At 68.5% G+C, this 56,620-nt stretch carries 51 protein-coding genes and 1 tRNA gene (2 of these 52 only partly in view); 27 read left to right on the forward strand and 25 right to left on the reverse strand.

Annotated elements, in window-relative coordinates:
- The 7 genes from MC45_RS06665 to MC45_RS06695 form a co-directional block, all read left to right on the forward strand.
- On the forward strand, positions 1-1,545 hold the 3' portion of the coding sequence (locus MC45_RS06665) for an NAD(+) synthase (RefSeq protein ID WP_038661055.1). Its footprint begins 501 nt before the window's first position; only the last 1,545 of its 2,046 coding nucleotides appear in the window; its start codon lies beyond the left edge, outside the window; it ends in the stop codon at positions 1,543-1,545.
- 168 nt (positions 1,546-1,713) lie between these two features.
- Positions 1,714-2,448, forward strand: a complete 735-nt coding sequence (locus MC45_RS06670) for a CDP-alcohol phosphatidyltransferase family protein (protein ID WP_245640861.1) — start codon at positions 1,714-1,716, stop codon at positions 2,446-2,448.
- A complete protein-coding gene (locus MC45_RS06675; RefSeq protein WP_038661061.1) occupies positions 2,445-3,536 on the forward strand; it encodes an inositol-3-phosphate synthase in 1,092 nt (363 codons plus the stop codon). Before MC45_RS06670 ends, MC45_RS06675 begins: the two co-directional genes overlap by 4 nt.
- Positions 3,536-4,240, forward strand: a complete 705-nt coding sequence (locus tag MC45_RS06680; protein ID WP_038661064.1) for a phosphocholine cytidylyltransferase family protein — start codon at positions 3,536-3,538, stop codon at positions 4,238-4,240. Before MC45_RS06675 ends, MC45_RS06680 begins: the two co-directional genes overlap by 1 nt.
- Positions 4,241-4,743: 503 nt before the next feature.
- Positions 4,744-5,490, forward strand: coding sequence for a trehalose-phosphatase (gene otsB, locus MC45_RS06685; RefSeq protein WP_038661067.1), 747 nt, complete (start codon positions 4,744-4,746; stop codon positions 5,488-5,490).
- Positions 5,491-5,513: 23 nt separating this feature from the next.
- Positions 5,514-7,292, forward strand: coding sequence for a glycoside hydrolase family 15 protein (locus MC45_RS06690; protein ID WP_038661070.1), 1,779 nt, complete (start codon positions 5,514-5,516; stop codon positions 7,290-7,292).
- Complete coding sequence (locus MC45_RS06695; RefSeq protein ID WP_038661072.1) at positions 7,274-8,695, forward strand: alpha,alpha-trehalose-phosphate synthase (UDP-forming); 1,422 nt, start codon at positions 7,274-7,276, stop codon at positions 8,693-8,695. The genes MC45_RS06690 and MC45_RS06695 overlap by 19 nt, the downstream gene beginning before the upstream one ends.
- Here MC45_RS06695 and MC45_RS06700 read toward each other — a convergent pair.
- From MC45_RS06700 to MC45_RS06715, 4 genes are all read right to left on the reverse strand, one after another.
- A complete protein-coding gene (locus tag MC45_RS06700) occupies positions 8,634-9,737 on the reverse strand; it encodes a mechanosensitive ion channel family protein (RefSeq protein WP_038661075.1) in 1,104 nt (367 codons plus the stop codon). The two genes, MC45_RS06695 and MC45_RS06700, sit on opposite strands and share 62 nt — an antisense overlap.
- Before the next feature lie 356 nt (positions 9,738-10,093).
- Complete coding sequence (locus tag MC45_RS06705; protein ID WP_038661078.1) at positions 10,094-11,197, reverse strand: PepSY-associated TM helix domain-containing protein; 1,104 nt, start codon at positions 11,195-11,197, stop codon at positions 10,094-10,096.
- Positions 11,194-13,233 carry a TonB-dependent receptor gene (locus MC45_RS06710; protein WP_156143789.1) on the reverse strand — a complete coding sequence of 680 codons (2,040 nt, stop codon included), beginning with the start codon at positions 13,231-13,233 and terminating at the stop codon, positions 11,194-11,196. The genes MC45_RS06705 and MC45_RS06710 overlap by 4 nt, the downstream gene beginning before the upstream one ends.
- A 68-nt stretch (positions 13,234-13,301) precedes the next feature.
- Positions 13,302-13,712: a DUF2946 family protein gene (locus MC45_RS06715; protein ID WP_038661081.1), complete on the reverse strand. Its 411-nt coding sequence runs from the start codon at positions 13,710-13,712 to the stop codon at positions 13,302-13,304.
- 99 nt (positions 13,713-13,811) lie between these two features.
- On the opposite strand from MC45_RS06715, the gene MC45_RS06720 reads away from it, so the two are divergent.
- The gene (locus MC45_RS06720; protein ID WP_038666691.1) at positions 13,812-14,468 is read left to right on the forward strand and encodes a hypothetical protein; all 657 of its coding nucleotides are present in this window, start codon (positions 13,812-13,814) and stop codon (positions 14,466-14,468) included.
- 127 nt (positions 14,469-14,595) lie between these two features.
- On the opposite strand, the gene MC45_RS06725 is transcribed toward MC45_RS06720, so the two are convergent.
- Both MC45_RS06725 and MC45_RS06730 read right to left on the reverse strand, forming a co-directional pair.
- Entirely contained in the window at positions 14,596-15,210 is a 615-nt protein-coding gene (locus MC45_RS06725; RefSeq protein WP_038661084.1) for a DUF4893 domain-containing protein, read from the reverse strand.
- The gene (locus MC45_RS06730; protein WP_038661086.1) at positions 15,207-15,992 is read right to left on the reverse strand and encodes a 3-hydroxybutyrate dehydrogenase; all 786 of its coding nucleotides are present in this window, start codon (positions 15,990-15,992) and stop codon (positions 15,207-15,209) included. Before MC45_RS06730 ends, MC45_RS06725 begins: the two co-directional genes overlap by 4 nt.
- A 103-nt stretch (positions 15,993-16,095) precedes the next feature.
- Here MC45_RS06730 and ypfJ point away from each other — a divergent pair, with 103 nt between their 5' ends.
- Positions 16,096-17,010, forward strand: coding sequence for a KPN_02809 family neutral zinc metallopeptidase (gene ypfJ / locus MC45_RS06735; RefSeq protein ID WP_038661089.1), 915 nt, complete (start codon positions 16,096-16,098; stop codon positions 17,008-17,010).
- A gap of 250 nt (positions 17,011-17,260) precedes the next feature.
- Here ypfJ and MC45_RS06740 read toward each other — a convergent pair whose 3' ends face one another.
- Positions 17,261-18,505 (reverse strand): N-acetylmuramoyl-L-alanine amidase family protein, encoded by a 1,245-nt coding sequence (locus tag MC45_RS06740; RefSeq protein WP_038661092.1) that lies wholly within the window; start codon positions 18,503-18,505, stop codon positions 17,261-17,263.
- 473 nt (positions 18,506-18,978) lie between these two features.
- Between MC45_RS06740 and MC45_RS06745 the strand changes: the two genes are divergently transcribed.
- Positions 18,979-21,711, forward strand: coding sequence for an Rne/Rng family ribonuclease (locus MC45_RS06745; protein WP_038661095.1), 2,733 nt, complete (start codon positions 18,979-18,981; stop codon positions 21,709-21,711).
- A gap of 816 nt (positions 21,712-22,527) precedes the next feature.
- On the forward strand, positions 22,528-23,646 hold the full coding sequence (locus MC45_RS06750) for a hypothetical protein (protein ID WP_052075546.1): 1,119 nt from the start codon (positions 22,528-22,530) through the stop codon (positions 23,644-23,646).
- On the opposite strand, the gene MC45_RS06755 is transcribed toward MC45_RS06750, so the two are convergent.
- Both MC45_RS06755 and MC45_RS06760 read right to left on the reverse strand, forming a co-directional pair.
- Positions 23,643-24,632 (reverse strand): NADP-dependent oxidoreductase, encoded by a 990-nt coding sequence (locus tag MC45_RS06755; RefSeq protein WP_081974361.1) that lies wholly within the window; start codon positions 24,630-24,632, stop codon positions 23,643-23,645. The genes MC45_RS06750 and MC45_RS06755 overlap by 4 nt on opposite strands.
- A 110-nt stretch (positions 24,633-24,742) precedes the next feature.
- On the reverse strand, positions 24,743-25,951 hold the full coding sequence (locus MC45_RS06760; protein ID WP_038661098.1) for a DUF2171 domain-containing protein: 1,209 nt from the start codon (positions 25,949-25,951) through the stop codon (positions 24,743-24,745).
- A 247-nt stretch (positions 25,952-26,198) separates the two neighbouring features.
- Here MC45_RS06760 and MC45_RS06765 point away from each other — a divergent pair.
- The 3 genes from MC45_RS06765 to MC45_RS06775 all read left to right on the forward strand — a co-directional run bounded on the left by MC45_RS06765 (position 26,199) and on the right by MC45_RS06775 (position 27,825).
- Positions 26,199-26,274: transfer RNA gene (locus MC45_RS06765), tRNA-Ala, on the forward strand.
- 76 nt (positions 26,275-26,350) lie between these two features.
- Entirely contained in the window at positions 26,351-27,097 is a 747-nt protein-coding gene (locus MC45_RS06770) for an NUDIX hydrolase (RefSeq protein ID WP_038661099.1), read from the forward strand.
- Positions 27,097-27,825, forward strand: coding sequence for an extensin-like domain-containing protein (locus MC45_RS06775; RefSeq protein ID WP_081974362.1), 729 nt, complete (start codon positions 27,097-27,099; stop codon positions 27,823-27,825). The genes MC45_RS06770 and MC45_RS06775 overlap by 1 nt, the downstream gene beginning before the upstream one ends.
- A 15-nt stretch (positions 27,826-27,840) precedes the next feature.
- On the opposite strand, the gene MC45_RS06780 is transcribed toward MC45_RS06775, so the two are convergent.
- The 4 genes from MC45_RS06780 to MC45_RS06795 all read right to left on the reverse strand — a co-directional run bounded on the left by MC45_RS06780 (position 27,841) and on the right by MC45_RS06795 (position 30,752).
- The gene (locus MC45_RS06780) at positions 27,841-28,395 is read right to left on the reverse strand and encodes a hypothetical protein (protein ID WP_038661102.1); all 555 of its coding nucleotides are present in this window, start codon (positions 28,393-28,395) and stop codon (positions 27,841-27,843) included.
- 400 nt (positions 28,396-28,795) lie between these two features.
- Positions 28,796-29,071 carry a hypothetical protein gene (locus MC45_RS06785; protein ID WP_038661105.1) on the reverse strand — a complete coding sequence of 92 codons (276 nt, stop codon included), beginning with the start codon at positions 29,069-29,071 and terminating at the stop codon, positions 28,796-28,798.
- 69 nt (positions 29,072-29,140) lie between these two features.
- Positions 29,141-29,920: a transglutaminase-like domain-containing protein gene (locus MC45_RS06790; RefSeq protein WP_038661108.1), complete on the reverse strand. Its 780-nt coding sequence runs from the start codon at positions 29,918-29,920 to the stop codon at positions 29,141-29,143.
- A 79-nt stretch (positions 29,921-29,999) separates the two neighbouring features.
- Positions 30,000-30,752 carry a Bax inhibitor-1/YccA family protein gene (locus tag MC45_RS06795; protein WP_038661111.1) on the reverse strand — a complete coding sequence of 251 codons (753 nt, stop codon included), beginning with the start codon at positions 30,750-30,752 and terminating at the stop codon, positions 30,000-30,002.
- 134 nt (positions 30,753-30,886) lie between these two features.
- Between MC45_RS06795 and thpR the strand changes: the two genes are divergently transcribed.
- Together thpR and MC45_RS06805 are read left to right on the forward strand one after the other, a co-directional pair.
- The gene (thpR, locus tag MC45_RS06800; protein ID WP_038661114.1) at positions 30,887-31,462 is read left to right on the forward strand and encodes an RNA 2',3'-cyclic phosphodiesterase; all 576 of its coding nucleotides are present in this window, start codon (positions 30,887-30,889) and stop codon (positions 31,460-31,462) included.
- Between the two features lie 21 nt (positions 31,463-31,483).
- On the forward strand, positions 31,484-32,020 hold the full coding sequence (locus MC45_RS06805; RefSeq protein ID WP_038661117.1) for a superoxide dismutase family protein: 537 nt from the start codon (positions 31,484-31,486) through the stop codon (positions 32,018-32,020).
- A 63-nt stretch (positions 32,021-32,083) separates the two neighbouring features.
- Here the strand turns inward: MC45_RS06805 and MC45_RS06810 are convergent, their stop codons facing one another.
- From MC45_RS06810 to MC45_RS06820, 3 genes are all read right to left on the reverse strand, one after another.
- On the reverse strand, positions 32,084-33,652 hold the full coding sequence (locus tag MC45_RS06810; protein WP_038661120.1) for a spinster family MFS transporter: 1,569 nt from the start codon (positions 33,650-33,652) through the stop codon (positions 32,084-32,086).
- Positions 33,653-33,745: 93 nt separating this feature from the next.
- On the reverse strand, positions 33,746-34,474 hold the full coding sequence (locus MC45_RS06815; RefSeq protein ID WP_038661123.1) for a hypothetical protein: 729 nt from the start codon (positions 34,472-34,474) through the stop codon (positions 33,746-33,748).
- The gene (locus tag MC45_RS06820; RefSeq protein WP_038666706.1) at positions 34,471-35,706 is read right to left on the reverse strand and encodes a TIGR04063 family PEP-CTERM/XrtA system glycosyltransferase; all 1,236 of its coding nucleotides are present in this window, start codon (positions 35,704-35,706) and stop codon (positions 34,471-34,473) included. The genes MC45_RS06815 and MC45_RS06820 overlap by 4 nt, the downstream gene beginning before the upstream one ends.
- Positions 35,707-36,448: 742 nt before the next feature.
- Here MC45_RS06820 and MC45_RS19520 point away from each other — a divergent pair.
- The 3 genes from MC45_RS19520 (at position 36,449) to MC45_RS06830 (ending at position 39,264) form a co-directional block, all read left to right on the forward strand.
- Positions 36,449-36,616 (forward strand): hypothetical protein, encoded by a 168-nt coding sequence (locus tag MC45_RS19520; protein ID WP_169742525.1) that lies wholly within the window; start codon positions 36,449-36,451, stop codon positions 36,614-36,616.
- Positions 36,609-37,967, forward strand: coding sequence for a putative O-glycosylation ligase, exosortase A system-associated (locus tag MC45_RS06825; RefSeq protein WP_038661125.1), 1,359 nt, complete (start codon positions 36,609-36,611; stop codon positions 37,965-37,967). Before MC45_RS19520 ends, MC45_RS06825 begins: the two co-directional genes overlap by 8 nt.
- 262 nt (positions 37,968-38,229) lie before the next feature.
- Positions 38,230-39,264 (forward strand): acyltransferase family protein, encoded by a 1,035-nt coding sequence (locus MC45_RS06830; protein WP_038661128.1) that lies wholly within the window; start codon positions 38,230-38,232, stop codon positions 39,262-39,264.
- 1 nt (position 39,265) lies between these two features.
- On the opposite strand, the gene MC45_RS06835 is transcribed toward MC45_RS06830, so the two are convergent.
- Positions 39,266-39,832: a DJ-1/PfpI/YhbO family deglycase/protease gene (locus tag MC45_RS06835; protein ID WP_038661131.1), complete on the reverse strand. Its 567-nt coding sequence runs from the start codon at positions 39,830-39,832 to the stop codon at positions 39,266-39,268.
- Between the two features lie 111 nt (positions 39,833-39,943).
- Between MC45_RS06835 and MC45_RS06840 the strand changes: the two genes are divergently transcribed.
- Together MC45_RS06840 and MC45_RS06845 are read left to right on the forward strand one after the other, a co-directional pair.
- Positions 39,944-40,960 (forward strand): DNA topoisomerase IB, encoded by a 1,017-nt coding sequence (locus MC45_RS06840; protein ID WP_038661134.1) that lies wholly within the window; start codon positions 39,944-39,946, stop codon positions 40,958-40,960.
- 11 nt (positions 40,961-40,971) lie between these two features.
- On the forward strand, positions 40,972-42,180 hold the full coding sequence (locus MC45_RS06845) for a mechanosensitive ion channel family protein (protein ID WP_052075547.1): 1,209 nt from the start codon (positions 40,972-40,974) through the stop codon (positions 42,178-42,180).
- On the opposite strand, the gene MC45_RS06850 is transcribed toward MC45_RS06845, so the two are convergent.
- The 3 genes from MC45_RS06850 to putA all read right to left on the reverse strand — a co-directional run bounded on the left by MC45_RS06850 (position 42,131) and on the right by putA (position 46,223).
- Positions 42,131-42,499 carry a PIN domain-containing protein gene (locus MC45_RS06850; RefSeq protein ID WP_342667018.1) on the reverse strand — a complete coding sequence of 123 codons (369 nt, stop codon included), beginning with the start codon at positions 42,497-42,499 and terminating at the stop codon, positions 42,131-42,133. The genes MC45_RS06845 and MC45_RS06850 overlap by 50 nt on opposite strands.
- 38 nt (positions 42,500-42,537) lie before the next feature.
- Entirely contained in the window at positions 42,538-42,759 is a 222-nt protein-coding gene (vapB, locus tag MC45_RS06855) for a type II toxin-antitoxin system VapB family antitoxin (RefSeq protein ID WP_038661140.1), read from the reverse strand.
- 512 nt (positions 42,760-43,271) lie between these two features.
- Complete coding sequence (putA, locus tag MC45_RS06860) at positions 43,272-46,223, reverse strand: bifunctional proline dehydrogenase/L-glutamate gamma-semialdehyde dehydrogenase PutA (RefSeq protein WP_245640862.1); 2,952 nt, start codon at positions 46,221-46,223, stop codon at positions 43,272-43,274.
- A gap of 183 nt (positions 46,224-46,406) precedes the next feature.
- Between putA and MC45_RS06865 the strand changes: the two genes are divergently transcribed.
- The 3 genes from MC45_RS06865 (at position 46,407) to MC45_RS06875 (ending at position 48,913) form a co-directional block, all read left to right on the forward strand.
- Entirely contained in the window at positions 46,407-46,841 is a 435-nt protein-coding gene (locus MC45_RS06865) for a MaoC family dehydratase (protein ID WP_169742563.1), read from the forward strand.
- Positions 46,842-46,899: 58 nt separating this feature from the next.
- Positions 46,900-48,078: an acetyl-CoA C-acyltransferase gene (locus tag MC45_RS06870; RefSeq protein ID WP_038661149.1), complete on the forward strand. Its 1,179-nt coding sequence runs from the start codon at positions 46,900-46,902 to the stop codon at positions 48,076-48,078.
- A gap of 352 nt (positions 48,079-48,430) precedes the next feature.
- Entirely contained in the window at positions 48,431-48,913 is a 483-nt protein-coding gene (locus MC45_RS06875) for a pyridoxamine 5'-phosphate oxidase family protein (protein ID WP_038661152.1), read from the forward strand.
- A gap of 39 nt (positions 48,914-48,952) precedes the next feature.
- Here MC45_RS06875 and MC45_RS06880 read toward each other — a convergent pair whose 3' ends face one another.
- Positions 48,953-50,185 (reverse strand): polyhydroxyalkanoate depolymerase, encoded by a 1,233-nt coding sequence (locus tag MC45_RS06880; RefSeq protein ID WP_038666712.1) that lies wholly within the window; start codon positions 50,183-50,185, stop codon positions 48,953-48,955.
- Positions 50,186-50,359: 174 nt separating this feature from the next.
- Here MC45_RS06880 and MC45_RS06885 point away from each other — a divergent pair, with 174 nt between their 5' ends.
- Complete coding sequence (locus tag MC45_RS06885; RefSeq protein WP_038661155.1) at positions 50,360-52,129, forward strand: ABC transporter transmembrane domain-containing protein; 1,770 nt, start codon at positions 50,360-50,362, stop codon at positions 52,127-52,129.
- Positions 52,130-52,408: 279 nt separating this feature from the next.
- Positions 52,409-53,557 (forward strand): saccharopine dehydrogenase family protein, encoded by a 1,149-nt coding sequence (locus MC45_RS06890; protein ID WP_038661157.1) that lies wholly within the window; start codon positions 52,409-52,411, stop codon positions 53,555-53,557.
- A gap of 239 nt (positions 53,558-53,796) precedes the next feature.
- On the opposite strand, the gene MC45_RS06895 is transcribed toward MC45_RS06890, so the two are convergent.
- Complete coding sequence (locus tag MC45_RS06895; RefSeq protein ID WP_038661159.1) at positions 53,797-54,261, reverse strand: dihydrofolate reductase; 465 nt, start codon at positions 54,259-54,261, stop codon at positions 53,797-53,799.
- Positions 54,258-55,052 (reverse strand): thymidylate synthase, encoded by a 795-nt coding sequence (locus MC45_RS06900; protein WP_038661161.1) that lies wholly within the window; start codon positions 55,050-55,052, stop codon positions 54,258-54,260. The genes MC45_RS06895 and MC45_RS06900 overlap by 4 nt, the downstream gene beginning before the upstream one ends.
- A gap of 78 nt (positions 55,053-55,130) precedes the next feature.
- Here MC45_RS06900 and MC45_RS06905 point away from each other — a divergent pair, with 78 nt between their 5' ends.
- The gene (locus MC45_RS06905) at positions 55,131-55,520 is read left to right on the forward strand and encodes a JAB domain-containing protein (RefSeq protein WP_245640863.1); all 390 of its coding nucleotides are present in this window, start codon (positions 55,131-55,133) and stop codon (positions 55,518-55,520) included.
- A 319-nt stretch (positions 55,521-55,839) separates the two neighbouring features.
- On the opposite strand, the gene MC45_RS06910 is transcribed toward MC45_RS06905, so the two are convergent.
- Together MC45_RS06910 and prfB are read right to left on the reverse strand one after the other, a co-directional pair.
- Positions 55,840-56,556: a class I SAM-dependent methyltransferase gene (locus MC45_RS06910; protein ID WP_052075548.1), complete on the reverse strand. Its 717-nt coding sequence runs from the start codon at positions 56,554-56,556 to the stop codon at positions 55,840-55,842.
- Positions 56,553-56,620: the 3' end of a peptide chain release factor 2 gene (prfB, locus tag MC45_RS06915; protein WP_038661167.1), read on the reverse strand. Its footprint extends 1,060 nt past the window's final position; the window shows 68 of its 1,128 coding nt (coding positions 1,061-1,128); the start codon falls outside the window, past its right edge — the gene reads right to left on this strand; its stop codon occupies positions 56,553-56,555. Before prfB ends, MC45_RS06910 begins: the two co-directional genes overlap by 4 nt.

The following is a 56,620-nucleotide window of genomic DNA, read 5'->3' on the forward strand; positions in this document are numbered from 1 at the left end:
GATCTGCCCGGCTTCGTCGTCCATGCCGAAATCTGCGAGGATTATTGGGCGCCCACCCCGCCCTCGACCGCCGGCGCACTCGCGGGCGCGACGATCTGCTGCAACCTCAGCGCCTCCAACATCGTCATCGGCAAGGGGCGCGAGCGGATGCTGCTCGCCGCCGCGCAATCGGCGCGCACGTCGTCCGCCTACGTCTATTCTGCCGCCGGCCCGGGCGAGAGCACCACCGATGTCGCATGGGACGGTCAGGGCTTCGTCTACGAATGCGGCGACCTGATGGTCGAATCGAAGCGCTTCGTGCAGGCGCCCGAACTCGCCGTCGTCGACGTCGATCTCGAACGGATCGTGCAGGAGCGGCTGCGCAACGGCACGTTCAACGATTCGGCCGCCGCCGCCGGTCATCCCGAGACGCGCGTCCGCCGCATCGGCTTCGCGCACCAACCCAGTCTCACCGACATCGGTCTCGAACGGCCGATCCGCCGCTTCCCCTTCGTCCCCAACGACCCCGCCCGCCGCGACGAGGATTGCTACGAAGCCTTCAACATCCAGGTCGAGGCGCTGTCCAAGCGGCTCGCCGCCACCAAGTCGAAGACGTTGGTCATCGGCGTGTCCGGCGGCCTCGACTCGACGCATGCGCTGATCGTCGCGGCCAAGGCGATGGATCGGCTCGGCCGGCCGCGCGCCGACATCCTCGGCTTCACCATGCCAAGCTTCGCCACCGGCGACGCCACCAAAGGCAACGCCTGGGCGCTGATGCGCGCGCTCGGCTGCACCGCCGACGAGATCGACATCCGTCCCGCCGCGCGCCAGATGCTCGCCGACATGGGCCACCCCTTCGCCAACGGCGAGGCGGTCTACGACGTCACCTTTGAAAACGTGCAGGCGGGCCTGCGCACCGATTACCTGTTCCGCCTCGCCAACCAGCGCGGCGGCATCGTGCTCGGCACCGGCGATCTCAGCGAGCTGGCGCTGGGCTGGTGCACCTATGGCGTCGGCGACCAGATGAGCCATTATGCGGTCAACAGCGGCGTGCCCAAGACGCTGATCCAGTTCCTGATCCGCTGGTGCATCCGCACCGGCCAATATGACGACGCCACCAACGGGGTGCTGTCGACGATCCTCGGCCAGGAAATCTCCCCCGAGCTCGTCCCGGCCGGGGCCGACGGCACGATGCAGAGCACCGAGTCGATGATCGGCCCCTATCCGCTCAACGACTTCTTCGCGCATTACGTCGTCCGTCACGGGCTCGCCCCGTCGAAGGTCGCCTTCCTCGCCTGGCATGCATGGCGCGACGCGGCGTCAGGGCATTGGCCGGCGGACTTTCCCGCCGAGGCGCGCACCGCTTACGATCTGCCGACGATCAAACATTGGCTGGAGCGGTTCGTCGTCCGTTTCTTCCAGCTCAGCCAGTTCAAACGCTCCGCCATTCCCAACGGGCCGAAGGTGTCGGGCGGCGGCGCGTTGAGCCCGCGCGGCGACTGGCGCGCCCCCTCGGACGGCACGGCGGCCGTGTGGCTCGACGAGTTGCGCCGAAACGTTCCATAGAATCTTGCCTTTATAAGGGGGCAGGCGCATTATGAAGATCTGATGACACCGCCTCCCCGGGATGGCTCGCGCGATCGCCGGATCGAGGACCCATCGAATCTCTACCTGATTCACCCAGCGTCGCACGCCCTGCTCCCCCTTGCCCTGCGGCACGGTGTCTCGGCCAATATGGTCTCGCTGATCGGCCTTGCCTGCGGCACGGTCGCGGCGGTCGCCTATGCGCATTGGCGCGATCCGGCGATGGCGCTGGTCGGTCTGGTATTCTCGGTCGCCTGGCTGGTCGCCGACGGACTCGACGGCATGATCGCGCGCGCGACCAAGACCGCGAGCGCGCTCGGCCGCACGCTCGACGGGCTGTGCGACCACGGTGTCTTCGCGCTGATCTATCTGTCGCTCGCCTGGACGATCGGCACGACCGGCGGCTGGATGCTCGCCATCGCCGCGGGCGGCTGCCACGCGGTCCAGTCGAGCCTTTACGAAGGCGAGCGCGCCCGCTTCCACCGCCGCACCCGCGGCACGCCGCTCGCCACGGTGCCGGTGCCGACCGGCATGGTCCTCGTCCGCCTGTATGACAGCGTCGCGGGGTCGGTCGACCGCATCTCGATGCCGTTCGAGCGCCGCTTCGGCGCCGCCGAGGACCCGTCCGCCTTCGCCGCCGCTTATGCCGCCGCCGCCGTTCCGGTGATGCGACTGCAGTCGCTGCTCACCGCCAACGTCCGCGTCTGGGCGGTGTGCGCCGCGTGCCTGCTCGGCAGCCCACGCCTCTTCTTCTGGTTCGAGATCGTCCCGCTGACGCTGGTCTGCGCGGTCGGTCTTTACCGCCACCGGCGCGTCGAGCGCCGTTTCGTTCACGGCGCCACGCCGCAGTCCATTCTTTATCCAAGCGAACAGGGTCATTCATGAAGAGCATCAACATCGCCATCGTCGGCATCGGCAACTGCGCGAGCTCGCTCGTCCAGGGGCTGGAGCATTATCGCGAAGGCGCCAACGATCTCGTCGGCCTGATGCACTGGGAACTCGGCGGCTATAAGCCTTCCGACATCAAGGTCGTCGCCGCCTGGGACGTCGACACGCGCAAGGTTGGCAAGGACGTCGCCGAGGCGATCTTCGCCAAGCCGAACTGCACCGCCGTCTTCGCCGCCAACGTGCCGGCGACCGGCACCGTCGTGAAGATGGGCGCGGTGCTCGACGGCGTCGCCGACCATATGGCCGATTACAAGGACGACCGCACCTTCATCGTCGCCAACGACACGCAGCCGAGCAAGGCCGACGTCGTCGCCGAACTCAAGGCGAGCGGCACCGACGTGCTGATGAACTACCTGCCCGTCGGCAGCCAGCAGGCGACCGAATTCTACGCCGAATGCGCGCTCGAGGCGGGCGTCGCCTTCGTCAACAACATCCCCGTCTTCATCGCGTCGAACCCCGAATGGGCGAAGAAGTTCGAGGATGCCGGCGTCGCGATTATCGGCGACGACATCAAGGCGCAGCTCGGCGCGACGATCGTCCACCGCGTGCTGACCGATTTGTTCGCCAAGCGCGGCGTCAAGCTCGACCGGACCTATCAGCTCAACACCGGCGGCAACACCGACTTCCTCAACATGTCGAACCACCGCCGGCTCGAATCGAAGAAGATCTCGAAGACCGAGGCGGTCCAGTCGGTCGCGGCGGAGCGGCTCGACGACGACAACGTCCACATCGGCCCGTCGGATTACGTGCCGTGGCAGAACGACAACAAGGTCTGCTTCCTGCGCATGGAAGGCCAGTTGTTCGGCGGCGTGCCGATGAACCTCGAACTGCGCCTCTCGGTCGAGGATTCGCCCAATTCGGCGGGCGTCGCGATCGACATGATCCGCTGCGCGGCGATTGCCAAGGACCGCGGCATCGCCGGCGTCATCGATCCCGCCTCGGCCTATTTCTGCAAGCACCCGCGCACGCAGATGACCGACGACCTCGCCCAGACCGCGGTCGAAGCGTTCATCAAGGCCGCCTGATGATCACCACGGGCCTGCTGCTCGCCGCCGGACAGGGCAGCCGGCTCCGTGCGGTAACGCCGTTCAAGCCGCTCTGCCCGGTGGCGGGGCGCGCCTTGATCGACCATGCGCTCGACGGCATGGCGGCGGCGGGGCTGACGCGTGCGATCGTCTCGCTCGGCTATGGCGCCGACGCGATCGCCGCCCACCTCGCCGGTCGGCAATGGCCGCTCGAGGTGGTGACGGTGATGACCGACTATCATCAGCCCAACGGCGTGTCGGCGCTGGCGGCGCGCGCGCTGATCGGGCCGCAGGGCGCGGTGCTCGCTATGTGCGATCACCTCGTCCAGCCGCGCCACTATCGCCGTCTCGCCAGGGCTGGCGCCGGCGACGGCCTGCGGCTCGGCATCGACCGCCGTCTCGGCCATGCCTGGGTCGACCCGCTCGACGTCACCTGCGTCGCGACGCGCGGCGACGGGATCGTCGCGATCGGCAAGGGCCTCGAACCGCACGATTGCTACGACACCGGCATCTTCGCGGTCTCGCAACGCTTCTTCGAGGTGCTGGCGACGCTCGACAGCCCGTCGCTGACCGAAGGCGTCCGCCTGCTAGCCGCCGAAGGCAGCGCGAAGATCGTCGATTGCAGCGACCTCGACTGGCTGGACGTGGATGACGCGCCGGCATTCGCCCACGCCGAAGGCTGGATGACCAAGCTCGCGGCCTGACCCGGCGCTCCCCTCGCGGGAGAGGATTTTATCCGAAGACGCGGCAACTGGCGAAGTCAGAAAGACGTCTTAGTCGCGAACGTCAGCGGCCAGTACCATCCTGCCGCTGCGAAGATGCGATCCGCGTGGCTTCGCGCTTCCACTCCTCCTTGGTCTTACAGACCGTTCGGCCGGTCTTGCGCTCCGTCAGGCAGTGCCTTTCGGCAGCACGATTGCCGGAACCGTAAAAAGCATCGCCCTGCAAACGCCCAATAGCACCCTGCCCTGCGGCACGGATCTCCGCACTGGAAGGATATGGCACGCCCTGTCGCATCTGGGCCGTAGCCGTTCCACATGCGGCTAAACAGACCGCGAAAGATATGGCAACTTTCATGTCAATCGCCTTTCACGCCGAACATTTGTAACGATCTAGCATCACTGCCGTTCCTTGCAACGTCGTCTGTCCCCGCCCCGTCGCTGTCACCACCTTGACCCCCGCCGCCCGATCCCCGACACCGCGCCGCGTGACGCACCTCCCCCCGCCCCCCGCCGACCTGCTCCGCGACGCCGCTTTGTTCCTCGACTTCGACGGCACGCTCGTCGAACTCGCCGAGCATCCGGAGGCGGTCGCGGTCGACGCGCGCCTCGCCGCATTGATAGAGCGGCTGTCGGATCGGCTCGACGGCCGCGTCGCGATCATCTCCGGCCGCCCGGTCAGCGGCATCCGCGCCCTGTTCGGCGATCCGCATTTCGCCATCTCGGGCAGCCACGGGCTTGAGGTGCGTTGGCCCGACGGACGGCACGAACGCGCGGAACGCCCGGCCGCCCTCGACCGTATAGTGACCGAGATGAAAGCCTTCGCAACTGCAACATCGGGTGTGCTGGTCGAGGAGAAGCCGCTCGGCGCCGCGCTCCACTATCGCGCCGTGCCGGCCGCCGAAACCGCGGCGCACGCCCTCGCCACCCGCCTCGCCGCCGACGCCGGCCTGCACCTCCAGACCGGCAAGATGATGGTCGAGGTCCGCGTCCCCGGCGCCGACAAGGGCACGGCGCTCCACGCGCTCATGCAGAGTCCCGCGATGGCCGGCCGCCGCCCCGTCTTCCTCGGCGACGACGATACCGACGAGCCGGCGATGGTCGCCGCGCGCACGCTTGGCGGCGCCGGCGTGTTGATCGGCGCGCCGCGTGACACCGCCGCCGCTTATCGTCTCGATACCGTCGCCCAGACCCTCCATTGGCTCGAAGCCGCAACCGAAAGCCTCGCCGCATGACCCCTGAGCCCGATGCGTCCGCGATGAGCGTCGACCTCTGGCCGATCGGCAATTGCCAGGTCAGCGCGTTGATCGATCGTGCCGGCCGCTTCGTCTGGGCGTGCGTGCCGCGCGTCGACGGCGATCCGCTCTTCTCGGCGCTGGTCGGCGGCGCGGAGCCGGACAGCGGCTATTGGTCGATCGGCATCGAGAATTCGGTCAAGGTCGAGCAGCACTACATCCGCAACACGCCGATCCTCGTCAGCACGCATACCGACGATGCCGGCAACGTGCTGGAGGTCACCGACTTCTGCCCGCGTTTCGTGCGGACGGGACGCACCTATCGCCCGGTCGCCTTCGCGCGCATCGTCCGGCCGATCGCCGGCAGCCCGCGCGTCACCGTCAAGCTGCGCACCACCTGCGGCTGGGGCGGCACCTGCCGCGAACAGATCGGCGGCTCCAACCATCTGCGCATCCTGCTCGATTCGATGCAGCTGCGTCTCACCACCACCGCGCCGATCGGCATGGTGCAGGAAGAGCGCGCCTTCCGCCTCGAACGGCCGCTGCACTTCTTCCTTGGGCCGGACGAGAGTTTCAGCGGCGACCTCGCCGAGACGCTCGAGGCGATGCTCGCGCAGACGATCACCGAATGGCAGGAATGGGTGCGCGGCCTCGCCATCCCGCTGGAATGGCAGGACGTCGTGATCCGCTCGGCGATCACGCTCAAATTATGCCAGCACGAGGAGACCGGCGCGATCGTCGCCGCGCTCACCACCTCGATCCCCGAACATGCCGGGTCGGAGCGTAACTGGGACTATCGCTATTGCTGGGTGCGCGACGCCTATTACACCGTGCAGGCGCTCAACCGGCTCGGCGCGCTCGACGTGCTGGAGGGCTATCTCGGCTATCTGCGCAATATCGTCGACAGCGCGGCGGGCGGCCATATCCAGCCGCTATACGGCGTGCTCGGGGAACCGACGCTCGAGGAGCGCTTCGCCCCCGGCCTCACCGGCTATCGCGGCATGGGGCCGGTGCGCGTCGGCAATCAGGCCTATGAGCAGATCCAGCACGACGCCTACGGCCAGATCGTGCTGTGCAGCGTCCACGCCTTCTTCGACCAACGGCTGTTCCGCCAGTCGGGCCGCGAGGATTTCGAGAGCCTCGAACATGTCGGCGAGCGGGCGTGGCAGTTCCACGACCAGCCCGATGCCGGATTGTGGGAGCTGCGCACGCGGCAGAGCGTCCACACCTATTCGTCGGCGATGTGCTGGGCGGCGTGCGACCGGCTCGCCAATGCCGCGCACGTCCTGGGCCTCGAAGATCGTCGCGCCTTCTGGCAGGATCGCGCCGACACGATACGCGCCGAAATCGAGACGCGCGCGTGGCGGCCCGAGACCAACCGCATGTCGGCGACCTTCTCGGGCGACGATCTCGACGCCAGCCTGATCCAGCTGCTCGACCTGCGCTTCTTCGAGCCCGACGATCCCCGCTTCATCGGCACGCTGGAGGCGGTGGAAAAGGGCCTGCGCCGCGGCAGCCACATGCTGCGCTACGATACCGAGGACGATTTCGGCCTGCCCGAGACCGCGTTCAACGTCTGCACCTTCTGGCTGATCGAGGCGCTGCATTTCACCGGCCGCCACGCCGATGCGCGCGCGCTGTTCGACGAGATGCTGGCACGGCGCACCGCAGCGGGGCTTCTCTCCGAGGATATCGACCCGACATCGGGGGAATTGTGGGGCAATTACCCGCAGACCTATTCGCTGGTCGGCATGATCAACTGTGCCGCCCTGTTGTCAAAACCATGGAGTTCGATCCGCTGAGCCGCCTGATCATCATATCCAATCGTGTTTCCGCCCCGAAGGGCTCCGACTCTGGTGCACAGGGTGGCCTTGCGGTCGCGCTCGCGTCTGCGCTGCGCGAATATAAGGGGATCTGGTTCGGCTGGTCGGGCGATCAGACCGACGAATATACCGGACAGATCACCTTCCAGCGCAACGAGGGCGTCACCACCGCGACCGTCGACCTCGAAGAGCAGGATATCGACGAATATTACAACGGCTATGCCAATCGCACGCTCTGGCCGCTGTTCCATTACCGCGTCGATCTTGCCGAATACGAACGGGAATTTGCCGGCGGCTACCAGCGCGTCAACGAACGCTTCGCCGATACCGTCCAGCCGCTGATCGAGGAAGAAGACGCGGTCTGGATCCAGGACTATCACCTGTTCCCGCTCGGCGAGGAGCTGCGCAAGCGCGGCGCAACGAACCGGCTCGGCTTCTTCCTGCACATTCCCTGGCCGCCGCGCCGGCTGCTGTCGATCCTGCCCGAGGCGCAGGCGCTGGTGCGCAGCCTGTTCGCCTATGACGTCATCGGCTTCCACACCGACGAATGGCTGCATTCGTTCCGCGACTATGCGCTCGCCGAACTCGGCGCGCGGATGGAGGGGGACGAGTTGATCCTCGACGATCGCCGGGTGAAGGTGATGGCCTGCCCGATCGGCATCGACGCCAAGGAATTCGCCGGCCTCGCCACCAGCACGCGCGGGCGCCTCGCCTTCCGCCAGATGCGCGACGCCGCGGTCGGCCGCGACATGATCGTCGGCGTCGACCGACTCGATTATTCCAAGGGGCTGGAGGAGCGGTTCCTCGGCTACGAACGCTTCCTCAACGAGCATCCGGAAGAGCGCAAGGAAGTCACCCTGCTCCAGATCGCGCCGCCCAGCCGCGCGACCGTCGGCAGCTATCAGAAGATCCGCAGCACGCTCGAAGGTCTCGCGGGGCGGATCAACGGCGGCTATGCCGATATCGACTGGGTGCCGATCCGCTACGTCAATCAGGGCTATCCGCGCGATGTGCTCGCCGGCATCTATCGCGCCGCGAAGATCGGCCTCGTCACGCCGCTGCGCGACGGCATGAACCTCGTCGCCAAGGAATATGTCGCGGCGCAGAATCCGGAGGACCCCGGCGTGCTGATCCTGTCGCGCTTCGCCGGTGCCGCCTGCCAGCTGACCGACGCGGTGCTCATCAACCCCTATTCCGCCGAGGAGATGTCCGACGCGATCATGCTCGCGCTGCGCATGCCGCGCGAGGAACGGATCGAACGCTGGACCAAGATGATGGACGTCATCACCCGCGAGGATATCGGCTGGTGGCGCAAGACCTTCACCGATGCGCTGATGGGTCCGACAGTGGAGACGGAGCAGGAGCAGACGGAGCCCGCATGATCCGCTCCCGGGGCAGCGCCTCGGGCATTTCCGCGCGGATGAAGGCATAGATCGCCTCGCGCACGTCGCAGCGCAGGTCGAAGGCGGTCGAGGCGTCCTTGGCGGTCATCAGCCCGCGCAGCTCCATCGTCCCGTCCGGCTTCGAATCGGTCACCTGCAGATTGAAGAAGCGCTGGTCCCAGCGCGGATTGGCGCGGACGACCTCCTCCAATTTGGCACGGATGCGCGGCACGTCGGCGGCGGGATCGAGATACCAGAACACCGAGCCGAGCAACGCGCTCGTCTCGCGCGTCCAGTTCTGGAAGCTGTTCTCGAGGAACTTGGACACCGGCACCACCAGCCGCCGGTCGTCCCAGATGCGCACGACGACATAGGTCAGGCGGATGTCCTCGATCCGCCCCCATTCATTGTCGATGATGACGACGTCGTCGATGCGGATCGGCTCGGTGAACGCCATCTGGATGCCGGCGATCAAATTCTTGAGCGCGGGCTGCGCGGCGGCACCGATCGCGAGGCCGGCGACGCCCGCGGAGGCCGCCAGCGTCACGCCGATCGTGCGGACGCTGGGGATGCTCATCAGCATCATCATCACGGTCAACAGGATCAGCACGAACACGCCGATCCGGTGGAGGATGCTGATCCGCGTCCGCCGCCGCCGCGCACGCAGATTGTCGGTGGCGGTGATGTCGAACCGCACCTCGCTGAGGTCGCGATAGGCGGTGAGCGCGGCGAGCAGCATCCAGCCGAACATCGCCGGGGTGAGCAATCCGATCACCCGCTGCCAGATCGTCTCCCAATAGCGCGGCAGGTCGAGCCCCGGCCCCGAGGCGGCGAGCGCGACGCCGATCATCAGCCAGAAGGTCGGCCGCCCGAGCCGCGCGATCAGGATATCGTCGGTCTTGGTCGCGGTCCGGCTGGCGACCTTGCGCAGCACCGCGAACAGGATGCGATGCACCACCGCCAGGATCAGCACGAAGACCAGTACCCCGGCCAGCCGGGCCTGCCATTCGGGCAACGTCACGTCGAGATAGGGGATACGCATCGGGCTAACACGCACGACCGCGGTTAAGGCTCCCTTGCTTGCGATGGTTCATGCTGCGGCTGCGAAGAAGGGTGTTCACGTGGAGGCGCGAGACGAATGATTTACGCTGAAGCGTTGAGACTTTGAGATTGAGAATCGGTCAGTGGATCACCCGGCATCCTTCCACCACCGTTCGTACTGAGCTTGTCGAAGTACGGTGCGACTCACCTGCCCTTCGACAAGCTCAGGGCGAACGGACTGGGGGTGAGTCAGCGAGATCAGGCGTGTCTCCGAAGACACGTATCTCTTCTCCGCGCCTCCGCGCCTCCGCGTAAACCATTCTCTTCGCGTCTTCGCGTCTTCGCGTGAACACCTCCTCAGCCAGCCGCGGAACGCGCCCGCACCCGCCACCGCCACACCCCCGTGACGAACAGCACCGCCGGCAACAGCCCCGACACGAACACCAGCCAGCGCCCGAACAATCCGAACGCCTCCCCGTCGTGCAGCGGATGCAGCCACGTCAGCAGCACGTCGCCGCCGCTGTCGCGCCGCGGGTCGCGCACCGCCAGCACCCGCCCGTCATAGGGATCGAGCCACACGTTGCTGCGCGGGAAGCGCCGGCTCGGCTCGCCGGGCAGCGCGAAATTGACCCGCACCACGCCGCGGGCGTCCGCCGGCGTCTCGATCCACGCCAGCGCGCCGCCCGGCAGCGCCCGCTCCGCCCGCCGCACCAGATCGTCGAGCGGCAAAGCTCCCGCCGCCCGCGGCACGCTCGCCAGTCGCGGCGGCACGAACAGCGGCGAGGTCCGCGCCACCACGGGGCGCACCTGATCGGGCAGGTCGAGCATCGCCCCCGTCACCGTCACGACGATCAGCACCAAGGCCCCGCCGATCCCCGTCCATTTGTGCCAGTCGTACAGACGCCGCGACCGCACCGCACCACGCTTCCACGCCAGCGAACGGCGCCATCCGCCGGGCCGCGGCCACCACGCCCACAAACCGCTGATTAGCATCGCGAGCATGACGATCCCGGCGATCCCCATTACGATCGCCCCCGGTTCCTCGAGCAGCAGCCGGTAATGGAGATCGTAGATCCACGTCGTCCAGTAATCGCCCCAATGGCCGCGCCGCACCACCCGCAGGCTGACCGGGTCGAGCCACAGCATCAGCGGCGCGAACGCCCGCCCCCGCGTCTCGACGGGCTGGTAATAGCGAACCGGGATCGGCCCGCCGTCGGGCGTCACCTCGATCCGCCACGCCCCGGTCCGTTGCGGCTCGGCCCGACGCAGCGCGTCATAGACCGCCTGCCACGACGCCGGCCGCGCCCCCGCCGCGACCTGCGCAAGGCCCGGATGCAGCGCGCCGTCGATCGCGGTGTAGAAGACCAGCACGCTCCCGGTCAGCCCGGTGAGCGCGAACAGCGCGCCCACGCTCAGCCCCAGCCATAGATGGATGCGCCGGACGACGACCCGCGCCCTCACAGCGTCAACCGCACGCTGCCATAAAGCGCGCGGCTGTCGGCCGGCGAGTGCAGCACCTGCGTCCCGTCATACCAGACATATTCGTAACGACGGTTGCCGATGTTCTTCAGCTGCGCCGCCACCTCGAGCCGCGGCAGCACCCGCCACGCCACCTCGCCGGCCACCACCAGATAGGCGCCGTAGCGCGGCAAGGTGTTGGCGGGCGTCAGCTCGTAGCTCGACTGGCCATTGCCCCACAGCGACACGCGCCACCGCTCGACGGGAACGACATCGACCCCGCCGGAGAACAAATTCTGCGGCACATGGTCGATCCAATTGCCCGCCTGCGACGGCGTCGCCGGATCGGGCGTGACGATCCGCGCCCGCTGGTACGAATAGGCGCCCCACAGATTGGCCCCCTTCACGGGCGTCACGCTGACCTGCACGTCGAGCCCGCGCCGCCGCGTCGCGCCGAGATTGTCGCTGTCACCGGAAGGATCGTTGAGCCGCCGCTTGATCTCGCCGCTCGCGGTCTGCTCCCACAGCGCGACGCGCGCCTCCAGCCAGCGCCCGCGCGCCAGCTTGACCCCCGCCTCCCAGCCCTCGTTGATCGACGGCGCGAGATTGGTGGTGCGCGGCGGCACCTTATAGGCCCCCGCGCCGACGCCGATCTGGAACGTCCGCCCGTAATTGCCGTAAGCGGTGACGCCCGCCAGCGGGGTGATCGCGACGCTCAATTTGGGCTGGCTGATCGTGCCATAGTCGTTGATCGGATAGCGCTGCCCGTTCAGCCGGTTGCGCAGATTCCCGGAGACGGTGTCGAACCGCCAGCCCGGCGTGATGCTCAGCCAGGCGGTGGGCTCGATCACCGCCTGCGCATAGCCGCCCGCGACGGTCAGCCTGAACGCCTGGTCGCGCGTCTGGCTGGTGATGATGCGGCTGGCGGTCAGCCAGCGCAGGCTTTGATTGTCCTGTACCTGCACGTCGCCGCCGACCTCCAGCATCAGCCGGTGCAGGAACGCGACCCTCGGGTGATAATGGAGCGTCGCCAGCCCGCCATATTGGTCCTCGCGCGCCAGCCGCCGCTGCTGCGCCACCGTGGCGGAAAAGCGCACATACCGGTCGTCGTGCAGCGCATTGGCATAGCCCTTGGCGCTCAGCGCGAGCGTATCGGTCAGATCGGCATCGAGGTGCAGGCTGTACTGGCTCATCTGCCGCCGCCCGCCGTCGGTCGCCGAGACCGGATAGGAGCGCCGCCGGTCGGCATAGGCGTCGGCGTCGGTGAGATAGCCGGGCTCCTGCGCCTCGACCTGCGCGTAGCGCGCGATCCCGCCGAGCCGCACCGCACCCCAGTCGTAGAACCATTTGCCCGCGAGGCTCACCCGGTCGAGCCCGGCGTGATCGCGGAAACCATCGCTGTGGCGATAGCCGACGAAGTAATTCTGGCTAAGCTTGCCCGTCTCGACACCCGCCGAAAGCTGTCCCTCGGCAGTACCGAACGCCCCGCCGAGACCCCGTGCGTCGAGATAATTGCCGCCGATCCGCGTCGCGATATCGGCGCTGCCGGCGATCGCATGCAGGCCGTAGCGCGGATCGGCGGTGCCGCGCACCAGCTCGACCTGCGCGATGTCGAGCGGCATCACCGCGTCGATGAACGGCATGCCGCCGTCGTTGGCGTTGCTCGGCACGCCGTCGATCAGCAATTTGACCGCGTTGATCTCGCCTTCGCCGTTGAAGCCGCGGATCGAGAAGCGGCCCGAGGTCGTCCCCTGGTTGAAGTCGGTCAGCGAGACGCCGGGCAGCCGCGCGAACAGCTCCCATGTGTTGTCGACGCTCTGCCGCTGCGCGACGTCGCCGCCGAGCCGGTCGATCGAGGTGACGATATTGCTGGTCGAGCGCGCCATGTCGCGCGCGGTGACGACGATGTCGCCGACCGAGAAACTGGTGTCGTTGGTATCGGCATCATGGTCGTGGCGCTGCGCCCATGCCGGAGTCGCGAGGACGGGGGCGAGGGCGAGCGCGACGCCCGCCGCCGTGGCGGTTCGTAGGAAGATCATTGCAGGCAATTCCCGATCCTGGCGCGTGCCCTCTCCCGGGCCGCACCGTCAGTGTCGTTGTGGATGGATCAGGAAAGGCGCGGCGGTCCGCGCATCGGCGGCCGCACATGCGCGCGGTCGCGCAACGCCGGCCAGCGCGTCGCGCGCACGCCGAGCGCCATGACGAAGGCGATCGCGAGCACCAGCAACACCGGATCGACCGGCGTCGTCGCCGCCTGCGCCAGCGCGCCAAAGGGACAGGGCATGTCGGTGGCGGGATGATCCGCCTCGCGATGGCCGCCCGAACCGTGATGGCCGCCATGCACCATCGCCATCGGCGCGACCGGACCGTAGCCGCTGCACACTTGCAGCACCGGCCGCCCATCGACGCTGCCGACCATGAACCCCGCCGGCACCAGCAGCCGCACCGCAAGCGCCAGCGCCGCCAGCCACAAAGCGAGCGTGCGATGATCCAGCAACAGGCGGCGGAGCGACGTCACGGCTGCGTCTTAGGCGAGGCCGCGGCCCCTGTCATCGACCTGGATCAGGTAGGATAATCGTAATGTCCGCGGGCTAATATTCCGTCTAGTATGAACACCATGCACCGGTCCCTGCTCCGCCCGCTCCTCGCTACGCTGCTGCTGCTCGGCACGCTGTTCGGGTCGGCTCCGGCGTGGGCGGCGGTGACGATCACCTTCTGGAGCCACGAACTGGGCAACAGCTTCCCGCACGCCTTCTTCACGCTGCGCGGCGTGCAGGATGCCGGCGGGCCGCCGGTCGACGTCAATTACGGCTTCACCGCCAAGTCGGTTTCGCCCGCGCTGCTGATGGGCAGCGTCGCCGGTCGGCTCGACATCTCGCGCCCCTTCTACATCGGCACCAGCGACGCCCAATTCTCGGTGGTGCTGAGCGACGCACAATATGCGCAGATGCTGACGCTGATCGCCGCCTGGGACGAGAAGACCGGCGACGGACGCTACAATCTCAACGATCGCAACTGCATCCACTTCGTCAAGGAAGCCGCCCGCATCGCTGGCCTGACCGGTCTCGATCATCCCAAATTGATGAAGAAGCCGCGATCCTATCTGCAGGCGGTCGCGGCGGCCAATCCCGACCGCGTCGCGGTGATCCACATGCACGGCAAGACCTATCTCGCCTCGCTGCCGCCGTTGACGGCGGCGCCGGTAAGCGCAGCGGCGGCACCGGCACCGGCTCCGGCTCCGGTGGCGATGATCCAGCCGCTACCGGCACACTGACCACACCCCCTCCCCGTTCGGACCGACGCCCCCCCCGTTCGTGCTGAGCCTGTCGAAGCACGGTGAGACTCACCCGCCCCCTTCGACCGGCTCAAGGCCAACGGGTCTCGGAAACCCGATCCCCCAGCTACCCCCGCACGATCTCCATCACGTCGAGCGTCGAATGGAAGCCCGGGAACGGCAGCACCAGCCGCCAGCGCGCCGTGCCGATCCGCTCGACCAGCCCCGCCATGTCGCGCTGCCGGTCGCGGCCGTAGCGCATCGGCCGGTCCTCGTCGCCGAGCGCCAGCGTGCCGAGGAAGATCGTCCGCGAATCGGTGCTGTCGAACAGATTGCCGCTCGCCCTCTGGTCGCCATCGGTGACGAACTGGCGGACGATCCCCGCCTCGCTCACCCGGCAGCTCGTCCAGCCGCCGCTCAGCAGCGGTCGCACACCCGGTCCGATCCCGCCGAGCCGGTGCACCCGGCAGCGATAGACGCCGGGCAGCAGCGCCGCGCCCTCGATCACCCGGTCGGGGTCGAACAGGTCCGCGTCGGCGGCGAGCCGCTCGCGTCCCTCGGGCGTCGCGCGCACCTTGGTCAGCGCCTGTATCCAGGCGTCGCGCCAGCCGCGCAGGCGTTCGCGGTCCTGCCGCGTCGCGACCTTGCGCCAGTCGCTGTCGCCCGTGTCCTGCGCGCGCACCGCGGCGGTGGCGAGCATCGCGCCGGCGAGCGTCACCGCCAGAAAACGCCCCACCCTCATGCCGCGGTCCAGCCGCCGTCCACCGACAGATTGGCGCCGGTGATCGCCTTGGCCTCGTCGCGGCACAGGAACAGCGCCAGCGCCGCCACCTGCTCGGGCGTCACGAACTCCTTGGTCGGCTGCGCGGCGAGCAGCACGTCGTTCATCACCTGCTCGCGGGTCAGCCCGCGCGCCGTCATCGTGTCGGGGATCTGTGCTTCGACGAGCGGCGTCCAGACGTAACCCGGCGAGATGCAATTGACCGTCACGCCATGCTGCGCCGTCTCCAGTGCGATCGTCTTGGTCAGTCCGACCAGCCCGTGCTTGGCCATCACATAGGCCGATTTGTTGGGGCTCGCGACGAGGCTGTGCGCCGAAGCGGTCGAGATGATCCGCCCCCAGCGCTGCGCCTTCATGTGCGGAACGGCGGCGCGCATCGCATACCAGGCGCTGGTCAGGTTGATCGCCAGGATCGCCTCCATCCGCTCGGGCGGAAACGCTTCGATCGGCGCGACATGCTGGACGCCGGCATTGTTGACGAGGATGTCGACGCGGCCGGTCTCGCGCGCCGCACGCTCGACCAGCGCGGCGATCTCGTCCGGCTTGGTCATGTCGGCGGCATCGTACAGCGCCGCCGCGCCACTCGTCGCGGCGAGCTCGGCGCGGATCGTCTCGATCGCCTCCGCCTCGCCGAAGCCGTTGATGACCAACGCCGCGCCTTCCGCGGCGAACGCCCGCGCATAGGCGAGGCCGATGCCCGACGTGGACCCGGTGACAATCGCGGTCTTGCCCTTGAGGACCATAGACGTGCTCTCCTGCTATGCCTCCCGTCTGCGTCGATGCGCGCGCTGTTGCAACCGGGGGCAGGGTTCGGGCATTCGTAACGCAAGCTAAACGGAGCCTTGCATGCGCCTCGACGATTTCGATCCCAATATTGACGTCGGCGATCAGGGGAACCGCGGCGGCGGTTTCGGTGGCGGCGGTGGCGGCGGCGGACTTTTGTTCGGCCTGCTGCCGCTGATCGGCAGCCGCTTCGGCTGCGGCGGCATCATCGTCGTGCTGCTGCTGATGGCGGTGTTCGGCGGGCTCGGCAATCTCGGCAGCCTCGTCGGCGGCGGTGGCGGCAGCGGCACGCAGGTGACGCGCAGCGCGCCGTCCGAAGGCGGCTCGGCGACCGCGGTCTGTACCTCAGATCCAGCCAAGAAAGCGGCCTGCGACGCGTTCAGCTCAGCACAGAAGACATGGACCGCGCTGTTCGCGCAGAGCGGCCAGCGTTTCGCCGCGCCCGGCCTGCGCTTCTTCTCGCAGAACGGCCAGTCGGGCTGCGGCGCCGCGCAATCGGCGATGGGGCCGTTCTATTGCCCGACCGACCAGCGCATCTATCTCGACACCAGCTTCTTCGACGAACTCGCCAACCGCTTCGGCGCCAAGGGCGATTTCGCGCAGGATTACGTGATCGCGCACGAATTCGGCCATCACATCCAGAATCTGCTCGGCACGTCGGACAAGGTGCAGAACGTCCAGCGCAGCGGCAGCGAAACCGAAGGCAATGCCGCCTCGGTCCGCCTCGAACTGCAGGCGGATTGCTATGCCGGCGTGTGGGCCGCGCAGAACCGCAGCCGCATGGAGCCGGGCGATCTCGAAGAGGGCCTGACCGCCGCGCAGGCGATCGGCGACGACACGCTCCAGAAGGAATCGACCGGCCGCGTCGTCCCCGACAGTTTCACGCACGGCACCTCGGCGCAGCGCATGCACTGGCTGCAACGCGGCATACAGACCGGCGACCCCGCCCAGTGCGACACGTTCAGCGGCGCGATCTGACGGCCGCCCCGCCCTCGCGAGGGAGGGGCGCGTATCGCAGCGGTGTCGAGGCGCGATTGCCCTGACTCAAAAGCTCCGTCACCCCGGACTCGTTCCGGGGTCCACCGGGCCACGAGGGAACGGTACCGCCTCCAGCCCTCCTCCCAGCCGCAGAGTGGACCCCGGAACGAGTCCGGGGTGACGATGTGAGCTGGGACAGCGATTGACCTACGCTGACGGTCATATGGACCCTTCCCCGCATGGAGCGGAACTAACGCCCCGCCAGCTGCCGGGCGAAATGCACCTCGACCGCCTTGGTCACGCTGTCGGCGATCCGTTCGCGCCCCGCCGGGCTGTCGAGGAACGCCGCATCGACCGGGTTGGAGATATAGCCCGTCTCGAACAGGATCGACGGCATGTCCGGCGCCTTGAGCACCATCAGCGACGCCATGCGGTGGAACACCGGCTTGGTCGGGATGCGCGGCTTGGCCTCGCGGCCGAGCAGCCGGGCGAAGCTCGCCGAACTGTTCATCGTCTCGCGCTGCGCGAGATCGATCAGGATCGACGAGACGTCCGCCCCGGCGTCGCCCAGATTGACCCCGGCGATCACGTCCGCCTTGTTTTCGCGCAGCGCCAGCCGCGCCGCTTCCTTGTCCGACGCCACTTCGGACAAGGTATAGACCGACGCGCCGCTCGCATCGCCGCTGCCGACGCTGTCGCAATGGACCGAGATGAACAGGCTCGCCTTCAGCCGCCGCGCGATGCCGTAGCGCTCGCGCAGCACCAGATAGCGGTCGTCGTCGCGGGTCAGCGCCACCCGCACCCGCCCGCTCGCCAGCAACGCATCGCGGATCGACCGCGCGATGCGCAACGTCACGTCCTTCTCGCGCAGCCCGGTGACCGCGTTGATCGCGCCCGGATCGACCCCGCCATGACCGGCGTCGATCACCACCAGCGGCCGGCTGTCGTCGCCACGCACGCGTGGCAGCGCCGCGGCGCGCGCCGGCGGCGGCACGGGGATCGACAGCTTGTACTTGGGCCGCGCCCCCCATTCGCCGAGATCGACCGCGAAGAAGCGCACCGGCCCCGCCGCAGCCGCCGCAGTGACGCGCGCCGCGGTCGCCGGGGCGATCGACAGCGCCAGATTGCCGTCGGCATCGAAGCCGCCGTCGGCGATCACCGCCGGTCGCGCGAGATCGAGCAGCAACCGCGTGCCGTCGCCCTGCCGCACCTGCCTGATGCTCCGCACCAGCCCGCCGGTGACCACTTCCGCACCGGGGATCGCCTGCGCGACGTCGACCGCGATCTGGCGGCTGCCGCGCAGTACCATGCCCGTGGCGTCGATCACCGGCCCGTCGAACCGCACGACGATGCGGCCGCCGTCGACCACGACGCTGCGGATCGCCGTCGCGGCATGCGCCGGCACGCTCGCGCACCAGCCGAGGATCAGGGCAACGATCGCGATCATCGGGCGACCTTGCCGCGCCGCGGGGGCGCCGGTCCAGCGAAAAGCCATGGCACGTTCCTTGGGCGCCGACGTCTGGCCGGCGCCTGAACGAGCATCATGACCGGCAGGCGCCAACGCCCGGTTGCGCGGCGCGGTTAATGCACGATTCGGCATGAATTTGCCGCCGCTCCGGCAGATTCGTGCCAGTTGCGATACGAGAAGCGCAATGCTACCAACGGACTGCACCCGTGCGTCGCGCTTCATTCGTGCAAGCGACGCATCGGTCCCCGCGCCGTCCTGGCGCGGTTCTAACCAGGTTGACGCTCGCATGACGCACTTATCCAACGCTCGACACCGCCCGGCCTCGGCCGGCGGCGTGGCGAGCGTGTGGGAGGGCCGTGCCCCCCGACGTGCGCGGCGAGCAGACGCATTCTCACCATCCCGCGCCGGTCCGCCCGGCGCCATCTATCAACGCGCATGCGCGCCCTGCGACCCGGTTGCAGGAGCGCCACGCGCGCGGAGACCATTCAATGACCACGCGTATGCTGATCGACGCACGCCACCGGGAAGAGACCCGGGTCGCCGTCGTCAAGAATAACCGGATCGAAGAGTTCGATTTCGAAAGCGCCGAGCGCAAGCAGCTCAAGGGCAATATCTATCTCGCCAAGGTGACCCGCGTCGAACCGTCGCTGCAGGCGGCGTTCGTCGATTACGGCGGCAATCGCCACGGCTTCCTCGCGTTCAGCGAAATCCACCCCGATTACTATCAGATCCCCAAGGAGGATCGCGACGCGCTGCTGCGCGAGGAGGCGGAGCATGCCGCCGAGGAAGCCGCGCTGCGCGCCGAACATGACGGCGACGACGACGATCACGACGGCGACGAGCACGGCGACGACGACCACGACGATTTTGACGACGCCGACCATCACGACGACGGCGAGCACGACGAGGGCGAAGGCGCCGCCGAGGGCACGTCGAAGAAGCCGCGCAGCGCCAATGACGAGGAGGTCGAGGCGCTGCGCCAGCGTCGCATGAACCTGCGCCGCCGCTACAAGATCCAGGACGTCATCCGCCGCCGTCAGGTGCTGCTGGTCCAGGTCGTCAAGGAAGAGCGCGGCAACAAGGGTGCGGCGCTGACCACCTATCTGTCGCTCGCCGGCCGCTATTGCGTGCTGATGCCCAATACGTCGCACGGCGGCGGCATCAGCCGCAAGATCAGCAACGCGTCGGACCGCAAGCGCCTGAAATCGATCATGGCCGATATGCAGTTGCCGCCGTCGATGGGCTGCATCGTCCGCACCGCGGGCCTCCAGCGCACCAAGGTCGAGATCAAGCGCGACTTCGACTATCTCGCCCGGCTGTGGGACGGTATCCGCGAGGCGACGCTGAGCTCGGCGGCGCCGGCGCTCGTCTATGGCGACAGCGATCTCATCAAGCGCGCGATCCGCGACATCTACAACAAGGATATCGACGAGGTCATCGTCGAGGGCGAGGAGGGCTTCCGCCAGGCGAAGGACTTCATGAAGCTGCTGATGCCCAGCCACGCACGCCGCGTCCGGCAATATGCCGACGCCGTGCCGCTGTTCCAGCGCGCGCATGTCGAGGACCAGCTCGCCGCGATGTACCATCCGGTCGTGCAGCTGAAGTCGGGCGGCTATCTCGTCATCAACCCGACCGAGGCGCTGGTGTCGATCGACATCAACTCCGGCCGCTCGACCCGCGAGCACAATATCGAGCAGACCGCGACCGCGACCAATCTCGAAGCCGCGCAGGAGATCGCGCGTCAGCTCCGCCTGCGCGACATGGCCGGGCTCGTCGTCATCGACTTCATCGACATGGACAACAATTCCAATGTCCGGAAGGTCGAGAAGGCGATGAAGGACGCGCTCAAGGACGATCGCGCCCGCATCCAGGTCGGCCGCATCTCGTCCTTCGGCCTGATGGAGATGAGCCGTCAGCGGCTGCGCACCGGCGTGCTCGAAGCCTCGACCCGCGCCTGCCCGCATTGCGAAGGCACCGGCCTCGTCCGCACCGCCTCGTCGGCGGGCCTGTCGGCGCTGCGCCTGATCGAGGAAGAGGCCGCGCGCGGCCGCGGCTCGCTGCTGACGCTGCGCGCCAGCCAGGAAGCGACGATCTACGTCCTCAACCGCAAGCGCGCCGATATCGCCGAAATCGAGGATCGCTACGGCGTCCAGGTCGAGATCATCCCCGATCGCGAGGAAGAGGGCGCGCGCATGTCGGTCGAGGCCTCTGGCCCGCCGCCCGCTTACGCCCCCAAGATCGAGGCGCTCGTCGAAGAGGAATATGACGACGTCCCCGAGGAGATCGAAGAGGAAGAGGAAGACGAGGAGATCGTCGAGGCGGAGGAAGAGCCGCGTCGCGAGGGCGGTCGCCGTCCCGAGCGCGAGGAGCGCGGCGAGGACGAGGGCGAGGGCCGCGGTCGTGGCCGCCGTCGTCGCCGTCGCGGTCGTCGCGGTCGCAAGGACGAGAATGGCGAGGCGTCGCAGGACGAGACCGGCGGCGAGCCCGAAGGCGAGACTGAGGACGGCGTCGAGGCCGAAGCGATTGCCGGCGACGCCGAGACGACGCATGCCGAGACCGGCGAACGTCCCGAGGGCGAAGGCCGTCGTCGCCGTGGCCGTCGCGGTCGCCGTGGTGGCCGTCGTCAGGAGGGCGGCGCCGACGCCGCGCAGACCGTCGACGCCGGTGGCGACACCGCCGAGGACGATTTGCCGCCCGCCGATCTTGAGCCGATCGTCGAAGCCGGCGATGCCGGTCCGGTGATCACCGGCCTCAACGCCCCCGAACCGGCGACGGTCGAGGACGCGGCCCCGGTCGAGGCGCCCAAGACGCGCCGCCGTCCCCGCGCCCGCAGCGCTGCCGCGCCGGCGACCGAAGCCGCCGTTGAGACGGTGGCCGAGGCAGCCGCCCCCGCGGCGGTCGCCGAACCGGTCGCCGAGGAACCGGCCGCCAAGCCGAAGCGCACCCGCAAGAAGAAGGCGGACGTCGAGGCGGTGACCGAGGCGCCCGCCCCGGAAGCACCGCAGGAGGCCCCCGTCGCCGAGGAAAAGCCGAAGCGTCGCCGCACCCGCAAGGCCGCGACGACCGAGGCGGCGCCGGCGGACACGATCGAGGCCCCCGCCCCGGTCGCGCCGACGCCCGCCCCGACGCAGGACGAGGCCGTCCCGGCAGCCGAGGTCGACACCGACGCTGCTGCCGACGAAGCCGGCGACACGCCGCGCCGCGGCTGGTGGCAGCGCACCTTCGGCGCCTGATCCCCACTCCCCCTCCCTCCATGGGAGGGGGAGCGCAGATGACCATTTGAAGTTGCGCGACGGCATTTGGAGCCCCGTCATGCCGGACTTGATCCGGCATCCCGCTTCTTCGCACCGTCCGGAGAAGCGGGACCCCGGCGCAAGGCCGGGGTGACGAAGTGGCTTTGGAAAAGCGTCCGAAGCATACAGACGGCCATAGGCGATAGGCCTGCTCCAGGAGGGATCGGATAGGGACGCAAGTGTAAGTCCTTCGCGTTCCAAACCGCCCCCGTCACCCCGGACTTGCGCCGGGGTCCCGCTTCTTCCGGACCACGACGAGAACGGGACCCCGCACCAAGGCCCCGTGACGACCGCTAAACGGCCTGCCAGAGCCTCCAAACCACACCGCACCCGTACCGGACCAAATTGGACGTTTGACGAACACCGTCCGTCCCCCGATAGCGACCCTTCCACTCCGCTGAGGTCCGTGCCATTTCCGCCGTCGCTCCAGAACCGTCGGCGTCTCGCTGGCCGAGCCTGCTCCTCCTTACCCTCGCCGCCTTCGCCATCCGGGGATGGCAGTTCGGCAATCCGGTCATCCAGATCGACGAGCAATTCTATCTGCTGGTCGGCGATCGGCTCTGGCATGGCCTCGGCCTGCCCTTCATCGACTTTTGGGATCGCAAGCCGTTCGGCCTGTTCCTGATCTATGCCGCGATCCGCGCCTTCGGCGGTGACGGCATCCTCGCCTATCAGGTCGTCGCCACGATCTTCGCCGCACTGACCGCATGGTGCGTCGTACGTATCGCACGCCACGTCGCGCCGCCCGGCGCGGCGATGCTCGCCGGCCTCGTCTACATCGTCTACCTGTCGGTCAACGCCGGCGACGGCGGCCAGAGCCCGGTCTTCTACAACCTGCCCGTCGCGCTCGCGGCGTGGTGCGTCGTCGGCGCCTATCGCCGCCGCCGCTTCGACCGCATCGCCTACGCCCGGTCGTGCCTCGTCATGGCCCTGTTCGGCCTCGCCTTGCAGATCAAATATTCGGTGCTGTTCGAAGGCACGTTCTTCGGCCTCGCGCTCGTCGTCCGCGCGCTGCGGACCGGCGCAAGCCTGCCGGCCGCGGCGCTCGCGGCGCTGTCATGGTGCCTGATCGCCTTGCTGCCGACCGCCGCCGTCGTCGCCTTCTACTGGCATATCGGCGCGCTCGACACGCTGGTGTTCGCCAATTTCCAATCGGTGTTCCTCCGCCAGCCCCCCGACGCCGCGCTGATGATCGCGCGGCTCGCGCTGATCGGCGCGCATCTCCTGCCGATCGCGATCGTCGCGGCGCTCGCGGTTCCACGGCTCCGCAGGATACGGCCGATCGGTCCGCTGCTCGCCGGCTGGGCCGCCGCGGCGATCGTCGGTCTGCTCGTGTTCGGGACCTATTTCGATCATTACGCGCTGCCGCTCGTCCTGCCGCTGTCTATCCTCGCCGCGCCGCTGCTCGCGCAACGGATCGGCAGGGTGCCGGTCGTCGTTCCCGTGCTGCTGATCGGGCTCGCCTATGTCGCGATCAACACCGCGATCCTGCGCACCACCCGCGGCGATGGCGCAGGCGTCCGCCGCCTCGCGGCGCGGATCGGCCAATCACCCGCGGGGTGCCTGTTCGTCTTCCAGGGCGATCCGATCCTCTACCAGCTCACCCGCTCCTGCGTCCCGACCGCTTATGCCTTCCCGACCTTCCTCAGCGAGCGGGGCGACAACCGGACGACCGGTGTCGACCCGCACGCCGAGCTGCGGCGGGTGATGGCGCGACGCCCGGCCTATGTCGTGATCAGCAGCATCGATCCCGCCGTCACCGATCGCGCCGCCTATGACTTCGTGCAGCGCGAACTCGATCGGCACTATCGGCTGGTCGACCGCTCGGTGCTGAGCGAGCGCGTCGACCGCCTCTATGCCCGCGCCATGGATTAGAGACGCACCAGCATCTTCCCCATGTTCCCGCCCGAGAACAGGCCGAGGAACGCCGCGGGCATCGTCTCCAGCCCCTCGAACACCGTCTCGTTGCGCTTAAGCTTGCCGTCCTTCAGCCAACCGCCCATGTCGCGATAGAAGTCGGCGGAGCGATCCTTGAAGTCGCTGACGATGAACCCCTGGATACGGATACGATTGCCGATCAGCCGCGCGAGGTAGCGCAATTCGGTCGGCTTGCTGCTGTTGTAGACGTCGATCATGCCGCACACCGCGAACCGCGCGTGCAGATTGGCATGCGCCAGCGCCGCATCGAGATGCTCGCCACCGACATTGTCGAAATAGACGTCGATCCCGTTCCGCGCGACCTCGCCGAGCGCCTTCACCACCGGCGTACCGCTCTTGTAATCGATCACCGCATCGGCGCCGAGCGACTCCACCCAGGCGCATTTCTCCGCGCCGCCCGCCGAGCCGATCACCCGCAGCCCCTTGGCCTTGGCGATCTGCACCACGGTCGATCCGACCGCACCCGCCGCGGCGGAGACGAACACCGTATCGCCCTCCTTGGCGCCGGCGACCTCGAGCAAGCCGAAATAGGCGGTCATCCCCGGCATGCCGAGCTGGCCGAGATAGGCCTGCGGATCGACGTCGAGTTCGGGCAGGGGCTGGACCTGGTCGGCGGGCAGCACCGCCTCGTCGCGCCAGCCGGCGAAATGCTGGACGGTGTCGCCTTCCTTGAACCGGTCCGAGCGGCTCTCGACCACCGTGCCGATCGCGCCGCCGTCCATCGGCTTGCCGATCTCGAACGGCGGCGTGTAGCTCTTCACGTCGTTCATCCGCCCGCGCATATACGGATCGACCGACAGCCAGCTATTGGCGATGCGCACCTCGCCCTCGCCGAGATCGCGGCGATCGAGATCGATCAGCGCGAAATTGTCGCTGGTCGGCAGGCCCTGCGGCCGCGACGTCAGGCTCCACGCTCGTGCCATAGTTTCATTCTCCTCAAAATCCGGCCGGCCAGTCTGGGCCGATCCGTTGCAGATCGCAACGCAAAAGGCCCGGGACAAGCCCGGGCCTCCGCGTGGGTCTTCGATCGGGCTCAATAGGTGCCCGAGAAGCTCCGGTTCAGCGTCTTGTCGCCGTCGGTGCCGGTCGTGCCGCTGCTGCTGGCGCTCGCCGACGAGGTCGAGCGCGTGCCGTCCGCCTGCGTCTGCGTCGCGGCCGAACGGCCCGTCGCATAGGGTTCGCGGCGCGCCCCGTCGTCATCGTCGCCGAACAGCGCCTGGTTGCGCTCCTCGTCGCGCCACGCTTTCTTGGCGTCCGCCGCAGTCTTGCTCAGCGTCACCTTGCCGTCGACCGACTGCAGCCAGCTCGACGGGATCGAGTGATGGCGACCGCCGGCGTCGGCGTCGTTCTTGGTCAGCAGGATGCGGTCACCACGCACCTTGTCGACGGTGCCGACATGCTCGCCGTCCGAGCCGACGACATCCGCATGCTCCTCGACCTTGTTGAGCAGGTCGCGCTGCGACTGGCGGTTGGTGCGCCACGAGCTGAACTCATTCTCGAACTTCGAGCGATGCTCGCGGCGATATTCGTCATAGTCGCGATCGAGCGACTGGATCTGACCGCGACGCCAGCTGTGATAATCGTTGTCGCGATCGTTATAGGCGCGCTCGTCGAGCCGCGAATCGAAGTCTCGACGGCGCTCCGCTTCCTCGTCGCCGAACCACGAGCGCACCTCGTCGCCGGCGCGTGCGAAGAAGCCGCGATCCTCATAGTCATAGCCCTGCGGCTGACGCCCATAGCCCTGCCGGCCCTGACCCTGATCCCGGCCGCCGCGGGCGCGATTGCGATAATCGTCGTCGTCGGCATGACGAGACGGGCCGAAATCCTCGAACCGGTGACCGCCCGACCCGTAGCTGCCGTGATATTCGCGTTCGCCACGATCGCGGCCGGCGTCGGCGCCGTAGCGGCTGCGCTCGCCATAGCGATAGTCGGACTGACGGTCCTGATCGTACCGGCCGTGGCTGTCGCGCCCGTCATTGGCGTAGCGATCGTAGCCGCCGCGCGTCGCGCCATAATCGTCGCGTCCGCGGCTCTGGTCGTAGCGATCGTAGCGCTGGTTGCCATAGTCGCGCGCGCCATAGCCCTGGCGGTCGCCATCGAGCCGGCCGGCCGCCTGATATTCGCGTGCGCTCGAATAGCTATAGTCCCGGCCCGAGCCATAGTCGCGGCCGTAGCCCTGACCGTCGTCGCGCCCGTACGTGTCACCCGGTGCGTTGCTGCGGGGATTGCGTTCGTAGACCATGATCGTCTCCTTGTAGGATAGCTCCTGCGGGTGCCGGTCACGTCGTTGCTGCGCGACCGTGCTCCTGATCCAGATAAAGATCAGGTCCCGCCTTCGTTCCTGAAGTTACGGCAGGGCAACGATTTTGCGTCGCACGCAGCCATCGGTCCGTCGCATGGGAATTTTCGGATCGGTCGATCGGGCCTGTTGCATCGCCCGCAAGGGGCGGCTAATGGCGTCGCTCTCGGGCTCGCCCGAGCCGGGGTGCGGGGCTGTAGCTCAGATGGGAGAGCGCTGCAATCGCACTGCAGAGGTCAGGGGTTCGATTCCCCTCAGCTCCACCACCACCCCGCTAATTCCCCACCCATCCCCCGACAATGGCGGCGCTACCAACGGCCCGCTGCCGCGTTACACCGGTCTATGGCCAGTGCACCGATCCCCGCCGCGACGCTCGTCGTCTTCCGTGACCTTCGCGATGCGCCGCCGGACCTGCTGATGGTCGAGCGGGCCAAGGCGATGGTCTTCGCCGGCGGCGCGATGGTGTTTCCCGGCGGCCGGATCGATCCCGGCGACCACGCGCTCGCCGCGATGATCGGTGCGGGCGACGACGGCGCCGCGCGCATCGCCGCGATCCGCGAGACGATCGAGGAAGCCGGCCTCGCCATCGGCCTCCACCCCATTCCCCCGGCGGCGACGCTGGCGGCGATCCGCGCGCGGCTGCACGGCGGCGCGCCATTCGCCGCGATCCTCGCCGATGCGGGGCTGACGCTCGACCTCGACGCCCTGGTGCCGTTCGCGCGCTGGCTGCCCGATCATCGGACGACGCGGATTTTCGATACCTTGTTCTTCCTCGCCCGCGCACCGGAAGGCGCCGCGGCGACCGTCGACGCGACCGAGAACGTCCGCCTCGTCTGGACCGGCGCCGCTGCTTTGCTCGCCGAGGCGGATGCCGGCCGCGCGACGATCATCTACCCCACGCGCCGCACGCTCGAACGGCTCGCACTGTTCGCCGATCACGACGCCGCAGTCGCGCAGGCGCGCGCCTATCCGATCCGCACCATCACGCCCTTCGTCGAAACGCGCGACGGCGTGCCGCACCTCTGCATCCCCGACGACCTTGGCTATCCCGTCACCGGCGAGGCGATGACGCGGGCGCAGCGCGGCTGATGCGTGCCCTGCGTCGGGCAATCGGCTGGATCGCGGCGCTGCTCGCGCTCGGCGCGGCGGCGCTGCTGCTTTGGGCGATCGCGCGCGGGCGGCCGCAGGACATGCCGTGGGCCCCACTCGACCTCGGCGCGCCGACCGGATTGTTCACGGGCCGCAAGCTCACCGCGCTCACCCGCGACTTTCCGCAATGCCGCGCGCTGCTCGACCACGCCGGCGTCCGCTATACCGTGCTGCCGCCGCGGCGCGGCGCGGGGGGTTGCGGGTATGACGACGGCATCCGCCTGACCGCGGGCGGCGCGCGGACGATCGACTTCAGCCCTGCCGGCCTCGGCGTCGCCTGTCCGGTCGCCGCCGCGCTCGCCACGTGGGAATGGAACGTCGTCCAGCCCGCCGCGCAACGCCATTTCGGCAGCCGCGTCGTGACGATCGACCATTTCGGCAGCTATTCCTGCCGCCGCATCTACGGCCGCGATGCCGGCACGTGGAGCGAACACGCGACCGCCGACGCGGTCGACGTCGCCGGCTTCCGCCTCGCCGACGGCCGCCGCATCACCGTCGTCGGCGACTGGCGCGGCAAGGGCGCGAAGGCGGCGTTCCTGCACGAGGTCCGCGACGGCGCCTGCCAGCTGTTCGCGACGACGCTGTCCCCCGATTACAACGCCGCCCACCGCGATCACCTCCACCTCGACCAGGCGGACCGGGCCGCGGGGTGGCGCGCCTGTCGATGATGCGGCGCCCCCCGCTCAGTGCGGCAGCGCCGCCCCGGTATCGACCTTCTCCACCCAATGCGGAAAGAACACCGGCTGCCGGTTCGACCAGCCCGACGCGGTCGCCGCCGCCTCGCTGATCGACTGGAGCAACTTGCGCCGCACCTCGGGGTGCAGGTGCGGCAGCGCCGCCGCCGCGCAGAACGCGCTCGGCAGCCACGGCCGCGCCGACGCGCCGATCAGCCGTTCGTACAGGAAGCGGAACGCCGAGAAGCTGGTCAGCCGCCCCTGCCCCAGATCGAACCCCACCAATGTCACCAGCGGCGCCAGAAACGGCTCGACCGCGGCGAGATCGGCATCGTCGGGCACCAATTGGCGCAGTTCGGGCAGCGCGCGATACAGCCGCGCCTGCGCGCGGATGCTCGCCGCCTCGACGATGTCGCGCGACCAGCGCGTCATCGCATCGTCGCGATCGAGCCCGATATCGAGGCTGCGCCGGATGTACCGCTGCGTCGAGCTTGGAAACCCCGCGAATTCCTTCATTTCCGCCAGCGTCATCGCGCCTTCGGCCGGTCTGTTCTTGGCACCCATGATCGTCACCCACCCCGCCAGAGAAGTCGGGCCGATCCTGCGCCACGATGGTTAACAGCATCCTTAACGCGGGACCGTCCGACGTAACAAAAGCATCACGAAAGCTGTTGCAGCGCAACATCCGTTGCGACGAGCGGAGTGCATTTGGTCGCAAAGGCGCTCGCGGGGGTCATAAGCCCGACCGTCCACCACCCACCCGTCACCCCGGACTCGTTCCGGGGTCCACCCCGCGGCGAGGAGAAAGGCTTGAGGCGAGACCGCGCGCCTGCGGCCCCGTGGACCCCGGAACAAGTCCGGGGTGACGGGTCGTTCCAGGAACCGGAACGCCCGCATCCAGTCTCCACACAGCAAAACGGCGGCCCCTCGCGGGACCGCCGTTCGCTCCATTCCGCGCGAAGCCTCAACCCTGCCGGTCGCGCTCCGCATCCTCGTCATAGCCCGACGAGGGCGCCGGATCGTGATCGTGACCCGGCTGCGTCAGCGACGGCGGATCGCTCGCATCCATCGATTCGTCCAGACCGGCGTCGAGCCGCGCATCCGCGCTGCCGGGGTTCTTCTCGAGACGCTTGTTGATCGACTTGTCCTGTCCGGCATCCTGGCGCGGGTCGCGCTCCTGGTTGCTGGCCGACGGCGCGACCGACAGGCTGTCCAGAGCCTTTTCGTCGATTCCGGTCATGTGACACCCTCCTGAGTTTACCAAGGAGCAACGATTGCCGGATCGTTTCCGTTCCTGCCGGTCAGGCGATCAGCCCGCGGTCACCTGCACCCGCTGGTTGACGAACTGGGCGATGCCGAACACCGTCATGAAGGCGATGTCGGTCGCATCGCGACCGACGCAGACGCGCGCGATCGTCTCGGCCGGCGCCATCCGCGTCGCGTCGATCATCCGCCACGCGCCGTCGAGCCACAATTCGGCGACCGCATGGAAATCGGGCGGATCGACGCCCGGCGCATAGGCAGCGACGCAGCGCGCCGGAATCTCCCCCGCCCGCGCCAGCGCGACCAGCAGATGCGCGTAATCGCGGCACACGCCCGAGCGGCTGGCGAAGGTATCGATCGCCGTCGTCTCGCCGCTGCTGGTATTGGCGCGATACTCCAGCGCATCCGCCACCCAGTCCGTGAGCGCCACCGCCAGCGCGCCGCCGCCCATGCCGCCGAACTCGCGCCGCACGAAGCCCTCCAGCCGGTCCGACTGGCAATAGCGGCTCGGCAATAGGTACGGCACCAGCGCCCCGTCGAGCGCCCGCGCCGGCGTCGCCGGCAGGCGCGCGAGATCGACCGGCTGCCGGTCGATCTCGACGACCGCGCGATATTCCGCCTTCAGCCAGTTCTCGGCGCGGATCCAGCAGCGTTGGCCGATGCCCTCCTCGCCACGGACCGCGACCACCGGCGTGTCGCTCCACACCGTCAGCGCCTCCGAGACGATACGCTGGTCGGCCATCGCCGCTGCCTCGATCTGCAGCAAGACGTCGGTCGGCGGCCCCATGATGGCATAATCGAGGTCGACTTCGATCGAGATCCGCATCGGCCATTCCTTCGGGACAAACGAAAGAGCCCGGCGGCATCGGCCACCGGGCTCCCGATATGACGATCGAACGTCGGTCTTAGTTGCGCTGTGCGCCGAACAGGCGAAGCACGAACAGGAACATGTTGATGAAGTCGAGGTACAGCGACAGCGCCGACATGATCACGGCCTTGCCGACCATGTCCGACCCTGCGACCTGGAAGTACAGGCTCTTGGTGCGCTGCGTGTCATAGGCGGTGAGGCCCGCGAACAGCAGCACGCCGACGATGCTGATGACCAGCTCCATCACGCTCGACTGCAGGAACAGGTTGATCAGGCTCGCGACGATCAGGCCGACGAGGCCGATCAGCAGGAAGGTGCCGAACGCCGACAGGTCCTTCTTGGTCGTATAGCCGTAGAGGCTGAGACCGGCGAAGCCCGCCGCGGTCGAGAAGAACGCACCGGCGATCGACGTACCGCTATAGACCAGGAAGATGGTCGACAGCGACAGGCCCATCAGCACCGCGAACGCCCAGAACAGCATCTGCAACGTCGAGGTCTGCATGCGCCCCTGTCCGAAGCTCATCGCGAAGACGACGCCGAGCGGCGCGAACATCAGCACGTAACGCAGGATGCCGCCACCCATGAACACCTGTGCGGCCGGCGACGACGCCCCGCCCCAGGCGAACAGCAGCGCGACGATGCCCGTCAGCAGCACGCCCGATCCCATATAATTGTAGACCGACAGCATGTACGAGCGCAGACCCGCGTCATAGGCACCGCTGCGCGCTGCGTCGGTGCGCGAGGCCCCGAACGGCGCGGCGCTCGGCCGGGGGTCAGACCAGTTAGCCATGGTATCCAAAACTCCTTTACCGACCAGATGTCGGATGACCGAAATATCGGCCTGCCGCGGTCCCTTTTCAAGCGAAACCGGCTAAGCCTCGGTTCCGAAGCAACAGAACTTTACAAAGAGCCGCCGGTCCCGCCATGCGCCTGTTCGTCGCCCTGCGTCCGCCCCCCGCGATCCGCGAATCGCTGCTCGCCGCGACTGGCGGGGTGCCGCACGCCCGCTGGCAGGACGACGCGCAACTCCACTGCACCCTGCGTTTCATCGGCGACGTCGACCGGCCGCAGGCGGAGGATGTCGCCGCCGCGCTCGCCGGCCTGTACGCCCCTGCGCCGCGGGTCAGGATCGCCGGCGTCGGCCGCTTCGCGCACAAGGGCCGCACCGACACCCTGTGGGCCGGGCTCGCGCCGGGCGACGCGCTCCACCATCTCGCCCGCAAGGTCGATCAGGCCTGTGTCCGCGCCGGCCTGCCGCCCGAACGCCGCGCCTATCGGCCCCACGTCACGCTCGCCCGCCTGCCGCGCAGCGCCGGTGCCGCGCCGGAGATCGACGGCTGGCTCGCGGTCCATGCCGGACTCGCCAGCCCCGCCTTCACCATGCCGCATCTGATCCTCTACGAAAGCCATCTCGGCGGCGAGGGCGCCAGCTATGCGCCGGTGATGCGCTGGCCCCTTGCGCCGCCCGCGGAACCGCCGCAGGTCATGCCGGGTTCGTAAGGAAACCTCGGGAGACCTTTGATGCGCGCTATCCTCATCCTCGCCGGCCTGTCCTCGCTGGCGCTGGCCGCCTGTACCCAGAAGGAGGAGGTCGCAGTCGGCAGCCCCACCGTCGGCGGTGCCCGCGCCACCGCATCGCTGCGCACCGCCACCGGGCTCGACGCCGGCCGCGCCACCGCCACCGAAGTCGCCGGCGGCATCCGCTACACCGTCGACGTCAAGGGCCTCCCCGCCGGTACGCACGGCGCGCACATCCACACCACCGGCCGCTGCGACGCGCCCGACTTCACCACCGCCGGCGGCCATTGGAACCCGACGACGATGAAGCATGGCAGCATGAACCCGCAGGGCCCGCACGAGGGCGACCTGCCCAATCTCATCGTCGGCACCGACGGCCGCGGCACGCTCGGCGTGACGGTGCCCGGCGCGACGATGGCCGGTCTGCTCGACACCGACGGCGCCGCGATCGTCATCCACGCCGGCCCCGACGATCTGATGACCGACCCCGCCGGCAACAGCGGCGGCCGCATCGCCTGCGGCGTCTTCGGCGCCGCCTAAGCCGCGCCGTAACGGACGACCGGAGTGGGCAGCGCCCACTCCGGCACCGCCAGCAGGGTCCCCCTAAACCACTTCCCCCACCGCCCGCGCCCGTGCCTCGCGCGAGGCCTCCGCCGCCGGCACCAACCTGTATGCCGCCACCGCGCAGCCCAGGGTCAGCGGCACCACCGCGAGCAGCGACAGCATCCCCACCGACAAACTCCCCGACAGCGTCGAGATCCGCCCCGCCAGATACGGCCCCATCGCCAGCCCGAGCAATGTCGTCCCGATGAAGAAGGTCGCGGTTGCCGTCCCCCGCATCCGCGGCAGCACCAGATCCTGCGTCGTCGCCGCCGCCGAGCCCAGCGCGCCGCTGGCGGTGATCCCGGCGAGGAACAGGCACGGATAGAAGACCCAGACATCGCTCGCGGTGAACGCCGCGATGAGGAACGGCACCGGCACGCAGGCGCCGACCATCACCACGATCAGCCGCCCCGCCGGATTGCCCCGCCGCAGCCGGTCGGCGACCACCCCGCCGATCGTCACCCCCAGGAAGCCGGCGAGCGCGCCGCTGCTGCCGAGCAACAGCCCCGCCCGCGCCGGCGTCTCGCCGAGCGTACGCAAGGCATAAGGCGCCGCCCAGAAGTTCGCCGCATAGCTCAGGAAGGCGTTGAGCCCATAAGCCACCACCGTGCACAGGAACGCCGGCGTCCCGACGATCAGCGCGAAGGTCGCCGGATCGCGCCGCCGCAGCGCGCACCCCCACGAGAACACCGCATAGACGCCCGTCCCCACCGCCAGCCATTGCGGCTTCGGCTCGCCCAGCACGATCAGCAGCGCCACCACGCCGACCACCACCGCCAGCCCGGCCAGATTGACGAGCAGCGCCCGCACCCCGCCCCGCGCCGCACCGATCAGCGTCAGCGGCGGGATGATCGTCAGCAACTCCGCGAAGAAGGCTTGGAACGGCGCCGGATGCCGCTCCGGCTCGGGCAGTCCCTCGACCAGCCCGCGGATCGGCTCGCGCAATGTCGCGATCCACCCGGCGACGATCAGCCCCGGCAGCCCGACGGCGAGGAACGCCGCCTGCCAGCCGACCAGCCCCAGCGGCCCGCCGCCCGGCCATGCCCGGTTCCAGCCCTGGACGATCAACCCGCCGATGAACAGCGACACGCCGCCACCGACGTACAGCCCCGCGGAATAGATCGACAGCGCCGTCGCGCGCAGCCGCTTGGGAAAATAGTCCGAGATCAGCGAATAGGCCGACGGCGACGCGGTCGCCTCTCCCACTCCGACGCCGATCCGCGCCAGCGCCAATTGCCCGCCGGTACGCGAGAAGCCCGACAGCGCGGTCATCGTCGACCACAGGGCCAGCCCGACCGTCATCAGCCGCACCCGATGCCAGCTGTCCGCCAGCCGCCCGAGCGGGATTCCGAACAGCGCATAGAAGACGCCGAACGCGGTCCCGTAGAGGAAGCCGAGGTCCTCGTCCTTGAGGTGGAGATCGCGCTTGATGTCCTCGGCGAGGATCGAGATCACCTGCCGGTCGATGAAGTTGAGCACGTAGACGACGAACAGGATACCGAGCACGTACCAGGCGTAGCGCGACGCCTGCTGCTCCCCACCGCCCGCATCCGCCACCGTCCCGGCCATCGCCCTCTCCCGCGCGTTTCGCCGGAGGCTAACAGAGGCAGGACGGTTCGATAAGCCCGAAAACGATACCCGATATTCTAAGCGGCGCCGCGGCTAGGCGCGCAAGCGTCGCCGGGTGCTGCGCTCCAGCCGGTCGAGCAGCGATTCGATCGATGGCACCTCGATGGGTGCAAGCGGCGCTTCGGGCTCGGCCGCCGTCTCCGCGACGGGGACGGGGTCCGCGGCCTCCACGGGCTCCTCGACGGTCACCACCACCGGCGGCCGCAGCGGCAGTACCGGGCGCACCGGCTCGCGCGGGACTTCGGGCAAGGCGTCGGGGTGGAAGGCGGCGAGCGGCAGGTCGAGATCGGCCGGGATCGAGCGCTCCTCGGGCAACGCCGCGTCGCTCGTCGACGCACCCTCCTGCGCCACCGCCGCCGCGTCGCTCGCCGGCGGTGCCGGCGGCGGCAGCGGCGTACCGAGGTCGGCGGCGGACATCGGCCGGCGTGCCGGCGCGTCGGGATGCGCGTCGGCCCGGCGCAGCACCGGTACGCCGCCGTCCGCCGCCGGCCTCGGCGCGAACAGTCCGCCTGCACCGAACAGCAGGAACAAGGCCGACCACGTCACCGCCGCCGCCAGCCCGCCGCCGGCCAGCGCGAGCACCGCACGCGCCGTGTCGCCGAGCGGCGGCGCCGCCACCGCGATCAGCGCGGGCAAGCCGCTCTGCCATACCCAATCCTCCAGCGTCGTCTGCGGCAGCAGCAGGAACAGCGCCGCTACGGCGAGCCCGGCGAGCGCGCCGCCCGCGGGCGCGATCCATGCGGTGACGTGAGACCGCTTCATATACCGGCCGGGGAACGCTGCCATGATCCATCCACTGTCGCGGCCGCCGTCAGCCGCTGGTAAATCGGTTCGTAACGACAAATGTTTGACGACCAGTTACGCTCCTGCTCGACGAACGCCCGCGCCACCGCGCGGCGCCGGTCCCAGCCGCTGCGGTCGGCGAGCAGCCCGGCCAGCGCGCCGGCGATCGCCGCGGGATCGTCGGGCGCGAATAAAGTGCCCGTCTCGCCGTCGCGGATCAACTCGCGATGCCCGCCGACGTCCGAGGCGGCGACCAATTTGCCCTGCGCCATCGCCTCCAGCGGCTTGAGCGGCGTCACCAGCTCGGTCAGGCGCATCGCCTTGCGCGGATAGGCGAGCACGTCGACCAGCGCGTAATAGCGCTCCACCTCGGTATGCGGCACGCGGCCGACGAAGCGGATCGCCGCCGTCGCGGGCGACGCCGCCGCCTGCGCGCGCAGTGCCGCCTCCATCGGCCCGCCGCCGACCAGCAGCAGCCGCGCACGGGGCCGTGCGGCGACCAGCGCCGGCATCGCCGCGATCAGATCGTCGAGGCCCTCGTAATCGTAGAAGCTGCCGATGAAACCGATCGTCTCCGCGTCGTCCAGCCCCAGTTCCGCCGCCAGTGCCGGATCGCGCGCCACCGGTGCGCCGAACACCGTCAGGTCGACGCCATTGGGCGATACGACGATCTTGTCACCGTCGATGCCGCGCGCGATCAGATCGCCGCGCAGCCCCTCGCAGATCACCGCCACCGCATCGGCGCGGCGCACCGCCCAGGTCTCCAGCGCCCGCGTCGCGCGATAGCGCGCCGATCCGTCGCGCCCGGTGCCGTTGCCGACCGCGGCATCCTCCCAGAAGGCGCGAATCTCATAGACCAAAGGCAATCCCCGCCGCCGCGCGACGCGCAGCGCCGCGAGCGCGTCGAGCACCGGCGAATGCGCGTGGAGCACGTCGGGCCGGAACGAGTCGACCGCCGCCGCGATGCGCCGCGCGAAGGCGGCGATCCCCGCCAGCTCGCCGACGACACCGCCTTTCAACGCCGCCTGCGTGCGATGGAAGGTGAGCCCGTCGACCGCCTCGACCGCATCCGCCACCGCACCCTGCCGCGGCCCGGTCACCGCCGCCACCTGCCAGCCGCGCTGCTCCTGCGCCTTCAGGATCGCGCGCGTACGGAAGGTATAGCCGCTCTGGAGCGGCAGACCGTGATCGAGGACGTGGAGGATACGCATCACCCACGCTTATGCCACAGCCGCTTAAGGACGCGTCAATCCGCGTGGCGTCCCTTTGGGTTCGGGCGACCCCGCCGACACCTTCGTGTAAGAAGAAGATATGTTCGCGCAGAGGCGCGGAGGCGCGGAGATGGAGCGAATGGTGAAGCGTGGCCCGCTCTCTCGGCTGGATGGAGATCGCCACGGCGCCGACACACGCAACACCTCCGCGCCTCCGCGCCTCTGCGCCTCTGCGCGAACCACCCTTCTTCCCGTCGCCCGAAACGTGTCGCCGCCGCTCTGCTGCATACCCCGGCGCAGGCGAACTGTTGAAAAAGCCTTGGCACGCCTTTCACAGTGTTCCTGCGAACGCAGGAACCCAAGGCCAAGCAGAGCAACGGCTTACAGCGTCCGGGACTCCTGGGCTCCTGCGTCCGCAGGAGCACTGGCAGAGTTGCGCATGAGGAACGCCGGCCTTTCCCAACCCACCCCCGTCACCCCGGACGTGTTCCGGGGTCCACGCCGCGGCGAGGCGAAAGGCTTGAGCGTCATGCCGTTTCCCGGCGGACCGGTGGACCCCGGAACGAGTCCGGGGTGACGAATACGATGGGGAAGCGGCTCGCCCGTCATCATCGTAGCGATACAGGACAGCCCACACCCCCGGCCGGCCGCCTCTACCCCCCCCGACCCGCAACGCACTTAACGTGGCATCAACCCCCACCATCCCATAGGCTTGGCGGATGACCGCAGACGCCCCGACCCGATGATCGACAATCTGTCGCTGGCGCTCACCCACGGGCTGATGCTGCTCGCCGCATGGCTGCTGCTCAAGCGCACCGATCTCGATTCGGAAGCGCCGCCGCCCCGCCACTGGCGCGCCCGCGGCAATCCCCCCCCAAACCCGCCCGAGGACGACCGGCCCGGTGCGTGACCTCGTCTTCGTCGCCTTCCTCGCCGCGATCTTCGGCATGGGGCTGCGGCGGCCGTTCATCCTCGTCCTCGCCTATGTCTATATCGACATCGTCTCGCCGCAGCGACTGACCTACATCCTGCTCAACACCGTGCCGATCTCGCTGATCGCGGTGGCGCTGGCGGTCGGCGGCTGGCTGCTGATGGACGACAAAAGCGACAGCCGCTTCACGCCGCGGCAAGGGTTGATCGTCGCGCTGCTGCTCTATTGCTGGGCGACCACGCTCGGCGCCGACTTTCCGCTCGATGCGAAGGACAAATGGGACTGGGTGTGGAAATGCCTCGCCTTCGCCGCCTTCCTGCCGCTGACGCTGCGCACGCGGCTTCGGATCGAGGCGTTGCTGCTGTTCATGATCCTGTCCGCCGCCTCGATCATCATCGTCGGCGGCATCAAGACCGCGGCGGGCGGCGGCGGCTATGGCCAGCTCGACCTCATGGTGAACAACAATTCGGGCCTCTACGAAGGCAGCACCATCTCCACCGTCGCGATCGCGATCGTGCCGCTGATCGCGTGGTTCATGCGCTACGGCACGATTTTCCGCCCCGACTGGAAGGTGAAGGGCTTCTGCCTGTGCCTGATCTTCGCCTGCCTGCTGATCCCGATCGGCACCTCGACGCGCACCGGGCTGCTCTGCATCGTGCTCGTCGCATTGCTGTCGCTGCGCAACGCGCGCCGCAAGGTACTCTATCTGACGATGATCGCTGCCGCCGCGGTGATCGCGGTGCCGTTCCTGCCGGCGAGCTTCACCGACCGGATGAGCACGATCAAGAGCCACGACGCCGACGAATCCGCCTCGACCCGGCTCGCGGTGTGGCAATGGACGATCGACTACGCCAAGGCGCATCCGTTCGGCGGCGGGTTCGAGGCCTATCGCGGCAACCACATCCGCTATGAGATCAAGAAGACCGACGGCGCCGGCCCCGCGCCCGCGGTGTCCGACCAGGCGGTCACCGACAAGGCGCGCGGCTATCACAGCGCCTATTTCGAGATGCTCGGCGAACAGGGCTATCTCGGCCTTGCCTTGTGGCTGGGCATCAGCCTGATCGGCATCGTCCGCATGGAGGTGCTGCGCCGCCGCTACCGCGACCCCGCCAGGCCGTTCGGCTGGGCGGGACCGCTGGCGGCGGCCTTGCAGACCGCGCACCTCGTCTATCTGCTCGGTGCCGCCTTCATCGCGATCGCCTTCCAGCCCTTCGTCTACATGCTGATCGGCGCGCAGATCGGCCTCGATTCCTACCTCGCCCGGCGCCGCGCGGAGACGGCGCAGGCACCGATGCGGCGGCCGCGCGCGGCAGGGTCGGTGACGGCGTGACCCGTCCCCTGCGCTGGCCGGACCGAGCCCAATCCGTCATCCCGGACCCGTGCGAAACCTCGGTGAACGTCCCGACTACCGGCAGACCAACCCAGTGCTCCTGCGAAAGCAGGAGCCCAGGAGTCCCGAACGCCATAAGACGTTTCTTTGCTTGGCTCTGGGCTCCTGCTTGCGCAGGAGCACTGGGCGACTTTCGCGGAGGCCTCGATCATCTCCGGGGTGACGAACCCCGTGTCGCAGCCGCGCGCACCCCATCCCGCCGATGACCGAATTGCGCGCGCTCACCAGCGTCCGCGGCATCGCGGCGTGGCTGGTCGTCCTCTATCATATCCGCGGCGGCATCGCCGGCCTGCCGCCCGCCGTCGAGGCGGTACTCGCCAAAGGCTATCTCGCGGTCGATGTCTTCTTCCTGCTGTCGGGCTTCGTCATCTGGCTGAGCTGGCACGCGCGGCTGCGCGATCCCGCCGCCATCCCGCGCTTCCTGCAAAAGCGCATCGCCCGCATCTGGCCGCTGCACGCGGTGATGCTCGCCGCCGCGGTGGCGCTCGCGCTGCTGCTCCGCACGACCGGCCGCACCGACCCCGCCTTTCCCTTCGCCGAACTGCCGCTGCACCTGCTGCTCGTCGAGAATTGGGGGGTCACCGACGCGCTGCGCTGGAACGACCCCGCCTGGTCGATCAGCTGCGAACTCGCCGCCTATCTGCTGTTCCCGCTGCTCGCGCTGGCGGCCGACTGGCGCAAGCTGCCGAGCGTCGCGCTGCTCGCGCTGGCCACCGCGCTCCTGCTCGCCCTCCACACCGCGATGCACGGCGCCGCATCCTTGGGCGAGGACATTCCCCGCCACGGCCTCACCCGCTGCCTGACGGAATTCGGCACCGGCACGCTGCTCGCCGCGCTCTACCTGCGCCAGCCACGCGCGATCTGGCCGGCATCGGCGGCGCTCACGACCGCCACCGCATGGGCGGTCGGGACGCCGGAGACGCTCGTCGCGCCCGCGACCTTTGCCGCGCTCCTGCTGCTGCTGGCCCTCACCGCCGGCCGCCCCGGCCATCCGCTCGAGGGCCGCCGCCTCCACTGGCTCGGCGAGATCAGCTACGCGACCTATCTCTCGCACTTCCTGCTGTGGAAGGCGTTCAAGCTCCCGCTCGCCGCCGCCACGCTCGCCCCGCCGCTGATCGTGCTCTACCTGCTGCTGGTACTGATCGTGTCGGCCGCCTTGTACCGCTGGATCGAACGCCCCGCGCAACACCACGTCAACCGCCTGTTCCTCCCCCGCCAGGGGGAGGAATCGCGCTGACTCACGCCTCCTCGCTCTCCTCGGCCAGCTCTTCCGCCAGCGCATCGAGGATCGCCTGGTTGAACGCGGGGATATCGTCCGGCTTGCGGCTGGTGATCAGATTGCCGTCGACCACCACCTGCTCGTCGACCACGTCGGCACCGGCATTCTCCAGATCGGTGCGCACCGACGGCCAGCTCGTCACCCGGCGTCCGTCGACCACGTCCGCCTCGACCAGCAGCCACGGCGCGTGGCAGATCGCCGCGACGATCTTGTCGTCCTCCATGAATTCGGTGACGATCTCGATCGCCCGGTCCTGCAACCGCATCTTGTCGGGATTGCCGACGCCGCCCGGCAGCAACAGCGCGTCGTAATCGTCGGTGTCGACGTCGTCGAGCGTCAGGTCGGGGGTGATACTCTCCCCCTTCTCGCTGTCGTTGACGACGCCCTGGATCGGATCGGTCTTGATCGAGGCGAGGCTGATCTGCACCCCCGCGTCGAGCAGCGCCTGGCGCGGCTTGAAGAGTTCGTCCTGCTCGAAACCGTCGGTGGCGAGGATCAGCACGCGCGCTTGGGCAAGGTCGGCCATGTCATGTCTCCTGTGGGGATGCGACGCACCAACAGTCGCGCCCGCCGCACGTTCCGGAACAGACGGCGACCCCCGCGCATTTTCGGACGACCCGTACACAAGGAGCAAAGGGTGGCAGCGCGAATAGTCTATTGCGACGACTCGAAACCCGGCATCACCCGCAAGAAGGTGCGCAACGGCTGGGCCTATTTCGCCCCCGACGGCACCCGCATCACCGACCGCGACGAGATCGACCGGCTCAACGCCGTCGGCCTGCCCCCCGCCTATCGCGACGCCTGGTATTGCCCGCGCGCCAACGGCCATATCCAGGGAATCGGCTGGGACGAGAAGGGTCGCAAGCAATATCGCTACCACACCGGCTTCCGCGAGGCGCAGGAGGCGGCGAAATACGAGAAATGCGCCGATTTCGGCCTTTGCCTGCCGAAAATCCGCAAGCGGGTGGAAGCCGATCTGTCCGCGCGCGGCCTGGGCAAGGACCGCGCGATCGCCGCGGTCGTCCGGCTGCTCGACATCGGCCATATCCGCGTCGGCAACGAAGCCTATGCCGAGGCGAACGAGAGCTACGGCGCGACCACGCTGCGCAAGGATCACGGCAGCGTCCGCGGCGACACGCTCAAGCTGCGCTACAAGGGCAAGTCGGGCAAGGAGCGCGACATGCAGGTCACCGACAAGCGCCTCGCCGCCACCGTCAAGAAGATGCAGGATCTCGACGAACAGCATCTGTTCGCCTGGGTCGACGATGCCGGCGAGGCGCATCCGGTCACCTCGTCCGACGTCAACGACTATATCCGCCGCGCCGGCGGCGGCGACTTCACCGCCAAGCATTTCCGCACCTGGGGCGCCAGCGTCACCGCGTTCGAGGCGCTCGCCTCGGCCGAGGCCGATCTCAGCCTCAAGGCGTTGCTCGAACCCGTCGTCGCGCGGCTCGGCAACACGCCGGCGATCGCGCGCAAGAGCTACGTTCACCCCTCGCTCATCGACCTCGTGAAAAAGGGGCAGAGCGCCTTCCGCAAGGCGCTCCGCCTGCCGCGCTCGGCGCGTTATCTCAGCCGCGAGGAACGCGGCCTCATCGCGTTCCTCGAAGCGGGAACGCCGGCCGCGCTGCCCGTCCTCAAGGCCGCCGCCTGAAAAGGTCCGTCATGTCTGCCAACACCACCGCCGCGGCCAAGGCGCCGATCTTCGACGCCGACACCGTCCAGAACCAAGTCGGCGAATTCTACACCGCCAGCGAGATCTGGCTGCACACCCACTGGTTGCAGATCCTCATCGCCTTCGCGATCGGCGCGGTGATCGTCATCGCGCTGCACGGCCTGCGCCGGCTCGGCAGGAAATTGTGCGGCAAGGACGTCGGCCGCCGCGGCTGGGGCACGATCCTCGGCCGCGCGATCACCCGCACCAGCAATTTCTTCATCGTCATGCTCGCCGCCAAACTGGTCGTCGGCTACGCCGGCGCGCCGAGCCAGGTCGCCACCACGGTCAATTTCCTGTGGACCGTCGCCTCGGTCTTCCAGGCGGCGATCTGGGCACGCGAGCTGATCCTCGGCGCGATCGAGCATCGCACCAGCAGCGAACATTACAGCGGCGAGGCGCTGCTCAGCGCGATGGGCCTCATCCGCCTGCTTGTCACCGTCGCTTTGTTCGCCGTGGCGCTCGTCGTCGTGCTCGACAATCTCGGCGTCAACGTCACCGGCCTCGTCGCGGGTCTCGGCGTCGGCGGCATCGCCATCGGCCTCGCCGCACAGGGCATCTTCGGCGACCTGTTCGCGGCGCTGGCGATCATCTTCGACCGTCCGTTCCGCCGCGGCGACAAGATCAGCTACGGCACCACCAGCGGCGTCATCGAATCGATCGGCCTCAAGAGCACCCGCATCCGCGCCTTCACCGGCGAGCTGCGCGTCATCAGCAACAAGCAATTGCTCGACAAGGAGATCCAGAACACCAGCGTGCGCGACCACATCCGCATCGGCTTCACCATCGGCGCCGCCTACGAAACCCGGCCCGAGACGCTCGCGCGCATCCCGGCCCTGCTCCGCGAGATCGTCGAGGCGGAGGGCGGCACCGTCGCCCGCTCCGGCTTCGAGACGTTCGGCGCCTCCAGCCTCGACTTCGCGCTGCAATTCGACATTCCCGGCGACGATTGGGCCACCGCCCACCCGATGCGCGACCGCATCATGGTCGGCATCATGACCCGCTTCGCCGCGGAGGGGATCTCCATCCCCTATCCGACGCAAACCAACTACACCGCCGCCCCCGACGGCACATTGGTGATGCCCTATGCGGCGGCGACGGATGCGCCGGTCAGTTCGCCGGCAGCCAATCCTCGCAACGCAGACCATCCACCCTCATGAATTCGCCGAGGTTGCCGGTGACGACGATCAGGCCACGGCTGCGGGCATGGCCGGCAATCAGCACGTCATAGCTGCCGATCGACCGCCCCTCACGTTCGAGCGTGGCGCGGATATCGCCAGCGTGCGCCGCGGCCTCGGCATCGAACGCCAAGACCTCAAGTCGCGCCGCAAATCGCTCCACCGCGCGGCGGTTCTCGGCCGGACGCGCCGACTTGACCGCGCCGTGCAGCAATTCCGTCAACACGATCGTCGAGATCGACAAGCCATCCGCTTCGGCATTGAACCGTTCGCCAACCGCCTGCGGCCGATCGCGGAGCACCCGGATGCACAAATTGGTATCGAGCATGTACCGCAGCATCACAGCGCCTCGCGCGTCTGATCCTCCGGCTGCTCGCGCTCGCCCAATTCCACCCCCGGCGCGGCGAAAAAATCGTCCCACGCCCGATCCGCCGGCACGATCACGCGCCGGACCCCGTCACGCAGGATCGTCACTTCCCGAACGCCTTCGGGAAACGCAACATCCTTGGGGAGGCGCACGGCCTGCGACCGGTTCGACTGGAACAGGGACGTACGGGTCATGCTGTATTCTCCGCCGCATACATGGGATATGCCGCAGGGATATACCACGCCGAGCGGCACCACGCGATACGTCTCGGCGCCTCCGCGTGACAAATTCTTTGTAGCTCGTTCGACCTCTGCAAAACAGCCGATGTACCCCGGCGGATGCCGGGGCCCAGTTGGGAAAGCCATCGTAAGTCATTACGAACCTTCGCCCGACAGGGCCCCGGCCTTCGCCGGGGTGCATCAGCAGGCAGGCGTCCCTCCCGTAGCGACCATCGCTATCGCGGATACATCCGGGCTCGGGGCAACCTGTTCCCGCACCCACCCCGTCACCCCGGACTCGTTCCGGGGTCCACCCCGCGGCGAGGAGGGGGGCCGGAGACGGCGCCATGCCTGTGCGGCTCGGTGGACCCCGGAACCAGTCCGGGGTGACGAACCTGATGAGAAAACCAGTCGAGCCTCATCGCCGCAGCCATATGCGATAGCTCTGCAATCCGTGGTAACGGCTCTCTCCGGCAACACCCCGCCCCTCAAATCCCCCCTTCGTCCAGCGACAGCAGCGACGCATTCCCACCGGCCGAGGTGGTGTCCACCGACACCGCCCGCTCGGCGCAGAAGCGGTAGAGGTAATGCGGCCCGCCCGCCTTCGGCCCGGTGCCCGACAGCCCCTCGCCCCCGAACGGCTGCGACCCCACCACCGCGCCGATCATCGAGCGGTTGATGTACAGGTTGCCGACCGCCGCCGCCGCCTCGGTCACCTCGGCGGCGCGGGCGATGCGGCTGTGCAGCCCCATCGTCAGGCCATAACCCTTGGCGTTGACCCGCGCGATCGTCTCCTCGAGCTTGCCCGCTTCCCAGGTTGCGACGTGCAGGATCGGCCCGAACCATTCGCGATCCAGATCCTCGATCGCATCGAGCCGCACCAGCGTCGGCGGCACGAACAATCCGTCGGCCGGCGCCGCCAGCGTCTTGACCGTCCGCTCGGTCACGCTCGCCCGATACGCCATCAATTTGTCGTAGGAGGCGCGATCGATCACCGGCCCGACATCCGTCGCCGGATCGGCGGGATCGCCCAGCCGCAGCGTGTCCATCGCGCCGCTCAGCATCTCGATCACCGCCTCGGCGACATCCGCCTGCACCAGCAGCAGCCGCAACGCCGAACAGCGCTGCCCCGCCGAGCGGAACGACGAGGTGACGACATCCGCCACCACCTGTTCGGGCAAGGCGGTGCTGTCGACGATCATCGCGTTGATCCCGCCCGTCTCGGCGATCAGCGGCACGATCGGCCGGTCGTCGTCCGCCACCAGCGTCCGCGCGATCCGCTTGGCGGTCGCGGTCGATCCGGTGAAGGCGACGCCGGCGACGCGCACGTCCGCGGTCAGCGCCGCGCCGACCTCCGGCCCGCCGGTCACCAGCACCAGCGCATCCTCGGGCACCCCGGCGCGATGCGCCAGTTCCACCGCGAAACGTGCGATCTCGGGCGTCTGCGGCGCGGGCTTGGCGACGACGCTGTTGCCGGCGACCAGCGCCGCCACCGTCTGGCCGAGGAAGATCGCGAGCGGGAAGTTCCACGGCGCCACCGTCGCCCACACGCCCCGTCCCTCGATGTGCAGCGTGTTGCGCTCACCGGTCGGCCCGGGCAGCTCGACCGCGCGCAGCCGGCTGCGCGCCTCGCCCGCATAATAGCGGCAGAAATCGGCGGCCTCGCGCACCTCGCCGATCGCATCGGGAATCGTCTTGAACGCCTCCTGCACGCAGATCGCCATCAACCGATCGCGATTCTCCTCGAGCAAATCGGCGAGCCGTTCGAGGCAGGCGGCACGCGCGTCCACCGGGGTCCGCGACCAACTCGGGAACGCCGCCTGCGCGCGTCCGACCGCTGCCGCTACCGCGGCACCCGCCTCCGCCGCGATCGCGGCCGGCGTATCGCCGAGCGCGAGCGGCGCCTTCACCGCCCGCACCGTCGCGTCCAGCGTCGCGACGTCGCTCAGGTCCAGCCCGCGCGAAATGCGATGCCCCGGCGCGAACAGGTCCTTGGGCAATGGAATGCTCGGATGCCGCGCGCCGCCCACCGCGGCGATCTTCGCCACCGGGTCGGCGAGGATCTCGTCCTCGCTCAGCCGCGCATCGGCGAGCTGGTGGACGAAGCTCGAATTCGCGCCATTCTCCAGCAGGCGCCGCACCAGATAGGCCAGCAGGTCGCGATGCCCGCCGACCGGCGCATAGATGCGGCAGTGATAGCCGTTCTCGCGCACCAGCCGCTCGTACAGGCCGTCGCCCATGCCGTGCAGCCGCTGGAACTCGAAATCGCGCGAATTGCCCGCCCATTCGAGGATCGTCGCGACGGTCAGCGCATTGTGGCTGGCGAAGGCGGGACGGATGTTTTCCGCCGCCAGCATGTCCTTGGCCACCGCCAGATACGATACGTCGGTCGCCGCCTTGCGGGTGAACAGCGGATAGTCGGCCAGCCCCTCGACCTGCGTGCGCTTGATCTCGCTGTCCCAATAGGCGCCCTTGACCAGCCGTACGTTCATCACCCGGTCGAGCGCGTTCGCCCAGGCGACCACCGGCCGTGCGCGCTTGCCATAGGCCTGCACCGCCATGCCGAATCCGTCCCAGCCCTTCAGGCTCGGCAGCGCCGCGACCGACCCGATGATGTCGAGGCTCATCTCCAGCCGTTCGGATTCCTCGGCGTCGACGGTCAGCGCGATGCCCTTGCCCGCCGCCTGCACCGCCAGCGCTTCCAGCATCTCGGTCAGCGCCGGCACGCATTCGCTCCACCGCGCCACTTCGTAGCGGGGATGCAGCGCCGACAGCTTCACCGAGATCGAATGGCCCGCCGCCGGATCGTTGCCGACCGCGTCGATCGCGCCGACATAGGCGTCGAAATAGCGACGGCCGTCGGCGAAGGTGCGCGCCGCCTCGCCGAGCATGTCGAAGCTGGCGGTGAAGCCCTTGTTGTCGGGCTTGCGCATCCGCCGCATCGCCTCGTCGATGGTCCGGCCCATCACGAAGATCTCGCCCATCTTCTTCATCGCCGTGCCCACCGCCTGGCGGACGAACGGCTCGCCCGCGCGGCTGATCAGCCGGCGCAGCGGCCCCGACGGCCCCTCGCCGACCAGCACGCGGCCGACGACGAGACCCCAGGTCGCGGTATTGACCAATTTGCTGTTCGACTGGCCCGCGTGCGCGCGCCAGTCGGCGTCGCCCAATTTGTCCGCGATCAGCAGATCGGCGGTCTCCGGATCGGGCACGCGCAGGAACGCCTCGGCGAGGCTGAGCAGCGCGACGCCCTCCGACGAATTGAGCCGATATTCCTGCAGGAACTGGTTCACCCAGCCGCGGTTCTGCGCCGCGCGCAGGTCGGCGAGCAGGCCAGAGGCGTGGTCGATGATCCGCCCACGCGAATCAGGCGAGGTCGCGGCGCGGTCGAGCAACGGTTTTAGAACATCGGGTTCGCTCGCCCGATACAGTTGCGACATGGTTTTGCGGGCATCGGACGTTACGGCAGAGGACATGTTCAAGCTTTCGGTCGGCCAAGGCTTGCGAGAGACACCCTCCCGCGCCTAGAGAATGCGTCGCATCTAGCGCCAAATGTCGGGCGCCAAAAGGCGGCGCCGGAAACCAACGGAGGAATTGCCGTGACGACGATCAGCGCCGACCAGATGCGGGACCGGATCGGCACCGAGACCGTCTCCGACTGGGTCGAGGTTAGCCAGGCGATGATCGACCGTTTCGCCGAGGCGACCGGCGATCGCCAGTTCATCCACGTCGATCCCGTCGCCGCCGCCGCGACGCCGTTCGGTGGCACCATCGCGCACGGCTTCCTGACGCTGTCGCTGATGCCGCTGCTCGCCGCGAGCGTGCCCGACGCGCCGCAGCTCGCGGGCGTGAAGATGGGCGTCAATTACGGGGGCAACAAGGTCCGCTTCCTCACCCCCGTCCGCTCGGGCAGCCGCGTGCGCGGCCGCTTCCGCCTGCTCGCCTTCGACGAAAAGCGACCCGGCCAATATCAGCAGACGACCGAATTCACCGTCGAGATCGAAGGCGCGGACAAGCCCGCGCTGATCGCCGAATGGATCAGCCAAGCCTTTGTTTAATATAAGTTTTCTGGATATCCACCCCACGCTTTATGCGTGAAGTTAGGGAAGTTAGCCCATGCGCTCCGCCGTCATCGTCTCCACCGCCCGCACCCCGATCGGCCGCGCCTATCGCGGCGCCTTCAACGACACCACGCCGCAGGCGCTCGCCGCCCATGCGATCAGCCACGCGGTCCAGCGCGCCGGCCTCGACGGCGCCGAGGTGGAGGACGTGGTGATCGGCGCCGCACTCCAGCAGGGCCATCAGGCCGGCAACATTGCCCGCCAGTCGGCCTTGCGCGCCGGCCTGCCGATCTCGGTGCCGGGCATGTCGCTCGACCGCCAATGCGCCAGCGGCCTGATGGCGATCGCCACCGCCGCCAAGCAGATCGTGCTCGACGGCATGGACATCGCGGTCGGCGGCGGCGTCGAGAGCGTCAGCCTCGTCCAGACCCCGCAGATGCGCGTCGCCCCCGACAAGCAGCTGATCGCGATGCACGGCGACATCTACATGCCGATGCTCCAGACCGCCGAGGTCGTCGCCAAGCGCTACGGCATCAGCCGCGAGGCGCAGGACGCCTATGGCCTCCAGTCGCAGCAGCGCACCGCCGCCGCGCAGGCCGCCGGCCGCTTCGACGCCGAGATCGTACCGCTGTCGGCGACGATGAACGTGGTCGACAAGGCGACCAAGGCGGTCAGCACCAAGGACGTCACTTTGTCGAAGGACGAGGGCAACCGTGCCGACACGACGCTGGAAGGCTTGCAGGCGCTGCAACCCGTCGTCGGCCCCGACGGCGTCATCACCGCCGGCAACGCCAGCCAGCTTTCCGACGGCGCCTCGGCCGCGGTGCTGATGGAGGAGAGCGTCGCCGCCGCGCGCGGCCTCACCCCGCTCGGCCGCTATGTCGGCATGGCGGTCGCCGGCACAAAGCCCGACGAAATGGGCATCGGCCCGGTCTACGCCGTCCCCAAGCTGCTCGAGAAGAACGGCCTGACGATGGCCGACATCGGCCTGTGGGAACTCAACGAGGCGTTCGCGGTGCAGGTCCTCTCCTGCCGCGACACGCTCGGCATCCCTGACGAGCTGCTCAACGTCAACGGCGGCGCGATCTCGATCGGCCATCCCTACGGCATGTCGGGCGCCCGCATGACCGGTCATGCGCTGATCGAAGGCAAGCGCCGCGGCGCAAAGTATGTCGTCGTGACGATGTGCGTCGGCGGCGGCATGGGCGCGGCGGGCCTGTTCGAGGTGCTGTGAGGTTGAAACGCTGCCCAAGCCGGCGTATATTCTGATCGGGCATTGTCATCGATGCCCTCCTTGTATGGGCTCCGACCGCTGCTACGGTCGGAGCTCAAAACGTTTGGGGTTCAGGCTGCTACCCGAACCCCGCCCGTGTGCCGCTACCTGCGCTTGTCACCGATCTCCACGGCCAGAGCCGCAAAGGCGATGATGACGCCCAGGATTTGGCACAAGTCGGTCACCGTCATCGATGGCACCTCCTTGTTCGGCGGCAGGATCGCCGCCGCGAGCGATCATGACCACACCGGCCCTATCGCGCAACCAACCCCAGCGGTGCTCGTTCTCCCGCCAACCCCATAGGAGAAGACGCATGGCCGATCAGCACAGCCCGCAGGAAATCGCTGCCAAGTTCCTCGAGAAGCTGCGCAGCAGCCCGTTCGTGATGATCGGCCTGATCGACGGCGAGCATTCCGAACCTATGACCGCACAAATCGACGACGATCAGCCCAATACGCTGTTCTTCTTCGCCGGTCGCGACAATCGTATCGCCAAGGGCGGCGACGCCATGGCGCAGTTCGTCGGCAAGGGGCATGACTTCTTCGCCTGCCTCGCCGGCTCGGTGACCACCGATAACGATCCCGCACAGATCGACAAGCTCTGGAACAACCAGGTCGAGGCGTGGTTTCCCGGCGGCAAGCAGGACCCGAACCTGACCCTGCTGCGCTTCGACATCGACAGCGCCGAATTGTGGGAGACCGACATCTCGATCTCCGGCCGCGTCAAGATGCTCTTCGGCGGCACCATTCATGGCGACGAATCGAGCAGCCACGCCGTGGTCGGCTCGGTCGCCTGATCGAAACCGGGGCGGCCGCGCGCCGCCCCGTCATCGCGGTCAGCCGTTGGCCGCGATCCATTCCTCGACCACCGGCGCCACCCGGTTGCGCCACTTCGAGCCGTTGAAGATGCCGTAATGGCCGGCACCTTCCGCCATATAATACCGCTTCTTCTCGTCCGGCAGGTTGGTCGCCAGCGTCAGCGCCGCCTTGGTCTGTCCCAGACCGGAAATGTCGTCGCGCTCTCCCTCGATCGCCAGGATCGCGACGTCGGTGATCGCCGCCGGATCGACCCGCCGCCCGCGATGCATCATCTCGCCCTTCGGCAAGGCATGCTTCTGGAACACCAGCTCGACCGTCTGCAGGTAGAATTCCGCGGTCATGTCGCAGACCGAGCGATATTCCTCGTAGAAGCCTTTGGTGGCGTCGGCGCTTTCCTCGTCGCCCTGGACGAGATGTTTGAACATCTCCCAATGCGACATCATGTGATTGCCGAGGTTCATCGACATGAAGCCGGCAAGCTGGAGAAAGCCCGGATAGACCTTCCGTCCGCCGCCCGGATACATCATCGGCACGGTCACCACCGCATTCTGCTCGAACCAGGCATGCGGCCGTTCGGTGGCCAGCGTGTTGACCGCGGTCGGCGCCTCGCGCGTGTCGACCGGACCGCCCATCATCGTCAGCGTGCGCGGACGGCTCGGGTTCCGGTCGGCGCTCATCAGCGCGACGGCGGCATAGCAGGGTACGGACGGCTGGCAGACCGCGAGCATATGCGTGCCGCCCTGTCCGTCGTTGGGCCCCATCGTCTCCAGGAACGCGATGAGATAATCGATGTAATCGTCGAGATCGAAGCGGCCTTCGCTCAACGGCACCAGCTTCGCATCGCGCCAGTCAGTGATATAGACGTCGGCGCTCGGCAGCATCCGTTCCACCGTACCGCGCAGCAACGTCGCGAAATGGCCCGACATCGGGGCGACGATCAGCAGCTTCGGCCCGCCCTCGATGCCTTGGCGGCGGAAGTGCTTGAGCTGACCGAACGGCTTCTGCAGCACGATCTCCTCGGTCACCGCGACCTCGCGGCCGTCGATGGTCGTGTGCGTCAGCCCGAACGCCGGCTTCCCCCGCGTCGCCGAGGCATGGGCGAACACCTCGAGCGCCGAACTGACCACCGATCCCCCATCCATATACGACCACGGATTGGCGGGATTGCGCATCCAGTCGGCACCGAAGCTGGCCATGGCGCTCGCCCCGGCCAGCATCGAGCGCTGCATTTCATAGGCATCATAGAGCATGCTGATATCTTCGCCCAAAAAGGTTGCCGTATACGTAATCCGTATCACGTTCGATGCAATCGGACCAACCATACGCTCCGATCAGTCTGAACGCCCGAGATCGCCGACGAGGCCCCTGTCCGCATCGGCCGGTGCCGTTGAGCCGCTCCCCCACGCCTGCTAGGCGCGGTAAGGATGGCCAAACCTTCGCTACCGACCACCCGCCGCCTCGGCGACCTGCGCCTCGTGTGGGATCGCGTCCTCGCCTATCCGCGCCAGCTCGCCATCGCGCTCGCCGCGCTCACCACCACGTCGGCGGCGACGATCGGCATCCCTTATGGCTTCAAGCGGGTGATCGACCGCGGCTTCACGCCCGGCGGCGAGGGCTCGGTGGCGTCCTCGTTCCATTATCTGCTGATGATCGTCGCGGTGCTCGCCATCGCCACCGCGATCCGCTTCTATTTCGTCTCCTGGCTCGGCGAGCGCGTCGTCGCCGACATCCGCACGCAGGTGCAGGCGCATCTGCTCGGCCTGACGCCGCGCTTCTTCGAGGAGAACCGCCCATCGGAGATCGCGTCGCGCCTCACCTCGGACACCACGCTGATCGAGGGCGTCGTCGGCAGCACCGTGTCGATCGCGCTGCGCAACACCTTCACCGGCGTCGGCGGCATGATCTACCTGTTCGCCTTGTCGCCGAAACTCGCGGGCATGCTGCTGCTCGGCATCCCGCTCATCATTCTGCCGGTGACCGTGCTCGGCCGCCGCATCCGCAACCTGTCGCGGGCGTCGCAGGACCGCGTCGCCGACGTCGGCTCGCTCGCCACCGAGACGCTGGGCGCGATGAAGATCGTCCAGGCCTTCGGTCAGGAACCGCGCGAGGCGCAGCGCTTCACCGCCGCGGTCGACGCCACCTTCGCCGCGGCCAAGCGCCGCATCGGCCTGCGTGCGGTGATGACCGCGATCATGATCTTCCTGATCTTCGGCTCGATCACTCTGGTGCTGTGGGAGGGCGCGACCGACGTCGCCGCCGGCCGCATCACCGGCGGCGCGATCGCCGCCTTCGTGCTGACCGGCGGCATCGTCGCCGGCGCGTTCGGCGCGCTCACCGAAGTCTATGGCGATCTGCTGCGTGGTGCCGGTGCTGCCGGCCGCCTTGCCGAGCTGCTGCGCGAACAGCCCGAGATCACCCGCCCCGCCGCGCCGATCCCGCTGCCGGTGCCGGTCAGCGGCGCGCTGACCTTCGATCATGTCCGCTTCCATTATCCGACGCGGCCGGACGTCGCGGCGCTCGAGGATTTCACGCTGGCGATCCGCGCCGGCGAGACGGTGGCGGTGGTCGGTCCGTCGGGTGCGGGCAAGTCGACGCTGTTCCAGCTCGCCGAGCGCTTCTACGATCCGGCGGAGGGCCGCATCCTGCTCGACGGCGTCGACCTGCGCGAGGCCGATCCCGCCGCGGTGCGCGCGCAGATCGCGATGGTGCCGCAGGACACGGTGATCTTCGGCGCCAGCGCACGCGACAATCTGCGCTACGGCCATTGGGAGGCGACCGACGACGAACTCTGGGCCGCCGCCGAGGTCGCCAATGCCGCCGACTTCCTGCGCGCGCTGCCGCAGGGGCTCGACACCAACCTCGGCGAGGGCGGCGCGCGGCTGTCGGGCGGCCAGCGCCAGCGCGTGACGATCGCTCGCGCGCTGCTGCGCAACGCGCCGATCCTGCTGCTCGACGAGGCGACCAGCGCGCTCGACGCCGAGAGCGAGCGGCTGGTGCAGCAGGCGCTCGACCGGCTGATGGAGAATCGCACGACGCTGGTCATCGCGCACCGGCTCGCGACCGTCCGCGCCGCACAGCGGATCGTGGTGATGGACCAGGGCCGCATCGTCGAGGAAGGCAACCACGCCTCGCTGATCGGCCGCGGCGGGCTGTATGCGCGACTGGCGAGCTTGCAGTTCAGCGAGGCGGCGTAGCCCTCGCCTTGACCGTCATCCCCGCCTTCGCGGTGATGACGATGTGGGTAGGGCGAGGTCACAGTGCTCCTGCGAAAGCAGGAGCCCAGAGCCAAGCAGAACAACCTCGTCTGGCGTGCGGGACTCCTGAGCTCCTGCTTTCGCAGGAGCACTGGGCGCTTTCGCAAAGGTTTCGCTTTTGCCGGCATGACGGGAGGGCGGTGAGCGAGGAGGACGGCATCTTGATCCCGCGCCCGTCCACGCCCATCACCGGTACGGACAGCAGAACAGGAGAGACCCATGCGCGACCATGACATCATCGTCTATGGCGCGACCGGCTTTACCGGCCGCCTCGTCGCCGACTATCTCAGCCAGCAGCAGGTCACGCGCTGGGCGATGGCCGGGCGCAGCCGCGCCAAGCTGGAGGAGGTGCGCGACCTTATCGGCGCGCCCGCCGACACGCCGCTGATCGTCGCCGACGCCGACGATCCCGCCTCGCTCAAGGCGATGGCCGAATCGACCCGCGTCGTCGTCACCACCGTCGGCCCCTACCAGCTCTATGGCGCAGCCCTGGTCGCCGCCTCCGTCGCCGCCGGCACCGCTTATGTCGATCTGTGCGGCGAGCCAGCGTGGATGCGCCAGATGATCGACGCGCATCAGGCCGCCGCGCAGGCGAGCGGTGCGCGCATCGTCTTCTCCTGCGGTTTCGATTCGATCCCCTTCGATCTCGGGGTGCTCACCTTGCAGGAATGCGCGCGCGCGAAATACGGCCACCCCGCGCCGCGGGTGAAGGGCCGCGTCCGCGCGATGCAGGGCGGTTTCTCCGGCGGCACGGCGGCCAGCCTCAAGGCGACGCTCGCCGCCGCGGCGCGCGATCCGTCGATCCTCGGGCTGCTCGCCAATCCCTTCGCGCTGACGCCGGGGTTCAGCGGCCCTCACCAGCCGACCGGGCTGTTCCCGGAATTCGACGCGACGCTGAACACCTGGGTCGCGCCGTTCATCATGGCGGCGATCAACACCAAGAACGTCCACCGCACCAACTTCCTGCTCGGCCACCGCTACGGCACCGATTTCGTCTACGACGAGATGATGGTCGCCGGCCTCGGCGAGATGGGCAAGGCCGCCGCAGAGGCGATCGCCAAGCTCAATCCGCTCGCCAGCGACAAGGGCCCCAAGCCCGGCGAGGGCCCGAGCAAGGCGGAGCGCGACGCGGGCCATTACGACCTGCTGTTCGTCGGCCTGATGCCGGATGGCGCACGCTTCGACGCGGTGGTCACCGGCGATCGCGATCCCGGCTATGGCTCGACCAGCAAGATGATCGCCGAGACCGCGCGCTGCCTGCTCGAAACCGAAGGCGCGGGCGGCGTGTGGACGCCGGGCGCGCTGCTCGGCACGACGCTGCGCGACCGGTTGCAGGACGAGGCGGGCCTGACCTTCACCGCCGGGTGATCGAAACCTCCACAAAAGGTCGCATCATCCGCGGTTCACCATAGTGCTCCTGCGCACGCAGGAGCCCAGGGCCAAGCAACCCGAAGCCTCGTGGGGTGTGGAACTCCCGGGCTCCTGCGTTCGCAGGAGCGCCGGGGGGCGTTTCCAGAGGTTTCGACTAGCTCCCGGGTGACAAAAGGGCGACGCTTCGGCGAGCATCACCCTCCCGGAACCGAAAGGATACCGAATATCGACCCGGCCTAGCGCACCAACGTCACGAAACTATAGGCCGGTCGCTCGCCTTCGGCGGCGACGTCCTCCCGCGCCACCTCGCGCCAGCCGTCGAAGCCCGGCATCGTCACGTCGCCCTCGGCAGCGCAATGCACCTCGGTCAGCTCGATCCGGTCCGCCCGATCGCGGAACAGCGCGAACACCTCCGCCCCGCCGATCACCGCGACGTCGTCGCCCGCCAGTGCCAGCGCGGCATCGACGTCGTGAACCACCTCGGCGCCGGCCGCCGCCCAGCTCCGGTCCCGCGTCAGCACGATATGCCGCCGCCCCGGCAAGGGTGCGGGAAAGCTCTCGAACGTCTTGCGCCCCATCACCATCGGCCGTCCCAGCGTCATCGCCTTGAAGCGCTTGAGATCGGCGGGCAGCCGCCACGGCAAGCCGCCGTCGCGGCCGATCACGCCATTGTCGGCGCGCGCCAAGTGGAAGCTGATCACACCGACACCGCCGCCTTGATATGCGGCTGCGCGGCATAATCGTGCAGCACGAAATCCTCATAGGCATAGGCGTCGATCGAGTCGGGCCGGCGCAGGATCTCCAGCCGCGGCAGCGGCCCCGGCGTCCGCGTCAGTTGCAGACGCGCCTGATCAAGGTGGTTGGTGTAGAGATGGCAGTCGCCCCCCGTCCAGATGAACTCCCCCACCTCGAGCCCGCATTGCTGCGCAAGGATGTGAGTCAGCAGCGCATAGCTGGCGATGTTGAACGGCACGCCGAGGAAGATATCCGCCGACCGTTGATAGAGTTGCAGCGACAGCCGGCCGTTGGCGACATGCGTCTGGAACAGGCAGTGGCAGGGCGCCAGCGCCATCGCGTGGAGGTCACCGGGGTTCCAGGCGGAGACGATCTGGCGGCGCGAGGCGGGCTGCGTCTTGATCTGCTCGACCAGTTCCGCGATCTGGTCGATGTGCCGACCGTCCGCCGCCACCCAGTCCCGCCATTGCTTGCCGTAAACGGGGCCGAGGTCGCCCGCCGCGTCCGCCCATTCGTCCCAGATGCGGACCTGCTGCTCCTGCAACCAGCGCACGTTGGTGTCGCCGCGCAGGAACCAGAGCAATTCGATGATGATCGAGCGCAGGTGCAACTTTTTGGTGGTGAGCACCGGAAAGCCCTGCGCCAGATCGAAGCGCATCTGCGCGCCGAAGACGGACAAGGTGCCGGTGCCGGTCCGGTCCATCTGCTCCGCGCCGCTGGTCAGCACGCGGTCCATGAGATCGAGATATTGCCGCATGCGCGACGCGTACCGCCTGCGGCCGATTTGGGCGAGCTTTTTGCTGCGTAGCGCGGGTGGCTGCGGCAAGGATCGCTGGTGCCGGATCCCTCTGCTCCGATCGTGATCGCCGATGCGCGCGCGGCTGCCGTCCTGCTCACCGGGCTGGCGGACGCGGCGATCGAGCGCGCGGTCGTGCTCTATCTTGATCCGCAATGGACGCTTCTCGGCCGGTCCGACTTCGTCGGGACCGCCGATACGGTAACGCCGCCGCTGCGCGCGATCATCGCCGAGGCGCTGCGACTCGACGCGACGGCGCTGGTCCTGGCGCACAACCATCCGCGCGGCAGCACCCGGCCGAGCGCCGCGGACATGGCCTATACGCGCGCGCTCGCACGGGTGGCGGACGCGCTCGATCTGGTGCTGGCGGACCATCTGATCGTCGCGGGCGCCGAGGTGACGAGCCTGCGCGACGCGGGACTGATCTAGGCGGGTTCGACCTCAGGGCTTTGCGGAAAAAGTCCTCCCCTAGTAGGGCAGGGCAATCGCATATGGAGGCTCGTGTGAGCCTGTCGTCTTCCAAGCCCACTCCGTCACCCCGGACTCGTTCCGGGGTCCACCCTGCGGCGAGGAGAAAGGCTTGATTCGACACCGTTCTCTCGCGGCCCGGTGGACCCCGGAACGAGTCCGGGGTGACGAATCTAATGGGGAAATTGATAGAGCCTCATCACTGCAGCCATATGCGATAGCCCTCCCCCTGACGGAGGAGGAATTCGACTGAACACGATCCCGCTCGGCGCGTCCCCGCCTAGCGGAGGACGCAGGGCTTGATCGCTTCCGGCTCCGGCCGCGGGCCGACCGCGCGGAAGGTCGCCAGATAGCCGCCGGCGGAGGGCATCTCCGTCATCGACACCTGGCGATAGCCGACCGCCTCGAACTCGCAGCGGAGCAGCGCCGGCGGGGTGCCGTGATTCTGCGTCTGGCGATTGGCGTCGACGACGACGACCAGCCCGTCGGGCTTCAGCGCCGGCCGCAGCCGCCACAGAAACTCATAGGGTTGCTCGATCTCGTGGTACATGTGAACCATCAGCACACGGTCGAAGCTCGCATCGGGCAGCTTGGGGTCGGCGGGCGCGCCCAGCCGGACCGAGACGTTTTCCAGATCCTCGCGCGCGACGCGCTCGGCGAGCATGTCGCGCACGCTCGCGACGATATCCTCCGCCAGCACGCGTCCCGCCTTGCCGACGCGGCTCGCCAGACGGATCGTGTAATAGCCCTCGCCTGCACCGATGTCGGCGACGGTCATGCCCTTGGCGATACCCGCCTTGTTCATCACCTCGCTCGCCTCGTTGAGCCGGTCGCGCGCCTCCTCGTTCGACCAGCGCGCCGAGACGATATGCGCCACCGGCCGATCCGCCACGGGAAAGAGCATCGGCTGTTCGTCGCGCTTGATCAGCGGCTTGGACCCGTCGCACGCGGCCAGCGCCAGCACGGACGCGACGATCAGGGTCCGGCGCAGGCTCAATCCACGTCCTCCACCTCGACCTTTTCGCCGGTCACGCGCTGCGACAGCGCCGCCGCCATGAACG

Origin of the sequence: Sphingomonas taxi (assembly GCF_000764535.1) — a bacterium.
Classification (GTDB): Bacteria; Pseudomonadota; Alphaproteobacteria; order Sphingomonadales; family Sphingomonadaceae; genus Sphingomonas; species Sphingomonas taxi.

Excerpts from the sequence above, each read along its gene's own strand:
- MC45_RS06740 (WP_038661092.1), bottom strand. The coding sequence starts at position 18,505 with ATGGCTTTTCGCTGGACCGGCGCCCCCGCGGCGCGGCAAGGTCGCCCG.
- MC45_RS06720 (WP_038666691.1), top strand. The coding sequence starts at position 13,812 with ATGCACCGGTCCCTGCTCCGCCCGCTCCTCGCTACGCTGCTGCTGCTC.
- MC45_RS06730 (WP_038661086.1), bottom strand. The coding sequence starts at position 15,992 with ATGGTCCTCAAGGGCAAGACCGCGATTGTCACCGGGTCCACGTCGGGC.
- MC45_RS06890 (WP_038661157.1), top strand. The coding sequence starts at position 52,409 with ATGCGCGACCATGACATCATCGTCTATGGCGCGACCGGCTTTACCGGC.
- MC45_RS06830 (WP_038661128.1), top strand. The coding sequence starts at position 38,230 with ATGACCGAATTGCGCGCGCTCACCAGCGTCCGCGGCATCGCGGCGTGG.
- MC45_RS06700 (WP_038661075.1), bottom strand. The coding sequence starts at position 9,737 with ATGCGTATCCCCTATCTCGACGTGACGTTGCCCGAATGGCAGGCCCGG.
- MC45_RS06820 (WP_038666706.1), bottom strand. The coding sequence starts at position 35,706 with ATGCGTATCCTCCACGTCCTCGATCACGGTCTGCCGCTCCAGAGCGGC.
- MC45_RS06785 (WP_038661105.1), bottom strand. The coding sequence starts at position 29,071 with ATGACCGGAATCGACGAAAAGGCTCTGGACAGCCTGTCGGTCGCGCCG.
- MC45_RS19520 (WP_169742525.1), top strand. The coding sequence starts at position 36,449 with ATGATCGACAATCTGTCGCTGGCGCTCACCCACGGGCTGATGCTGCTC.
- MC45_RS06680 (WP_038661064.1), top strand. The coding sequence starts at position 3,536 with ATGATCACCACGGGCCTGCTGCTCGCCGCCGGACAGGGCAGCCGGCTC.
- MC45_RS06770 (WP_038661099.1), top strand. The coding sequence starts at position 26,351 with ATGGCCAGTGCACCGATCCCCGCCGCGACGCTCGTCGTCTTCCGTGAC.
- MC45_RS06805 (WP_038661117.1), top strand. The coding sequence starts at position 31,484 with ATGCGCGCTATCCTCATCCTCGCCGGCCTGTCCTCGCTGGCGCTGGCC.
- MC45_RS06865 (WP_169742563.1), top strand. The coding sequence starts at position 46,407 with ATGCGGGACCGGATCGGCACCGAGACCGTCTCCGACTGGGTCGAGGTT.
- MC45_RS06760 (WP_038661098.1), bottom strand. The coding sequence starts at position 25,951 with ATGGTCTACGAACGCAATCCCCGCAGCAACGCACCGGGTGACACGTAC.
- MC45_RS06880 (WP_038666712.1), bottom strand. The coding sequence starts at position 50,185 with ATGCTCTATGATGCCTATGAAATGCAGCGCTCGATGCTGGCCGGGGCG.
- MC45_RS06750 (WP_052075546.1), top strand. The coding sequence starts at position 22,528 with ATGCTCGCCGGCCTCGTCTACATCGTCTACCTGTCGGTCAACGCCGGC.
- MC45_RS06815 (WP_038661123.1), bottom strand. The coding sequence starts at position 34,474 with ATGAAGCGGTCTCACGTCACCGCATGGATCGCGCCCGCGGGCGGCGCG.
- MC45_RS06745 (WP_038661095.1), top strand. The coding sequence starts at position 18,979 with ATGCTGATCGACGCACGCCACCGGGAAGAGACCCGGGTCGCCGTCGTC.
- MC45_RS06900 (WP_038661161.1), bottom strand. The coding sequence starts at position 55,052 with ATGCGGCAATATCTCGATCTCATGGACCGCGTGCTGACCAGCGGCGCG.
- MC45_RS06780 (WP_038661102.1), bottom strand. The coding sequence starts at position 28,395 with ATGGGTGCCAAGAACAGACCGGCCGAAGGCGCGATGACGCTGGCGGAA.
- MC45_RS06875 (WP_038661152.1), top strand. The coding sequence starts at position 48,431 with ATGGCCGATCAGCACAGCCCGCAGGAAATCGCTGCCAAGTTCCTCGAG.
- MC45_RS06795 (WP_038661111.1), bottom strand. The coding sequence starts at position 30,752 with ATGGCTAACTGGTCTGACCCCCGGCCGAGCGCCGCGCCGTTCGGGGCC.
- ypfJ (WP_038661089.1), top strand. The coding sequence starts at position 16,096 with ATGCGCCTCGACGATTTCGATCCCAATATTGACGTCGGCGATCAGGGG.
- MC45_RS06790 (WP_038661108.1), bottom strand. The coding sequence starts at position 29,920 with ATGCGGATCTCGATCGAAGTCGACCTCGATTATGCCATCATGGGGCCG.
- MC45_RS06845 (WP_052075547.1), top strand. The coding sequence starts at position 40,972 with ATGTCTGCCAACACCACCGCCGCGGCCAAGGCGCCGATCTTCGACGCC.
- MC45_RS06690 (WP_038661070.1), top strand. The coding sequence starts at position 5,514 with ATGAGCGTCGACCTCTGGCCGATCGGCAATTGCCAGGTCAGCGCGTTG.
- MC45_RS06710 (WP_156143789.1), bottom strand. The coding sequence starts at position 13,233 with ATGATCTTCCTACGAACCGCCACGGCGGCGGGCGTCGCGCTCGCCCTC.
- vapB (WP_038661140.1), bottom strand. The coding sequence starts at position 42,759 with ATGACCCGTACGTCCCTGTTCCAGTCGAACCGGTCGCAGGCCGTGCGC.
- MC45_RS06885 (WP_038661155.1), top strand. The coding sequence starts at position 50,360 with ATGGCCAAACCTTCGCTACCGACCACCCGCCGCCTCGGCGACCTGCGC.
- MC45_RS06755 (WP_081974361.1), bottom strand. The coding sequence starts at position 24,632 with ATGGCACGAGCGTGGAGCCTGACGTCGCGGCCGCAGGGCCTGCCGACC.
- MC45_RS06670 (WP_245640861.1), top strand. The coding sequence starts at position 1,714 with ATGGTCTCGCTGATCGGCCTTGCCTGCGGCACGGTCGCGGCGGTCGCC.
- MC45_RS06835 (WP_038661131.1), bottom strand. The coding sequence starts at position 39,832 with ATGGCCGACCTTGCCCAAGCGCGCGTGCTGATCCTCGCCACCGACGGT.
- MC45_RS06725 (WP_038661084.1), bottom strand. The coding sequence starts at position 15,210 with ATGAGGGTGGGGCGTTTTCTGGCGGTGACGCTCGCCGGCGCGATGCTC.
- putA (WP_245640862.1), bottom strand. The coding sequence starts at position 46,223 with ATGTCGCAACTGTATCGGGCGAGCGAACCCGATGTTCTAAAACCGTTG.
- MC45_RS06870 (WP_038661149.1), top strand. The coding sequence starts at position 46,900 with ATGCGCTCCGCCGTCATCGTCTCCACCGCCCGCACCCCGATCGGCCGC.
- MC45_RS06695 (WP_038661072.1), top strand. The coding sequence starts at position 7,274 with ATGGAGTTCGATCCGCTGAGCCGCCTGATCATCATATCCAATCGTGTT.
- thpR (WP_038661114.1), top strand. The coding sequence starts at position 30,887 with ATGCGCCTGTTCGTCGCCCTGCGTCCGCCCCCCGCGATCCGCGAATCG.
- MC45_RS06810 (WP_038661120.1), bottom strand. The coding sequence starts at position 33,652 with ATGGCCGGGACGGTGGCGGATGCGGGCGGTGGGGAGCAGCAGGCGTCG.
- MC45_RS06675 (WP_038661061.1), top strand. The coding sequence starts at position 2,445 with ATGAAGAGCATCAACATCGCCATCGTCGGCATCGGCAACTGCGCGAGC.
- MC45_RS06775 (WP_081974362.1), top strand. The coding sequence starts at position 27,097 with ATGCGTGCCCTGCGTCGGGCAATCGGCTGGATCGCGGCGCTGCTCGCG.